Annotated in this window: 54 protein-coding genes (1 of these 54 running past the window's edge); 21 read left to right on the top strand and 33 right to left on the bottom strand. The window is 63.6% G+C overall.

Features of this window, described 5'->3' with window-relative positions; all coding sequences use genetic code 11:
- The 5 genes from ABIB66_RS25375 to motA all read right to left on the bottom strand — a co-directional run.
- On the bottom strand, window positions 1-678 hold the 5' portion of the coding sequence (locus tag ABIB66_RS25375; protein ID WP_007595897.1) for a flagellar motor switch protein FliG. Its footprint begins 363 nt before the window's first position; 678 of the gene's 1,041 nt are visible here — the first part of the coding sequence; it begins with the start codon at window positions 676-678; its stop codon lies off the left edge, out of view.
- Window positions 679-680: 2 nt separating this feature from the next.
- On the bottom strand, window positions 681-1,061 hold the full coding sequence (gene fliN / locus ABIB66_RS25370; protein WP_007613969.1) for a flagellar motor switch protein FliN: 381 nt from the start codon (window positions 1,059-1,061) through the stop codon (window positions 681-683).
- Between the two features lie 76 nt (window positions 1,062-1,137).
- The gene (locus ABIB66_RS25365; protein WP_275169383.1) at window positions 1,138-1,452 is read right to left on the bottom strand and encodes a hypothetical protein; all 315 of its coding nucleotides are present in this window, start codon (window positions 1,450-1,452) and stop codon (window positions 1,138-1,140) included.
- Window positions 1,433-2,371, bottom strand: coding sequence for a flagellar motor switch protein FliM (locus ABIB66_RS25360; protein WP_245446762.1), 939 nt, complete (start codon window positions 2,369-2,371; stop codon window positions 1,433-1,435). Before ABIB66_RS25360 ends, ABIB66_RS25365 begins: the two co-directional genes overlap by 20 nt.
- Window positions 2,368-3,267 (bottom strand): flagellar motor stator protein MotA, encoded by a 900-nt coding sequence (gene motA, locus ABIB66_RS25355; RefSeq protein WP_007613972.1) that lies wholly within the window; start codon window positions 3,265-3,267, stop codon window positions 2,368-2,370. Before motA ends, ABIB66_RS25360 begins: the two co-directional genes overlap by 4 nt.
- A gap of 142 nt (window positions 3,268-3,409) precedes the next feature.
- Between motA and ABIB66_RS25350 the strand changes: the two genes are divergently transcribed.
- The 5 genes from ABIB66_RS25350 to ABIB66_RS25330 all read left to right on the top strand — a co-directional run bounded on the left by ABIB66_RS25350 (window position 3,410) and on the right by ABIB66_RS25330 (window position 9,005).
- On the top strand, window positions 3,410-4,198 hold the full coding sequence (locus ABIB66_RS25350) for a DUF1217 domain-containing protein (RefSeq protein ID WP_354204981.1): 789 nt from the start codon (window positions 3,410-3,412) through the stop codon (window positions 4,196-4,198).
- Between the two features lie 3 nt (window positions 4,199-4,201).
- Window positions 4,202-4,930 (top strand): flagellar basal-body rod protein FlgF, encoded by a 729-nt coding sequence (gene flgF, locus ABIB66_RS25345; RefSeq protein ID WP_354256025.1) that lies wholly within the window; start codon window positions 4,202-4,204, stop codon window positions 4,928-4,930.
- A 38-nt stretch (window positions 4,931-4,968) separates the two neighbouring features.
- Window positions 4,969-6,294, top strand: a complete 1,326-nt coding sequence (gene fliI, locus ABIB66_RS25340) for a flagellar protein export ATPase FliI (RefSeq protein WP_354204979.1) — start codon at window positions 4,969-4,971, stop codon at window positions 6,292-6,294.
- Between the two features lie 851 nt (window positions 6,295-7,145).
- Complete coding sequence (locus ABIB66_RS25335; RefSeq protein WP_275169387.1) at window positions 7,146-7,781, top strand: MarR family winged helix-turn-helix transcriptional regulator; 636 nt, start codon at window positions 7,146-7,148, stop codon at window positions 7,779-7,781.
- Between the two features lie 918 nt (window positions 7,782-8,699).
- Window positions 8,700-9,005 (top strand): hypothetical protein, encoded by a 306-nt coding sequence (locus ABIB66_RS25330; RefSeq protein WP_354256022.1) that lies wholly within the window; start codon window positions 8,700-8,702, stop codon window positions 9,003-9,005.
- Here the strand turns inward: ABIB66_RS25330 and ABIB66_RS25325 are convergent.
- Window positions 8,990-10,582, bottom strand: a complete 1,593-nt coding sequence (locus ABIB66_RS25325) for a porin (RefSeq protein ID WP_275169388.1) — start codon at window positions 10,580-10,582, stop codon at window positions 8,990-8,992. The two genes, ABIB66_RS25330 and ABIB66_RS25325, sit on opposite strands and share 16 nt — an antisense overlap.
- 501 nt (window positions 10,583-11,083) lie before the next feature.
- Here ABIB66_RS25325 and ABIB66_RS25320 point away from each other — a divergent pair.
- Window positions 11,084-11,563, top strand: coding sequence for a MarR family winged helix-turn-helix transcriptional regulator (locus ABIB66_RS25320; RefSeq protein WP_275169389.1), 480 nt, complete (start codon window positions 11,084-11,086; stop codon window positions 11,561-11,563).
- A 49-nt stretch (window positions 11,564-11,612) separates the two neighbouring features.
- Here the strand turns inward: ABIB66_RS25320 and ABIB66_RS25315 are convergent, their stop codons facing one another.
- Window positions 11,613-12,683 (bottom strand): alpha/beta hydrolase family protein, encoded by a 1,071-nt coding sequence (locus ABIB66_RS25315; RefSeq protein WP_354256019.1) that lies wholly within the window; start codon window positions 12,681-12,683, stop codon window positions 11,613-11,615.
- Between the two features lie 986 nt (window positions 12,684-13,669).
- On the opposite strand from ABIB66_RS25315, the gene ABIB66_RS25310 reads away from it, so the two are divergent.
- The 3 genes from ABIB66_RS25310 to ABIB66_RS25300 all read left to right on the top strand — a co-directional run bounded on the left by ABIB66_RS25310 (window position 13,670) and on the right by ABIB66_RS25300 (window position 17,686).
- On the top strand, window positions 13,670-14,734 hold the full coding sequence (locus tag ABIB66_RS25310; protein ID WP_354060110.1) for a ketopantoate reductase family protein: 1,065 nt from the start codon (window positions 13,670-13,672) through the stop codon (window positions 14,732-14,734).
- A gap of 520 nt (window positions 14,735-15,254) precedes the next feature.
- Entirely contained in the window at window positions 15,255-16,073 is an 819-nt protein-coding gene (locus tag ABIB66_RS25305) for a CxxCxxCC domain-containing protein (RefSeq protein WP_354205511.1), read from the top strand.
- A gap of 101 nt (window positions 16,074-16,174) precedes the next feature.
- Complete coding sequence (locus ABIB66_RS25300) at window positions 16,175-17,686, top strand: helicase HerA domain-containing protein (RefSeq protein WP_354204970.1); 1,512 nt, start codon at window positions 16,175-16,177, stop codon at window positions 17,684-17,686.
- Between the two features lie 16 nt (window positions 17,687-17,702).
- On the opposite strand, the gene ABIB66_RS25295 is transcribed toward ABIB66_RS25300, so the two are convergent.
- The 9 genes from ABIB66_RS25295 to ABIB66_RS25255 all read right to left on the bottom strand — a co-directional run bounded on the left by ABIB66_RS25295 (window position 17,703) and on the right by ABIB66_RS25255 (window position 26,806).
- On the bottom strand, window positions 17,703-18,779 hold the full coding sequence (locus ABIB66_RS25295; RefSeq protein ID WP_354204968.1) for a HoxN/HupN/NixA family nickel/cobalt transporter: 1,077 nt from the start codon (window positions 18,777-18,779) through the stop codon (window positions 17,703-17,705).
- A 165-nt stretch (window positions 18,780-18,944) separates the two neighbouring features.
- Window positions 18,945-19,685 (bottom strand): ABC transporter ATP-binding protein, encoded by a 741-nt coding sequence (locus ABIB66_RS25290; RefSeq protein ID WP_354204966.1) that lies wholly within the window; start codon window positions 19,683-19,685, stop codon window positions 18,945-18,947.
- On the bottom strand, window positions 19,682-20,515 hold the full coding sequence (locus ABIB66_RS25285) for an ABC transporter ATP-binding protein (protein WP_275169396.1): 834 nt from the start codon (window positions 20,513-20,515) through the stop codon (window positions 19,682-19,684). Before ABIB66_RS25285 ends, ABIB66_RS25290 begins: the two co-directional genes overlap by 4 nt.
- Entirely contained in the window at window positions 20,515-22,338 is a 1,824-nt protein-coding gene (locus ABIB66_RS25280; protein WP_354060098.1) for an ABC transporter permease, read from the bottom strand. The genes ABIB66_RS25285 and ABIB66_RS25280 overlap by 1 nt, the downstream gene beginning before the upstream one ends.
- A gap of 13 nt (window positions 22,339-22,351) precedes the next feature.
- Window positions 22,352-23,509, bottom strand: a complete 1,158-nt coding sequence (locus ABIB66_RS25275) for an ABC transporter substrate-binding protein (protein WP_275169398.1) — start codon at window positions 23,507-23,509, stop codon at window positions 22,352-22,354.
- A gap of 60 nt (window positions 23,510-23,569) precedes the next feature.
- Window positions 23,570-24,154 carry an alkylhydroperoxidase domain protein gene (locus ABIB66_RS25270; protein WP_354204963.1) on the bottom strand — a complete coding sequence of 195 codons (585 nt, stop codon included), beginning with the start codon at window positions 24,152-24,154 and terminating at the stop codon, window positions 23,570-23,572.
- A 12-nt stretch (window positions 24,155-24,166) separates the two neighbouring features.
- Window positions 24,167-24,793, bottom strand: coding sequence for a CMD domain protein (locus tag ABIB66_RS25265; protein ID WP_354204961.1), 627 nt, complete (start codon window positions 24,791-24,793; stop codon window positions 24,167-24,169).
- A gap of 47 nt (window positions 24,794-24,840) precedes the next feature.
- The gene (locus tag ABIB66_RS25260) at window positions 24,841-25,875 is read right to left on the bottom strand and encodes a putative FMN-dependent luciferase-like monooxygenase (RefSeq protein ID WP_354204959.1); all 1,035 of its coding nucleotides are present in this window, start codon (window positions 25,873-25,875) and stop codon (window positions 24,841-24,843) included.
- A gap of 136 nt (window positions 25,876-26,011) precedes the next feature.
- On the bottom strand, window positions 26,012-26,806 hold the full coding sequence (locus ABIB66_RS25255) for a MetQ/NlpA family ABC transporter substrate-binding protein (RefSeq protein ID WP_275169401.1): 795 nt from the start codon (window positions 26,804-26,806) through the stop codon (window positions 26,012-26,014).
- 392 nt (window positions 26,807-27,198) lie between these two features.
- On the opposite strand from ABIB66_RS25255, the gene ABIB66_RS25250 reads away from it, so the two are divergent.
- A complete protein-coding gene (locus tag ABIB66_RS25250) occupies window positions 27,199-28,986 on the top strand; it encodes a peptide ABC transporter substrate-binding protein (protein WP_354204956.1) in 1,788 nt (595 codons plus the stop codon).
- Between the two features lie 47 nt (window positions 28,987-29,033).
- On the opposite strand, the gene ABIB66_RS25245 is transcribed toward ABIB66_RS25250, so the two are convergent.
- The 3 genes from ABIB66_RS25245 to ABIB66_RS25235 form a co-directional block, all read right to left on the bottom strand.
- Complete coding sequence (locus tag ABIB66_RS25245; protein WP_275169403.1) at window positions 29,034-29,219, bottom strand: hypothetical protein; 186 nt, start codon at window positions 29,217-29,219, stop codon at window positions 29,034-29,036.
- A 334-nt stretch (window positions 29,220-29,553) separates the two neighbouring features.
- On the bottom strand, window positions 29,554-29,817 hold the full coding sequence (locus ABIB66_RS25240) for a hypothetical protein (protein WP_354204954.1): 264 nt from the start codon (window positions 29,815-29,817) through the stop codon (window positions 29,554-29,556).
- A gap of 40 nt (window positions 29,818-29,857) precedes the next feature.
- The gene (locus ABIB66_RS25235) at window positions 29,858-30,052 is read right to left on the bottom strand and encodes a hypothetical protein (protein ID WP_275169405.1); all 195 of its coding nucleotides are present in this window, start codon (window positions 30,050-30,052) and stop codon (window positions 29,858-29,860) included.
- 85 nt (window positions 30,053-30,137) lie between these two features.
- Here ABIB66_RS25235 and ABIB66_RS25230 point away from each other — a divergent pair, with 85 nt between their 5' ends.
- Window positions 30,138-30,653, top strand: a complete 516-nt coding sequence (locus ABIB66_RS25230) for a YciE/YciF ferroxidase family protein (RefSeq protein ID WP_354204951.1) — start codon at window positions 30,138-30,140, stop codon at window positions 30,651-30,653.
- 88 nt (window positions 30,654-30,741) lie between these two features.
- Here the strand turns inward: ABIB66_RS25230 and ABIB66_RS25225 are convergent, their stop codons facing one another.
- Both ABIB66_RS25225 and treZ read right to left on the bottom strand, forming a co-directional pair.
- The gene (locus ABIB66_RS25225; protein WP_354204949.1) at window positions 30,742-31,599 is read right to left on the bottom strand and encodes an SDR family oxidoreductase; all 858 of its coding nucleotides are present in this window, start codon (window positions 31,597-31,599) and stop codon (window positions 30,742-30,744) included.
- A 63-nt stretch (window positions 31,600-31,662) separates the two neighbouring features.
- A complete protein-coding gene (gene treZ / locus ABIB66_RS25220) occupies window positions 31,663-33,474 on the bottom strand; it encodes a malto-oligosyltrehalose trehalohydrolase (protein ID WP_473302312.1) in 1,812 nt (603 codons plus the stop codon).
- Between the two features lie 335 nt (window positions 33,475-33,809).
- On the opposite strand from treZ, the gene glgA reads away from it, so the two are divergent.
- The 5 genes from glgA (at window position 33,810) to ABIB66_RS25195 (ending at window position 39,651) form a co-directional block, all read left to right on the top strand.
- A complete protein-coding gene (gene glgA, locus ABIB66_RS25215) occupies window positions 33,810-35,219 on the top strand; it encodes a glycogen synthase GlgA (protein ID WP_354204945.1) in 1,410 nt (469 codons plus the stop codon).
- Window positions 35,220-35,293: 74 nt separating this feature from the next.
- Window positions 35,294-35,551 (top strand): DUF3606 domain-containing protein, encoded by a 258-nt coding sequence (locus ABIB66_RS25210; RefSeq protein WP_354204943.1) that lies wholly within the window; start codon window positions 35,294-35,296, stop codon window positions 35,549-35,551.
- Between the two features lie 43 nt (window positions 35,552-35,594).
- A complete protein-coding gene (gene glgX / locus ABIB66_RS25205; protein ID WP_354204941.1) occupies window positions 35,595-37,832 on the top strand; it encodes a glycogen debranching protein GlgX in 2,238 nt (745 codons plus the stop codon).
- A 103-nt stretch (window positions 37,833-37,935) separates the two neighbouring features.
- The gene (locus tag ABIB66_RS25200) at window positions 37,936-38,229 is read left to right on the top strand and encodes a hypothetical protein (RefSeq protein WP_354204939.1); all 294 of its coding nucleotides are present in this window, start codon (window positions 37,936-37,938) and stop codon (window positions 38,227-38,229) included.
- Window positions 38,230-38,379: 150 nt separating this feature from the next.
- Complete coding sequence (locus tag ABIB66_RS25195) at window positions 38,380-39,651, top strand: DUF892 family protein (protein ID WP_354204937.1); 1,272 nt, start codon at window positions 38,380-38,382, stop codon at window positions 39,649-39,651.
- Between the two features lie 3 nt (window positions 39,652-39,654).
- On the opposite strand, the gene ABIB66_RS25190 is transcribed toward ABIB66_RS25195, so the two are convergent.
- Entirely contained in the window at window positions 39,655-42,771 is a 3,117-nt protein-coding gene (locus ABIB66_RS25190; RefSeq protein WP_354256012.1) for a DEAD/DEAH box helicase, read from the bottom strand.
- Here ABIB66_RS25190 and ABIB66_RS25185 point away from each other — a divergent pair.
- On the top strand, window positions 42,770-42,985 hold the full coding sequence (locus ABIB66_RS25185; protein ID WP_354204933.1) for a hypothetical protein: 216 nt from the start codon (window positions 42,770-42,772) through the stop codon (window positions 42,983-42,985). The genes ABIB66_RS25190 and ABIB66_RS25185 overlap by 2 nt on opposite strands.
- Before the next feature lie 158 nt (window positions 42,986-43,143).
- Here ABIB66_RS25185 and ABIB66_RS25180 read toward each other — a convergent pair whose 3' ends face one another.
- On the bottom strand, window positions 43,144-43,404 hold the full coding sequence (locus ABIB66_RS25180; RefSeq protein WP_007595982.1) for a hypothetical protein: 261 nt from the start codon (window positions 43,402-43,404) through the stop codon (window positions 43,144-43,146).
- A gap of 121 nt (window positions 43,405-43,525) precedes the next feature.
- Between ABIB66_RS25180 and ABIB66_RS25175 the strand changes: the two genes are divergently transcribed.
- A complete protein-coding gene (locus ABIB66_RS25175; RefSeq protein ID WP_354204931.1) occupies window positions 43,526-44,257 on the top strand; it encodes a DUF3750 domain-containing protein in 732 nt (243 codons plus the stop codon).
- Window positions 44,258-44,504: 247 nt separating this feature from the next.
- Here the strand turns inward: ABIB66_RS25175 and ABIB66_RS25170 are convergent, their stop codons facing one another.
- The 9 genes from ABIB66_RS25170 to ABIB66_RS25130 all read right to left on the bottom strand — a co-directional run bounded on the left by ABIB66_RS25170 (window position 44,505) and on the right by ABIB66_RS25130 (window position 52,085).
- Window positions 44,505-44,792 (bottom strand): DUF2934 domain-containing protein, encoded by a 288-nt coding sequence (locus tag ABIB66_RS25170; protein WP_354060063.1) that lies wholly within the window; start codon window positions 44,790-44,792, stop codon window positions 44,505-44,507.
- Between the two features lie 267 nt (window positions 44,793-45,059).
- Window positions 45,060-45,221: a DUF2934 domain-containing protein gene (locus ABIB66_RS25165; protein ID WP_354060061.1), complete on the bottom strand. Its 162-nt coding sequence runs from the start codon at window positions 45,219-45,221 to the stop codon at window positions 45,060-45,062.
- A 157-nt stretch (window positions 45,222-45,378) separates the two neighbouring features.
- The gene (locus ABIB66_RS25160; RefSeq protein WP_354204929.1) at window positions 45,379-47,100 is read right to left on the bottom strand and encodes an FAD-dependent oxidoreductase; all 1,722 of its coding nucleotides are present in this window, start codon (window positions 47,098-47,100) and stop codon (window positions 45,379-45,381) included.
- 27 nt (window positions 47,101-47,127) lie between these two features.
- The gene (locus tag ABIB66_RS25155; RefSeq protein ID WP_275169417.1) at window positions 47,128-47,943 is read right to left on the bottom strand and encodes a sugar phosphate isomerase/epimerase family protein; all 816 of its coding nucleotides are present in this window, start codon (window positions 47,941-47,943) and stop codon (window positions 47,128-47,130) included.
- Complete coding sequence (locus ABIB66_RS25150) at window positions 47,943-48,599, bottom strand: hypothetical protein (RefSeq protein WP_354204926.1); 657 nt, start codon at window positions 48,597-48,599, stop codon at window positions 47,943-47,945. The genes ABIB66_RS25155 and ABIB66_RS25150 overlap by 1 nt, the downstream gene beginning before the upstream one ends.
- Window positions 48,600-48,613: 14 nt before the next feature.
- The gene (locus ABIB66_RS25145) at window positions 48,614-49,108 is read right to left on the bottom strand and encodes a type II 3-dehydroquinate dehydratase (RefSeq protein WP_275169419.1); all 495 of its coding nucleotides are present in this window, start codon (window positions 49,106-49,108) and stop codon (window positions 48,614-48,616) included.
- Window positions 49,109-49,140: 32 nt separating this feature from the next.
- Window positions 49,141-50,421, bottom strand: a complete 1,281-nt coding sequence (locus tag ABIB66_RS25140) for a TRAP transporter large permease subunit (protein WP_275169420.1) — start codon at window positions 50,419-50,421, stop codon at window positions 49,141-49,143.
- A 61-nt stretch (window positions 50,422-50,482) separates the two neighbouring features.
- Window positions 50,483-50,992 carry a TRAP transporter small permease gene (locus ABIB66_RS25135; protein ID WP_354060052.1) on the bottom strand — a complete coding sequence of 170 codons (510 nt, stop codon included), beginning with the start codon at window positions 50,990-50,992 and terminating at the stop codon, window positions 50,483-50,485.
- A gap of 76 nt (window positions 50,993-51,068) precedes the next feature.
- A complete protein-coding gene (locus ABIB66_RS25130; protein WP_275169422.1) occupies window positions 51,069-52,085 on the bottom strand; it encodes a TRAP transporter substrate-binding protein in 1,017 nt (338 codons plus the stop codon).
- A 229-nt stretch (window positions 52,086-52,314) separates the two neighbouring features.
- On the opposite strand from ABIB66_RS25130, the gene ABIB66_RS25125 reads away from it, so the two are divergent.
- On the top strand, window positions 52,315-52,974 hold the full coding sequence (locus ABIB66_RS25125) for a GntR family transcriptional regulator (RefSeq protein ID WP_275169423.1): 660 nt from the start codon (window positions 52,315-52,317) through the stop codon (window positions 52,972-52,974).
- Window positions 52,975-53,008: 34 nt separating this feature from the next.
- Window positions 53,009-53,905, top strand: coding sequence for an SMP-30/gluconolactonase/LRE family protein (locus ABIB66_RS25120; RefSeq protein ID WP_354204921.1), 897 nt, complete (start codon window positions 53,009-53,011; stop codon window positions 53,903-53,905).
- A gap of 48 nt (window positions 53,906-53,953) precedes the next feature.
- Here ABIB66_RS25120 and ABIB66_RS25115 read toward each other — a convergent pair whose 3' ends face one another.
- Window positions 53,954-54,691 carry an SDR family oxidoreductase gene (locus tag ABIB66_RS25115; protein WP_007614048.1) on the bottom strand — a complete coding sequence of 246 codons (738 nt, stop codon included), beginning with the start codon at window positions 54,689-54,691 and terminating at the stop codon, window positions 53,954-53,956.
- Window positions 54,692-54,914: 223 nt separating this feature from the next.
- Here ABIB66_RS25115 and ABIB66_RS25110 point away from each other — a divergent pair, with 223 nt between their 5' ends.
- Window positions 54,915-55,442 carry a winged helix-turn-helix transcriptional regulator gene (locus ABIB66_RS25110; protein ID WP_275169693.1) on the top strand — a complete coding sequence of 176 codons (528 nt, stop codon included), beginning with the start codon at window positions 54,915-54,917 and terminating at the stop codon, window positions 55,440-55,442.
- Window positions 55,443-55,661 lie beyond the last annotated feature (219 nt).

The following is a 55,661-nucleotide window of genomic DNA, read 5'->3' as shown; positions in this document are numbered from 1 at the left end:
CATGTCCTCGATGTGTCCACGCTCCATCTTGTTGATGATGTCGGCGACGCGGGCATAGGTGTCCGCGCCGAGGTTGCGGGCGAAGTTCAGCGTCAAATCCTCATGCAGCGTCTTCTCGAGGACCCTCAGGGCGTCGTCGACGATCGGCTTGAGGCTGAGAACGCGCCGCATCAGCTCGTTGCGCAGGCTCGACGGCAGCTGGCTCATGACCTTGGCGGCGCAGGACGGCTTGACCTTGGACAGGATGAGCGCCGCGGTCTGCGGATGCTCCTTGGACAGGTAGCTTGCCAGCGAGTTTTCCGACACCGACGAGACGCGGTCCCACACGGACCGGCTCGAATTGCCGAGCAGGTCCGACATGATGGCCGAGACCTGGTCGGCCGGAAGCACGTCGCCGAGCACGGCTTCCAGGCCACCGAGGGTGCCGAGAATGTTGGCACCCATCGAGAATTGCTGGGCGAACTCCTCGACGATCGCTTCGAGTTCCTGCGCCGTGATCGGCCGCAGCTCGGCCGCGGCCTTTGTAACGGTGCGGATATCCTGCGGCTCGAACTGCGCGAGCACGCTCGCGGCCGCCTGCCGGCCCATGGCGAGCAGGAGTGCCGCGACCTTCTCTGTCCCGCCCAGCGTGGCAACGCCTCGCTGCTTGATGGGAGCCATGCCGACCTGTGCCGCCATGGTCAGGTATCACCCTGCCCCAACGGCCCGACAATCTCGGTGAGGGAGACGCCGAAGCGGGAATTGTCTTCTTCAACCACGACCACCTCGCCGCGGGCGACGACGCGGCCGTTGACGACGACGTCGACGGGTTCGCCGACCCGATGGTCGAGCGGAACCACCGCGCCACGGCCGAGCTTCATCAGGTTCGCCACCGGAATGGTGGCCGATCCCAGCACCACCTGCATCGTCACGGGAATGCGCAGGATGGCATCGACATTGGCGAACTTGCCGGTCTCTTCCGCGGTGCGCGCGGCGATCTCCGCCAGCCGCTCCAACGGAGATGTCTCGGTATGCCCGTCGTCGGACGCCGATGCTGACTCATAATCGAAGGATTGCGCCATCTGGTATCGCCTCTTGGTATTTCCGCTCCCGGAGCGCCGCGACGTTCCGATCGTATCTATTCCGCCGGCTTCGGCTTCAATGCTTGTTCACGTCGGCGCCGCCCGCGGTCGCCGGGGATGCGAGCCCGCTCCTCGCATCGAGCGCCGCGATCGCCTCGTGGGCCTGATCGATCTTCGTGCTCAGCACGTTGGCGAGCCGTCCGAGATTTGCGGTGGAATCATGCGCCGCGGTGATGACCGTGTCGAAGGCGCCCGCCGTCTCCTGGACGATGGTCGAGAACTCGCCCTGGTAGCTGCGCAACCGCGCCAGCTCGCGATGCATCCTGGTCACCCGCATGCTGGTGAAGGCGAGCGCAATCAGCAGCACGGCATCAACGAGATAGGATATCATCGACGAACTCCCGTTTCTGATCGACGGGATCTGCCACCTGCATGGCGTAATAGCCATCAAGCTGGCCGATCTGACACCAGAACAGCACCTGGTTGTTGCTCTCGAGCCGAGCCAGCGTGCGCGGCGTGGCTTCGAGTTCGAGCACCTGCCCGACCTGGAACTTCACGACATCGCCGAGCGAAATCATCTTCTCGTCCAGCACCGCGCTCAGCGTCACCTCGGTGCGGTGAACCTCGGTCTCCATCTGCTCGCGCCAGCGCGGATCGGCCGCGCGGCCGTCGCTGACGACGACGGTCGCGAGCTTCTGCCTGAGCGGGTTGAGCGCGGAGTGCGGAATGATGAGGAACATCTGGCCGCCGCGGTAGAGTGCCTGCAGCATGATGTTCGCGCAGATCGACATGTTGCCGCTCCGCCCGATCGCCAGCGACGCCATCGCGGTCTCGACCCGCTCCACGCGGAAGGTGACGTTTGAGGTGCCGGCGAAAGCGGATTGCAGCGCCTTGGCGAACCGCTCGAACAGCGCCTGGACCAGGCGGATCTCGATGTTCGAGAAACTGCGCTCGACGTCGAGCGGCGGTTCGGCGCCGTCGGAGCCGAACATCGCCTCGACCATGGTGAACACGAAGTCGCGGTCGAGCATGATGATGATGCGGGAATCCCACTGCTCGGCATAGAGCACAGCCGCAACCGCATTGGCCTCGTAGTCCTTGATGATGTCGCCGACACGGTCGTTGGTGATGCCGTTGACTGAAAAATAGCACGGCGTTCCCGCTATCGGCTGCAGGCTGTCCGTGCACGATGCCGCCATGCGATCGAAGATCACATTGAGCATCGGCATGCGCTCGATCGAGATGCCGGCGGCGTCCAGCAGATAGTTCGGCAGCGGTTTGCGCTGATCGACGTCGAGGGCTTCCATCATGATGCGCGCGCAGCCTTCGGTTCAACCTCGGTCACAACAGCCTTGGGGCCCGCGATCGTCTCGTTCTCGACGACGTCGATCGAGGGCCGCTCGGGGCTCGCGATCATCTTGCGGCCGTGCTCGACGGCAATCTGCGGCATGGCGCCGTTCATGAATGCCAGCAGCGTCTGCTTGACGATGATGTAGGGCCGGCAGCGCTTCTCGCGCGTCATCTTCACCTTCATCGCGAAGGGCGAAATGATGCCGTAGGACAGGAAAATACCAGCGAAAGTGCCGACGAGGGCGGCGCCGATGAAGCCGCCCAGCAGCTTCGGCGACTGGTCGAGCGCGCCCATGGCCTTGATGACGCCGAGCACCGCGGCGACGATGCCGAGCGCAGGCAGCGCTTCCGAGACCACCACCAGCGCGTGGTAGGGCGCCAGCTTGCTCTTCACGATGGTGTGGATCTCCTCGTCCATCAGCGCTTCGATCTCGTGCGTTCGCGCGTTACCCATGATGATGAGGCGGACGTAATCGCAGATGAACTGGAGCAGCGACGGATCTCCGAGCACGCTCGGGAACGCCTTGAAGATCTCGGAGGACGCGGGATCGTCGATATGCGCCTCGACCTCGTTGCGGCCCTTGCCCCGCAGCTCCCGCATCAGCGCGTGCAGTGCACCGAGCAGATCGAGATAGTAGCGCTGACCGGGCACCGCCCCCGTCACAGCCTGCACGCAGGCAAGCCCGGTATCCGCGACCGTCTTCCAGGGATTGGCCATGATGAAGGTGCCGGCCGCGGTGCCCATGATGATCACGAACTCCCACGGCTGCATCAGCACGCCCAGATGCCCGCCCATGGCGGCGAATCCGCCCAGCAGTGCCGCTACCGTGATGACGATCCCCACGAAACTGCCCAACGCGCCGCTCCATCACCGATCCCATCGGGAATATCTAGTCGGCGAGCCTTGCGCGAGGCTGGCTTCCCCCTCGCCAGCCTCGCGCAAGCGATTCACGGCAGCTTGGGACGACGTCGCGAGAGCGGCCAGAGGGGCGCGTGTCATGCTATCCACCATCGCGGACTACACCAGACTGACCAAGGACATGGGCAAGTCGCTGACACAGGTCGCGACGCAGCCGGACGTCAGCCGCGACACCGATTATTTCCTCAGCCACATCGGCAACGTGAAGACCATCGACGACTTCCTGAAGGACTATCGCCTCTATTCCTACGCGATGAAGGCATATGGCCTCAGCGACATGACCTACGCCAAGGCGTTCATGCGCAAGGTGCTGACCGAGGGTATCGCCGACAACAAGACCTTCGCCAACAAGCTGACCGACACCCGCTACCGGCAAATCGCCGCAGCATTCAATTTCGCCGCCCTCGGCGACAAGGCGACCCAAACCGCCGCGGCCACGACTGGCACGGCGACCCAGTTCGTCATGCAGACGATGGAGGAGAAGGCCGGCGACCAGAACGAGGGTCTGCGGCTGGCGCTCTATTTCACGCGCAAGGCCTCCACGATCACCAATTCCTACCAGATCCTCGCGGACAAGGCGATGACGCAAGTGGTCCAGACGGCGCTCGGCCTGCCGTCGACGGTCAGCTCGGCTGATATCGATGCCCAGGCCAAGATGATCGCGAGCAAGATCAAGCTGACCGATTTCCAGGACCCGGCCAAGGTCACCAAATTCGTGCAGCGCTTCGCGGCGCTGTGGGATGCGACCCAGGCCCAGAGCGATAACTCGACCAACCCGGCGCTGGTCCTGATCGGCGGCGCCACAACGTCGATCGGCATGGATACCAACGTGCTCACGACACTTCAGAACATCAAGTTCAACAGGTAAGTCATGCAATCGGCCCTCTATGTAGGATTGTCGGCGCAGGTCGCCCTCGAAAAGCGCCTCCAGACGATCGCCAACAACGTCGCCAACGTCAACACGGCGGCGTTCCGCACCGACGTGGTGAAGTTCGAGACGGTGCTGTCCAAGGCGGGCGCGAACCCGGTCGCCTTCTCCTCGCCCGGCGACAACATCATCTCGCGCGAGATGGGCAGCATCACCGAGAGCGGCAACCCGCTCGACGTCGCCGTGGTCGGACAGGGCTGGATCGCCTTCGCCGGTCCGAACGGCACGGTCTATACGCGCGACGGTCGCCTCCAGATCGCCGCCAACGGCGACCTTCAGACCGTGTCCGGCTTCCCCGTCATCGATTCCGGCGGCGCGCAGATCACCCTGGATCCGAACGGCGGACCGGTCTCGATTGCGCGGAGCGGCGCGATCACCCAGGACAACAACGAGATCGGCACCATCGGCCTGTTCAACATTCCCGCGGACGCCAATCTCGACCGCTACGGCAATTCGGGCGTCACGCCCGACCGGCCTGCGACCGCCATCGCCGACTTCTCCCGCGACGGCTTCGAGCAGGGCTATGTCGAAGGCTCCGGCGCCAATCCGATGATGGAATTGACGAAGCTGATCGCGGCCTCGCGCGCCTTCGACGGCACCAATTCGATGATCGAGGGCACCGAGAGCTCGCTCCAGAACGCAATCCGGACGCTGGGCGAACCCGGCAAATAGACTGCGCGCCCCGCGCGCAATGAGGTTGGACGGTTTCCTTGAACGCTCTTCGGCAACTTGAGTGGGCGCTGCTGGAGCTTCAGCAGAGCACTCCCCTGGCAAGCGTCAGCGGCGCGATCTCCGAGATCGCGTCGACGCATTTCCGCGTCTCCGGCCTGTCGCGCTTCGTCAGGCTGGGCGAACTGATCGGCGTCAACTCCGGCGGCAAGCCCCAGATCGGCGAGGTGGTGCGGATCGACAGCGAGGGCATCATCGCCAAGCCGTTCGACCGGCAGTTCGCCGGCGGCCTCGGCTCCGTCGCCTACCGGATGCCCCCCATGTCCTTTGCGCCGGATCCGAGCTGGAAGGGCCGCGTCATCAACGCGCTCGGAGCGCCGCTGGACGGACAGGGCCCTCTCGCCCCCGGGTCGCGTCCGGTCTCGGCCGAGGCGGAGGCGCCTTCGGCCATGAAGCGCGCGCGGGTCCACAAGCCGCTGCGCACCGGCGTACGCGTCATCGACCTGTTCGCCCCGATCTGCGCCGGCCAGCGCGTCGGCATCTTTGCCGGCTCCGGCGTCGGCAAATCGACGCTGCTTGCGATGCTCGCCCGCAGTCAGGGTTTTGACACCGTCGTGCTGGCCCTGGTCGGCGAGCGCGGCCGCGAGGTGCGCGAATTTATCGAGGACGTGCTGGGCGCCGACCGTCACCGCGCCGTCACGATCGTGTCGACGGGAGACGAGAGCCCGATGATGCGGCGACTGGCGCCGAAGACGGCCATGGCGGTTGCCGAATATTTCCGAGACCGGGGCGAATCGGTCCTGCTCATGGTCGATTCGATCACCCGCTTCGCCCACGCCGCCCGTGAAGTCGCGCTCGCCGCGGGTGAGCCCGCGGTCGCGCGCGGCTACGCACCCACCGTCTTCACCGATCTGCCGCGCCTTCTGGAGCGCGCCGGACCTGGTGAGGAGGGATCCGGGACGATCACCGGGATTTTCTCCGTGCTGGTGGACGGCGACGATCACAACGAGCCGATCGCCGATACCATCCGCAGCACACTCGATGGACACATCGTGCTCTCCAGGCACATCGCCGACCAGGCGCGTTACCCGGCCGTGGACGTTCTGGGTTCGGTCTCCCGCCTCGCCCATAACGTCTGGGACCCCGAAGAGCGCGAATTGGTGAGCAAACTGCGCGCCATGATCGCGAAATACGAGGACACGCGCGACCTTCGCCTGATGGGCGGATACCAGGCGGGACGTGATTCGGGGCTCGACCAGGCGGTCGACATGGTCCCAAGAATCTACGGCGCGATGCGGCAGGACGCTTCGGCTCCGCCAAGCGCCGATCCGTTCCGCGAGCTGCGGGACATGCTCAAGGGCGACTAGCAAGTCTCAGCTTGAGTCGGCGAGGCGCCCCGCGATCGCACCCTGCTCGTGGTTTTCGACAGGCGCTTGCGCATGTAGCCACGCTTGCCGCGCATGCGCGACCATCTCTGGTTTCCGCCGCGATCGCCTCCGCCGTTCGGGTGAGAAAATCGCGCAGCCGCGCCGAATGCGACTAAACGGCGATTCCTCGATTCGGTCCGGACAACCGCCGCGTGTAATTCCTGTGAGTTCCCTCAGACAATCCTTGGCAGAACGCACAAGTTGTGGATGACATGCCGACGCACATCGTCGTCATGCACAAGCTTCGACCAACTTGCATCAACGACAGCCAACAACGTGCCGTGCAATAAAACCGTCGCATAGTCACGTGCATGTTGCTCGTGGGACAGGGTATTGCGTTCACCATCATGTGTCCCCGAAGTGCGAGATTGTCTTGAACGTTACATTCGCCTGCGACGACATCCTGTCTCAGAGAGGGTCTCTACTTGATTTTGTTGAGAAGCTCATTCATCGTTTCGTCGAACATAAGAAACGTCTGCGTGTGACTTGAACCTTAGGGGCTTCGGTTGAACTACTCCGATCCATCGTCTGCTGGCGACGGCTATTCGGGCTCCCGTGCGACGACGCCGCGAATGGCATACCAACAGCAACACCGCTTCCCGCGTCATAACCTGCAGTGCCCATCCGTCCATGTCGGGCGCCAGGCAGGCCGTGCCTTCACGCGAGAGAAGAGCACGGTGCATGTGTCGGATATCGCGGTCGGTACGACTTCTCGCAAACGGCTCGTGCGCAACGACGGAAGGCGGCTCCGGGGCGCCGCAAACGTGACTCCCGGGGCAAGGTAGGAATTCATGCCATTGGCAAGAGAAGCCGTCGAGCTGCTGGTTCAGGCGGCGAGGGCTTGGTATTTCGAAGGCAATCAACATGGGTTGCGCGACCGGGAATGGATGGCGCTGCGCTTTCTCGGCCGCGCCAACAGGTTTTCGCGTACGCCGTCCGCGCTTGCCGGCTTCATCGGCGCCACCAGGGCGACCGCATCGCAGATCGTGAAGACGCTGGAGGGCAAGTCCTTCCTGGTGCGAAAGCCGTCGCACGAAGACAAGCGTTCTGTCGTGCTGCACGTCACTGCGCAGGGCGAAAAGTGCCTGAGCCAGCACGATCCGATCAATCACGTGCTGAACGCGGTCACGGCGCTCGGACCCGACGAGTGCGTCAGGCTTCGCGATTCGCTGCGCGAGATCCTCAATCACCTCGACGCGGCACATCAGCGGCTCGATGCCAGCATCTGCCGGGACTGCATGTTTCTCGCCGAACGCGGGCCGGGTACCGGCAAGGGACGCGCTACGGCCGAATTCATGTGCCGCCTGTATCGCGCCCCGGTTTCGCTGGATGAGACCGAACTGCTCTGCACCAGTTTCGAGCGCACCCGCGACCGTCCCAAGATCGAGGAGCATCTCGACCGCGCGCGCGTGGCGAACCAGGGGTGAGGCACGCGTGATTTCCGCGCGCGGAGCTTGCGCTGCGGACAATTTCGTCTCTCATATCCCGGACAAGCTGCAGCGCGAAGCCTTGCAGCGCAGAGCCGGGATCCAGATGGCGACACGGTCCCATATCGCGACATGGGCCCCGGCTCTCCAGCGTACCGCAAGAGCGCTGCGCTGCGTCCGGGGCACGGGAGCGGAGTGTGGCACACACTCTCTCCACATCGTCATTGCGAGCGCAGCGAAGCAATCCAGAATCCCTCCGCGGCGGCAGACTGGATTGCTTCGCTGCGCTCGCAATGACGGAGTATGAGGCGATAGCGCCACTGTTCCTCGCATTTTGAATTGCGGACACACCTTCGCATCCTCGCGGCTGATTTCGCCCGAGCTTTGCTTCGTCATTCCACCCTCTTATCCAAGAGGGCGCAGGGAAGGCCGGGTGCCGGCTGGCACCCGCGGTCCGCTGCGCGAAAAGCACACGCAGGAAAACCGCACAGCAGCATACAGGTGTAGCCAATCACTCGGCCTTCCCTGCGCGATGGTTGGACGGCTTATGCCGTGCTCTCCCGGGAGCCGAGTTCCTTTTGGCCTCCCTCGCCCTCGCGAAAGTCACCGACACCGCGCCGGTTGACGCAGATGCCGCATCCGCAAGAGCTTGACCGTAGCAACGACGGCCAGGACCACACGGTTTTGCCGTACGCACGGCCCGCCATTTCGCCGCAGTTTTCCCAGCCCTGTCGACGGAGCCGGAAACTTACAGACGAGACGAAGCCTAGCAGCGCCGCTCGTCGGAACGAAGCCTTGGGCTCACGGAGAGCAATCCGCCCTGCCCTTAGCCTCTCGCACCCGAACGCTGCCGCGTCCACCGCAAGCCCGGCTCGCGAACGTGACGACCACAAGATCGCCCCTCAAGGATGAGCCGGGATGACCGAACATACGCCGTTTCCGAATTTCGGTAAAGTAGAATGTTTTTGCGGCGGCCGATTGACAGCCTTTCAGGTGTTTTGCCCGACGGGTGATGAGCGGCCGTCGCCCGAAGCGAGCGCGCCGCAATTCGAGCAAGGTCTCGCGCCGGAAGAGTGGCCGCGGATCACGCTTGCGCTCGGGCACCGGCTTCCGGCTTCCGGCTTCGCCGCTTTACATCATCGGCCGTGCCCAACAAAAAACACCCGGCGGTTTCCCGCCGGGTGTTCGTTGATGTGTTTCGACAGATCTTACCAGTTGCGCTGAGCGCGGAGGATCATGGCGATCGAGTCCTGATCCTTCAGCTCGTAGACCGCGGCCGGCTTGGCGGTCGTGGCCGACGGGGAGATGCCAACCGTGCCAGAGTACTTCTGGTCGAGATGGGTCCAGGAGACATCCGCCGAGAAGGTCAGGTTCTTGACCGGGGTCCATCGGGTGACGACACCCAGCTGGCCGATCGCGAAGTCCGGGTTGCAACCCGTCACACCCGCCAGGCCGCCGAACACGCCGCCGCCGCCGCCAGCACCGCACAGGGTGGTCTTGGCCAGCGTGCCGAACTGGGCCTGAGCGTAGGCACCGTAGAGCGCGGAGTTCCAGTTGGGATCCCAGTTGTGGGTGTAGGCGCCGCGGAAGCCCCAGGTCTTCACAGTTTCCTGCTGGCTCGGCGTTGCGCCACCAACAAACACCGTGTCGGGAGCATTGGCGAAGCCGATGCTGCCGTAAGAGCCAGCAATGCCCGAGTTGCCGTACAGCGCATAGGAGCTGCCCGACAGATTCTGGAAGTTGTAGCGGGTCGCACCATCGGTGTAGACGCCCTGGATGTTGATCGTGTCACCCGCGCCGGTCGGGATGTTCTTGATCGACAGAGCGAGCTGAACCGCCCAACCCCATTTGTCGTCGGGGTGGCCAGTCGGCTCGGTCGCGCCGTAGTAACCAACGTGGTTGTCATGCGCAGCCACCGACGCCTGGAAGAGACCCCAAGCCTGGTCGACACGCACCATAGCAACGAGGTTCGGCGAACGGGTGCCGCCGATGGCGTTGGTGCCGTACGAACCGCCGATCATGCCGCCCGCGGTCGCGCCGCTCATGTTGAGGTTGCCGGCCTGATAGTAGGCCGAGACGTCTTCAGCCGAGAACGCTGCCGTGATGCCCTGACCGAAGTCGGCGGTGTAGGTGAACTGGTTGACACCAGTGACCGTGCCGCTGCCGCCGACGAGGTTATCGGTGATGTTGCCGGGATAGTTGGTCCAGGGCGCGTCGAACTGCGACACGGCCTTACCCATCGTGAAGCCGGCGAACTGGATGAAGGCATAGTACACGCCGAGCGCACCGGCCGAGGTGTTGCCGTCGGTGCCGTTGACGCTGCCGCTACCATTCGAACCGACGAGGGCGGTGCCCGCGGCGTTGAGACCGAGCGCGCCGCTGTACTGGGTGCCACCCGTTGCCGAACCGGTCGGGGTGTAATTGCCGCTCGTCCAGGTGAAGACGCCGTCGAAGAAGGTGCGGACCACGCCGTACTCGGTCGCAGTGCGGGTGTCGATGTTGAGGTCTTCACGAGAACGGAAGGTGTAGTAGTTCATCATGCGGTTGCGAGCACCGGCAGTACCGCCCTGGTTCGGATTGAAGTCCGAGTTGGAGCCCAGCACGGCGTCAGCGCGCATGTAACCGCCGAGCTTGATGCAGGTGTCGGTGCCCGGGATGTAATAGAAGCCGGCGCCGTACAGCGAGCAGATCTTTACGTATTCGACCGCTTTGGCCTTCACGGGGAGATCGGCAGCGAACGCTCCGGATGCGGCCATTAGGCCGGCAGCCGAGCCGAGAAAGAGTGTCTTCGTCAACTTCATTAGTAAACCTCCAGGTCGGTTCAGGGGGCTCGGCTCCCGGAGGAAGCCGCTTTACCCTCTCAATTTCGCTCAATTCAGATCCGCACGAAGGTCCGGACTGAAACGACAGTGAGGTGCCCCCCCTCCGTCGTGGCTTCACATATAGTTTATAAAAACAACTGCCTCAATTTATTGATTTGATGAATCGACAGTTCGAGCCGCGATGTGTCCTAAGAGCAACAGCGGCGATATCCCCCAGAAGAGCCGTTGCCTGAAACAAGAAAAGCCCTCAGGGGGCATCCCGAGGGCTTCTTGGAGGTCTCGCATCGCTGTCCATCGAGTGGGTCAAGAAAGCGAAATAGAGCACGATAGTCGATAATAAAATTAATTGTTCTTTGCAAGTAATAATTTGGTCTACGATTTCTTCCGCGCGGTACCTCCGTTTGGCCGGCGCGCGATTTTCGAGACGCTTCCAAGATATCCCATTAAAGATAGGCAAGGGATAAACGGGGAGGGAGCCACATGATCGAGAAGAAACTCGACAGGGCGATTACGGACTTCATCTGGAACGTCGTCGAAATTCATTCCCAGCTGGAGGACATCCACACCAGCTGGGCTGGACTGCTGGGCATTACCGAGCCGCAGTGGCTGATCCTGATGGCCATCACCGAATTGGACGAAGGGCGAGGTGTCGCCGGAATCGACATCGCGAACAAGCTGCGCGTCCACCCGGCCTTCGTGACCAACCAGACCAAGAGTCTCGAAAAGGGGGGCTTCCTGTCGCGGCGGCCTGCAGAGGACGACGCGCGCTTCGTCCTGATGTCGCTCACCGCAAAGGCGACCACGGAGATCGAAAAGCTCTCCAAGAGAAAGCTTGCCTTGAACTCGACCATGTTCAACGAGCTCGACGAGAAGACCCTGACAGACCTGAATGATGCGCTCACGACGATTGCCAAGAATGCCCGGCTGGCTGCACGATTGCTGGCGATCGACGTGTCCTGATCTTCCGATGTCCTGAGTGGAATGTGCGTCTGTCACGCCTAGAGGTAGGTTACGGGATCGATCCGACCGGCCGTTCCGAGTTTGCTGTCCAGCCACTGGAAGATGAAATCGTCCACGGAGATGAAATTCTCGATCTCGCCCAAAGGGTACGGATCCGGTTTGGCACGACGACCGAGCAATCGGCTCCGGCGTGCCGATAACCGGCCTGCAGCTCGAGAGCCTCCGCTTCCCGGACCATCGAGCGGCTCCCGACGACCATGAGCAGCGGGCAAGCGATTTGACGCGACGGCAGCAGCGAGCCTGTCGAGGCCCCGTCAAGGACCGTCTGCTCGACGCCGGTCATCCAGTGAACCGACGCACGACGCTTGACCGACGCCAAGAGGCCGCCATCGCACACCGCGGCAGCTATCCTGCGATCATATAAGGCGAGGCGGGATACATCACTGGCGCACATCCCTTCGCCGTAGACCGAAATCCGCTGTCCATCGACATCCGGCCGAGCCTCCAGATAGTCCAGCCAGCACTGCAGGACGTGCTCCGGCTTGAAGGAGCGACGAGCAGCTGAAGCGCGGGCATCGACAAGCAGGAGTGACACATTCCGGCAGAGTGCGGCCGGCCACAATCGGCTCATCATCGAGGCCAAGGAGCCCTCATCGTCACCGACGCAGATGAGTGCGGGTGCCCCAGGCTCACGACGACAAGCGGGCAAAAAGAGGCCCGTCAACGCTTCTTGATCGAAGCCATCGATCTTCACGCGCTCGATCACCTGACCGGCATCATCCTCGAAGCCTCTCAGGCCGATCCCGGCCTTGTCTGCGAGGTCGAGGCGCGTGGAATCTTCCAGACAAGACAGACTTCGTGCGATTTCGAGGGCTGTCAGCGAGCACAGCCACGCCTCGCGTGAAATCCAGACGGAGCCATCGTCCCGCGCGGATTCGGCGAAGATCCGGTAGTCGTCAGCAATCCTCGACCACTCTGAAACCCAGAGATGCCTGTGCGCCTCACGCGCAAGTTCCGTGACGGACAGGTTCTCGAAAAATTCCGACGCGCGACTGCGCAAGCGTGCCAGATTGCTACCCGCGCCGTCGCGCGAGCAGCGAGACGAATGAGCACCATCCATGTCAGTCCCCTAACGGCGCCGTGAACGCTTGCCCGGACAGGGACTGCCAGAGACTTGAATTGCAAGGATTTGCCGGCTTCGCTTTCAGCGCAGCGCCATGCACAAGGTACGATCGTGGGCGGGCATGATCGCGACCGTCATGCTTGTGTCCGCCGATGGTGCAACGTGCTTTGATCTCTTTCCCGGCCCTTTGGGCGCGCAGCGAAAGGTCACAATAGCCAGTGTGTTCAGTCTGCGCGGCGACGCCCCGAGGCTGACGATCATTCGGTGTTGGCTCCGCACGAAAACCGGCCGAAACGATGTTTGGTTCGAACGAGCCGGTCTCGATACAAAGTCCACGCGGGCTCCCCTCAATCGTCATACCTCAGCTCCGTTGCTGATACACAGTTTAGGCCCCGCACCACTCTGCCATTTTTTGCTGTCCCGCGTTTGTCGTTTTTTGTTGCTGTGGACGACTAAAATTGGAGCTCATTCGGTAACGGAAAACCCATCGCCTGTGTCGGCTTCCATCATGAATTCCTGATGACGCCGATCCGGCGTGCCACCCATCACGATAGCGATAAAATATGCGGCGGGTTGCCGCCTGATCGATGCCGACGGCCTTCCAAAGGGACTTTCCGGCTGTTAGTGCCGCAGGAAAACCGGCGCGACAAATCCTCGAAGGCGCTCATCCGCGCCCGGCGCGCGAGACGTGACGAGGTATAATCGCGTTCTGGGCGAGCCCCGGCGATCGGGAACATACAACATTCCTTACTTCGGTAAGCCAGTTATTTGAGCAGCTCAAGCACCGGCAGGACCCGTCGCCGGTCAGGCGTCGACTCGCTTTTGGCGTCAAGCACCACGCCGCGCCGCTTGCCGCGCCTTCTGCGCCTTGTATCCATTATCCCAGTTGCCATTCCCGCGCACTTTGCCTTACATGCCCGCCAAACTCGCCGCGGATGACGGCCGGGGCTCAAAAATCGCACAATTTGTCAAAGGGACGAGACATGGCGCGTAACATCCTGATTCTCGGGGCTTCCTACGGCTCCCTGCTGGGCACCAAGCTGCTGATGGCGGGGCACAACGTGACCCTGGTCTGCCGCACCAAGACCGCAGAGCTGATCAACCGCGAGGGGACCGAGGTGCGCATCAAGTTGCGTGACGAGGCGGTTCACCGCGCCATCTTCTCGCGCGACCTGCCCGGCAAGCTCGACGCCGTGACGCCGGCCAATGTGGACTTGTCCCGTTACGACATGGTCGGCCTTGCGATGCAGGAGCCGCAATACACCAACCACACGGTGCGCGTTCTCATGGTCAGGATCGCCGCGGCGAAGCTGCCGTGCCTGTCGATCATGAACATGCCGCCGCTGCCCTATCTGAAGCGGATCCCCTCGCTCGCCGACATGGATCTCGAGGAGGCCTACACCAATGCGCAGGTGTGGGAGCGCTTCGAGCCCGGGCTGGTCACCCTGTGCTCGCCCGACCCGCAGGCGTTCCGTCCGCCGGAAGAGGCTGCGAACGTGCTTCACGTCGGCCTGCCCACGAATTTCAAGGCATCCGTGTTCGCCGACGAGACGCACAACAAGGTGCTGCGCGAGCTCGAAGCCGACATCGACGCGGTGACGCTCGACGGCCACGACGTGCCGGTGAAGTTGAAGGTGTTCGATTCTCTGTTCGTGCCGCTGGCGAAATGGTCGATGCTGCTGACCGGCAACTACCGCTGCATCACGCCGCACGAGCCGCAGTCGATCCGCGACGCCGTGCACGGTGATCTCGCGCGCTCGCAGACCATCTACGAGCATGTCGACGCCATCGCCCGCCGTCTCGGCGCCGATCCGCAAGACCAGGTGCCGTTCGCGAAATACGCCAAGGCTGCCGAGAGCCTGCTGAAGCCATCGTCGGCCGCACGCGCGGTGGCGGGCGGCGCGCCCTTCATCGAGCGCGTCGACCTCTTGGTGAAGCTGATCTCGCATCAGCTCGGCGCGCCCAATGCAGAGATCGACCGCACGGTCGAGACCGTGGACCTGAAGCTCAACGAGAAGATCGTGCAGGGCGGATCGGGCGCGCTGTAACGGGCGCTTCCATCGCCATCGAACGCGTCGGCGCTTGCGCTCCCAGGACACCGGGGCTGAGCGTCACCATGCCCTACCCGCAAATCATCTCGCGCGGCACTGTTCCCGGTGTGATTCACACTCAACAGGCGTGATCGCAACTCGTCGATCACGCGATCGTGTCGCTTTCAGTTCCCTCCTGCTTTCACCCGCAAATATCACGTCTGAATGACACAGAGCCATGTTGCCGGTCATGTCTCGACGTGGCGCAGCGTGAAAATGCGGCATTTCCGCTCGAACTGAACCAAAGCGCACAATTTCTCGTCCGCCGCGCGCTTGACCGAGGCCGCGCGCTTCGGGCGAGATCCTTCATTTGCGCAAACGCCGCATGCGCGCGCGGCAGGCTCGTTGTCTTGTCTCGCGGCCAGGGCTGAGCAAGATAGCTTTGGAAGTCAGCTGTCTTTCAAGGGTTTTTCAGACAGGATTTGCAGTCTCCCCTGCGTTCGGAATCCAGACCAGAACAATTGCAGAAAAAGAAGTCATGGACCAGGCGATGCTGAGCGTCGTCCGCGCAGTAGAGGCAGGCGCGACGACGATGAAGGGCGTGATCGACGCCACCGGACTGTCTCGTCTCAGAATCGAACGTGCGTTGAACGCGCTGGAGAAGCAGAAGCTGCTGGTCCGCGACGGTCAGGGTTTTCGCGGAACCGGCCCGACGAGGACAACCCAGCCTGCCCGGCAATGCGGCTCGTGCAATGCCTGCTGCGACATCCTCGAAGTGGCCGCCGTTGACAAGCCGGTGAACCAGCTGTGCGGGCATTGGCAGGCCGACACGGGTTGCACCATCTACGAGCGCCGTCCCCAGATGTGCCGTTCATTCGTCTGCGCCTGGCTGCAAGGCCATCTCGACGACGACTGGTTTCCGGCGAAGTCGGGCATCATCGTGCATTTCAGCCAGGACGCCGTGAACGTGACGGTGGACGACCATTGCCCCGATCGCTGGCGCGAGGAGCCCTATTTCAGCAAGCTCGCCGAATGGTCGCTGAACGGGATCAGGCGAATCGGAAACCGCGGCTACGCGACCCTCGTCGTCTCCGGCGCCGACCGCTTCCTGCTGCTCGGGCGCACCGTCGTTCCCGAGCCGACGCTGTTCGGCACCGCGTTCCTGCCGCTCACGGCCGAGACATTTCGATTCTGGCGGGCGAATTCCCCGGAGCATTTGCAGCGGCTGCACGAGCGCATCGCCGAGATCGAGCGGATGAGGCAGGAGTTCGGCTCCTGCGCCGTCCCGGAGAACGAGGACGACGATCCGCAAGCCCCCTATCGGCCCGCACTTCTACGGCAATCGAATCACGCCTGAACTCCGCCGTGGGCAACGACGCATGATTCTCGCCGTGGCGCTCGACGCGCCGCGGCCGGGTTGATAAGCCCCTCTCCGCGAATGATGGGACTTGAGTCGGCATGACGGTTGCGATCGAGATGGGGCAGACCACGGCGGGCGCCGCGGCAGCCATGGACCTCGAGGAACTGCTGGCGACCCGCCTCCTGGTGCAGGGCAATTCGGGCTCCGGCAAATCACATCTGCTGCGGCGGCTACTGGAGCAGAGCGCGCCCTGGGTGCAACAGGCCATCATCGATCCCGAAGGCGATTTCGTCTCGCTGGCGGAGCATTTCGGCCATCTCGTGATCGAGGCCGAGGATCACACCGAACGCGGCCTTCAGGTTGCCGGCGAGCGCGCGCGGCTGCATCGCGTCTCCACCGTGCTCAATCTCGAAGGACTCGACGCCGAGAACCAGATGCGCCGCGCCGCGGCCTTCCTCGGCGGGCTCTTCGACGTGGACCGGGACCATTGGTACCCGATGCTGGTGGTCGTCGACGAGGCGCAGCTGTTTGCGCCTGCGGTCGCGGGCGAAGTCTCGGATGAAGCGCGAAAGCTTTCGCTCGGCGCGATGACCAATCTGATGTGCCGCGGCCGCAAGCGCGGACTTGCCGGGATCATCGCGACCCAGCGGCTGGCAAAGCTCGCCAAGAACGTCGCGGCGGAAGCGTCCAACTTCCTGATGGGCCGCACCTTTCTCGACATCGACATGGCGCGCGCCGCCGACCTGCTCGGCATGGAGCGGCGGCAGGCCGAATCCTTTCGCGATCTCGAACGCGGACAATTCATGGCGCTCGGCCCCGCGCTGTCGCGACGCCCCCTGCGTTTGAATATCGGAGCGACCGAAACCCAGCCGCGCAATTCCACGCCGCGGCTGATGCCGATGCCCGAGGCCACGCTCGAAAATATGCGCGCCGTGATCCTGGCAGCGCCGCCGCCCGATGCCAGCCGGCCGCAGCGCCGGCCCGCGCCCGATCTGCTGGAGCAACTCCGCGCCGCGAAGGCTGCGGCACCGGAGATCGGCCCCGAAATGATCGAGGTCCCGGTCAGTGCCGAGGAGCTCGCAGAGCGGCGCGAGCGCGTGGATCGAACCCTTCGTGCCGTCCTCGCCGCGCCCGATGCCGGTTTCCGCGCGGTCGGCGTGCTCTACCAGGAGTTCGTGGTCCGCTGCCGCATCGAGGGCCTCGGCTCGGCGGTGCCCGACCTCACCGAATTTCGGCGCATGCTGACACGCGCACGCGCCGGGCTCGGCGCCGAGCACGCCGAGGACGACGCCTGGCAGGACGTATCGCTCCGCGCCTCAATCCTGCCCGACGACATGCAGGGCGTGTTCATGATGATCGCGCGCGCCGCGAAGGAAGGCTGGCCCTGCCCCGGCGACGCCGCGATCGCCCGCGCCTACGGCTCGCATTCGCTGCGCCGGGCACAACGCCTGCTCGGCTACATGGAGGAGCAGGGCCTGATCGTCTGTCAGCTCGACGGCGCCGGCCGCCGGATCGTGACGCTGGTGGAACTCGCCTGGGCCACCGCGCCGGGCGATCCCAATGCCGACGACCTGCCGGCAGAGCAGGTCGCGAGCGCGGCGCCGGCTTGAGCCAGCGGATCGTCGTTCAGGCCGCTTCGGTAGCATCGGCGCCGACAAGCGCATCCGCCGCGCGCCGCCGCTCAACCCCAAACATGCGCCGATAGAGCACGACCGAAACGAGCCATGCGATCACGAACAGCGCGATCACGGCGAAGCCGACATTGGCGAGCGAGTCGTTGAGTGCGTCGACCAGGGCCCACACGCCGCCGGACAGGTCGAGCCGATCCGCGATCAGCCCGAGCGCCTCGATGCCGCCGATCAACAGCGCCACCGCGACGGAGGCGCCGGTGATGGTGAGGTTGTACCAGAGCTTGCGCAGCGGATCGACGAAGGCCCAGCGATAGGCACTCACCATCAGTGCCGAGTCGGCGGTATCGACCAGCGCCATACCCGACGCGAACAGCGCGGGGAAAACCAGGACATCGGCAAACGAAGCGCCGCGCGCGGCTTCGCCGGCGGAGATGCTGAGCAGGCCGATTTCGGTTGCGGTGTCGAAGCCGAGCCCAAACAAAAAGCCGAGCGGGTACATGTGCCAGGGTTTTGTCACCAGGCGGAACATCGGGCCGAGCAGCCGCGCCAAGAGGCCGCGATTGGCAAGCAGGGCTTCGAGGCCCTCCGCATCGTGAATCCCCCGCTCCCGCGCCGCGCGAAACGTTCGCCACAGACCGGCGAAGATGACGAGATTGATGGCCGCGATCACCAGCAGGAACAGCGCCGAGACCGATGTGCCGATGAAGCCGCCGATCTCCTTGAGCAGGCTGTCGCCACCGAGGCTGACGACGCCGAGCGCGAGCAGCATGGTCGCGACCACGACGATTGTGGAATGGCCAAGCGCGAAATAGAGACCAACGCTGCGCGGCGAGCCGCCTGCCTGCATCTGCTTGCGCACGACATTGTCGATGGCAGCGATGTGGTCGGCATCGACGGCGTGGCGCAGGCCGAACACCCAGGCGAGCAGCGCGGTCGCCATCACCGTCGGCCTGTCACCGAACGCCGCGAAGGCCCAGGCCCACGCCGCGATGTTGGCCGCGATCAGTCCGCCGAACAGCAGCACCGTTCCGGGCTCGACCGCCCGCAGAGATAATTTCGTCACGACCATCATTCCGTCCGCTGCACGCACCAACGCACGAGCGGTATGATCTTTTCACAGGATGGTCATACTGACCAGACCCGGCGGCCGCCTGATGATCGCATATGCGGATTTGCGGGAGGTCGTCATGCCCGGCTTGTCCCGGCCATGACGAGGAGGAGACGTCGGCGCACTGCATCACGCCGCCTCGGAGCCGCCGAGATAGGCGTCGCGAATGCGGGGATCGTCCTTCAGCGCGCGGGCGGAGCCGGAGAGAACGATCTTGCCGGTCTGGAGCACATAGGCCTCGTGCGCGATCTCGAGCGCGAGGCTGGCGTTCTGCTCGACCATGAAGACCGAGACGCCCTCCTGGTTGATGGTGCGAATCAGCTCCAGCACGCGGTCGACATAAAGCGGCGACAGCCCCATGGTCGGCTCGTCCATCACGATCATCCTGGGACGGCTCATCAGCGCGCGCGCCATCGCGACCATCTGCTGCTCGCCGCCGGAGAGCGAACCGGCGCGCTGCGATAGCCGCTGGCCGAGCTTCGGGAACAGCGTGAGCATCTTGTCGAGATCCTGCGCGATCGCCTCGCGGTCGTCGCGCACGAAGGCGCCCATCAGGATGTTTTCGCGCACGCTCATGTCCGCGAACAGGCGCCGTGCCTCCGGCACCGAGGCGATGCCGCGGCGGACGATCTGGGGCGTGGTCAGCCCGAGCAGCGAGGCACCGTCGAAAGTCACATCGCCCGAGCGCGGCTTCACCAGGCCCAAAATGATCTTCATCGTCGTCGATTTGCCGCTGGCGTTGCCGCCGAGCAGGCAGACGATGTGGCCGCGCGGAACTGATATCGACAGATCGAAATGCACCTGGGCCTGACCGTAGAAGGTGTTGACGTCGGTAAGCGCCAGCAGCGCATCGGGCGGCGTGTTCGTCATGCCGCGCTCTCCTGCTTCGTTGTCAGGCCGTGGCCGAGATAGGCCTCGATCACCTTGGGATCGCCGCGCACCTGTTCACCCGGGCCTTCCGCGATTTTCTTGCCTTCATCCATGACGATGACGCGATCGGAGAGGCGCATCACCATTTCGAGCTTGTGCTCGATCAGCAAGATCGTCAGTCCTTCGGCCTTCAGCTCGGCGACAAGGCCCTGCATCTCAGTGGTTTCGGTCGGGTTCATGCCGGCGGTCGGCTCGTCGAGCAGCAGCAGGCGCGGCTTCAAGGCGAGCGCACGCGCAATCTCGACGCGGCGGCGGTTGGCGTAAGAGAGGCTGTAGGCCGGCTGGTCGATGCGCGGCAGCAGCCGCTCGCCGAAGCGCGCGAGAATGACCTTCACATCCTCGCGCAACCGCTCCTCTTCCGCCTTGACGCTGGCGGGGCGCAGCAGCGCCAGACCCAGTTCCAGCAGCGGGCCGATCACCGGCACTGCCGGCCTGACCGCACGCAGCCGCGTGTGGGCACCGATCAACACGTTGTCCATCACGCTGAGATTGCCGAAGACACGGCCGAGCTGGAACGTGCGCGCGATGCCTTCGGCGGCGAGCCGTTCCGGCGAGAAACCCGTGATGTCCTGATCTTCGAAGCGAACCGTCCCGGCGTCCGGCCGGTCAAGCCCGGTCACGAGATTGAACAGCGTCGTCTTGCCGGCCCCGTTCGGGCCGATGATGCTGATCAGCTCGCCTTTGGCGAGATCGAGATCGATGGCGTCGACCGCGGTGAGGCCGCCGAAGCGCCGCGTCAGCCCGCGCAGGGACAGCATGGTCGTGCCCATCACATCGTCCCCAACAGGCCCTGCGGCCTGAACCGCACCAGCAGCAGCAGCACGATGCCGTAGATCAGGATGCGGTACTCCGCCGCGATCCGGAACACTTCCGGCAGGCCGACCAGCGCGACCGCTCCGACGATGGCCCCGACGACATTGCCGAGTCCGCCGAGGATCACGACCGTCAGCGCCAGGATGGATTGCTGCGTATTGAAGGTCTCGTGGTTGATGTAGGAATAGAGATGCGCGGCGATGCCGCCGCTGACGCCGGCCGCGAACCCGCCGAAGATGAAGGCCAGCGATTTGTAGCGATTCAGGCTGAGCCCATAGGCGCGCGCGGCGATGTCGTCATCGCGAATGGCGCGAAAGCTGCGGCCGAGATGCGAGCCGAGCAGGCGTCCCTGCAGCAGCGCCAGCACGACCATCGCGATGAAGCTGAACCAGTAGATCGAAATCGGGCTGACCAGCTCATAGCCAAACAGCGACAGCGGCGGGATGCCGGAGATGCCGATCGGCCCGCGCGTGACGCTCTCCCAGTTCAGGATCACCAGCGAGACGATCTCGCCGATCGCGAGCGTCGCGATCGAGACATAATGCCCGCGCAGCCGGAACGACGGCGAGATCAGCGCTGTGCCGAGCGCCGCGCTCATCAGGCCGCCGCCGATGATGGCGAGGCCGACGGGAACGGAGAAGGTGAGCGACAGCAGCGCGGAGGTGTAGGCGCCGATCGCGAGCAGCGCGGCGTGTCCGAGCGACACCTGGCCGATCGTGCCCGCCACCAGCGTAAGGCTCAGCGCGAGCATGCCGAGCAGCCAGGCGTTGATCAGAGTCTGGAGCACGTAGAACGACACCGGCAACAGCGGCAGGATCGCGAAGACCGCGGTAGCGATCAGCAGAGCCCAGCGCGGAATGCGCACCGGGCGGCTCGGCGCGATGAAAGTGCCGGTGAGCGGCTCGGGCGGCGCCTGCCGTGCGCTGGCGAACAGGCCGTTCGGGCGCAGCACAAGCACCACGACCAGCAGCAGGAACGCGAACAGATTGCGGTAGCTGGTGCCGAACACGGCGACGCCGTAGCTCTCCACCAATCCCAGCAGCAGGCTGCCGATCACCGCACCCGGCACGTTGCCGGCGCCGCCGACGACTTCGGCGACGACGCCCTTGAGCGTCGCCTGCAGGCTCATCGCGGTGTCGATCTGGTTGTAGTACATGCCGACCAGCAGACCGGAAATGCCGCCGAGCGCAGCCGCAATGCCGAACACGGCTTGATTGACGCGGTTGACGTCGACACCCATCTGCATCGCGGCGTCGCGATCCTGGGCCGTGGCGCGGATGGCCCAGCCAAGCTTGCTGTAGCGCAGGAACACGAACAGCAGCAGCGCGCTGGTGATGCCGACGCCGGCGATCAAGAGATCGAGCGGTCCGATCGTGCCGCCGCCGATCTGGAAGCGGACGTCTGGCAGCTGGCTCGGCAGCGCGCGCGGATTGGGGGAGAACGTCAGCATCACGAGCTGATCGAGCACGAAGCTGATGCCGATGGTCGCCAACAGCGGGGCGATGCGCACCGAGTTCTGCAGCGGACGCAGGCCGAACCGTTCGATGATCAGGCCAACCAGCGCCGCCGCCACCGCGACCACGATGATGGTAAGCGGCAGCGGCGTATGCAGCTGCACCACCGCGACCCAGCCGATATAGGCGCCGACGAGGTAGATCGAGCCTTGCGCAAAGTTGATCAGCCGGCTGACGCCGAAGATCAGCGCGAGCCCGACCGCAACGAGGGCGTAGACGTTACCGACGATCAGCCCGTTGATCGTGTAGTCGAGCCAGGAAGACACGCAGGAGATCCCCTCAGGTCGGCTTGCCGTCCCAGAGCGCGAACTGGCCCTTGCGGACGACGAGCTCGGCGTTCATGGCGCCCTTGACGCGCCGGCTCTCGACGTCGAACGTCGCCTTGCCGAAGATCACGCTCGAGACATCCTTCACTTTCGTAAAAGCGTCGCGGATCGCGCGCCGGTCGGTGCCGCCGATCTTGACGACGGCGGCCGCCATGTTCATCGCGTCATAGGCGTAGGCGTTGAACGCGTCGGGCTCCACCCCGTTGTATTTCTTCTTGAAGCCCGCGATGAACGTCTGCACTTCGGGGCGCGGGTCTTCGGGGAAGTAGCGCGTGCCGACATGGACGTCCTCGACGGCCTCCCCGCCGAGCTCCAGGAATTTCGGCGAGTAGACCGAGCTCGCGGCGCAAATCACCTGCTTCAGCCCGACCTGGCGTGCCTGACGCGCGATCAGCGCACCGTCAGAATAATAGGAGATCAGGATCAGCCCGTCCGGATTGGCGTCGCGGACACGCACCAGCGTGGAGCGGAAGTCGCGCTCCTCCGCGATGTAGCCTTCGGTGACCGCGATTTCGGCGCCGTGCTCCTTCGCGGCCTTGACGAAATAGTCGCGGCTGGTGCGGCCCCAATCGGTGTTGAGGTGCAGCACGGCGAGCTTCTTCAGGCCGAGACGTTTCACGGCATAGGCCGCCAGCAGCGGCTGCTCGTCGGCCTGGCTAACCGAGGTGCTCCACATGAAGTCGCCGCCCTTGGTGAAATCGGGATGCGAATTGGTAAATCCAAACTGCACCAGGCCGCCGCGCTGATAGATCGGCGAGGCCGCCATCGAGGCGGGGCTGGAGAAGTCGCCGAGCTCCATGACGATCCTGGGATCGGAGACGAATTTCTGGGCGATCGCCACCGACTGGCGCGGGTCGCTCTGGCTGTCCTCGAAACTATAGGCGAGCTTGCGGCCGTTGATGCCGCCCGCGGCCTGGATCTCGTCGAGCGCGAGATCGAAGCCCTGCTTCCATTGCGTGCCATATTGTGCGTTCGGCCCGGTCAACGGACCGCTGACGCCCAGCAAGATCGGTTCGGACGATTGCGCGAAGGCGGCGCGCGAGAAGGCTGCTCCCGCCATCATGGCGGCAAGCGAGCCCTTGACCAGGGTACGACGATCGATGTTGCTCATGGACGGCTCCATCCTGTCAGGTGTTGAAACAACCAGCAATTTCTATGCCGGTGAGATTGCCTATTTCGAGGGCTCGCCGAGCGACAGCATCAGCCGGTTCGCCCAGTTGAAGAACGACGCGCCGTTGATGACGTCGACGATCTCCGCATCGTCGAGACCGGCACGGCGCAGCTCATCGACATTGTCCGGGCCAAACGCGATCGGCGTCGCAGCCAGCGCCACGGAGGCCTTGACGACCGCATTCCAGCGCTCGCCGAGATCGGCGCCAACGCCTTCGTCGAGCAGGCGCTGCACATCATCGCGGCGCTTGGAATAGGTGCTGGCGAAACGCGCGTGCACGGAGGCGCAGTAGATGCAGCCGTTGTGGCGCGAGGTCGCAGCTGCCGCGAGCTCGCGCTCGGCGCGCGGCAGGCCGTCGGCAACATTGTAGAAGATGTCCTTGTCGGTCTTGGTGCGGGCTTCCAGCACCTCGGGATCGCGCACCAGCAGACGGAAATACTCGGACTTGGAACGGGAGCGATCGACGAGGCCGGCGAAATGCCGCTCGGTCAGCTCGGCTTCGGGCAGCGGATCGATCCACGACACCCAGCCCAGTTCATCCTGGGTGAAGGCGACGGGCGGATTGACATTGCTTGCAGCGGTCATGATGCAACCTCCTTACGCGCCGGCCGCGGCGTTCGCGGTGCGCCCGAGCGAGGCACCGAGCACGCGCAGTGCGGTGACGACGCGCACCTGGAACGACAGGAACGCAACAAGCTGAGAGAACGTGACGATCCCGGTGTTCGACCAGCCGGCGGCGAGCAGCGCCTTCATGTCGGCCGCAGCCGCATCGCGCGGGCGGAACACCAGCAGATGCGCATGCTCGAACGCCACAACGAGCCGGCCCCCGAGATCGGCCTTGCGCTCCGCGCTGACGCGGTAGATCAGGCCCGCCTTGTTCTCGACCGACAGCGGCCCATCCGGAAAGGCACCGTAGGGGCCAGAGGTCTCGCCCCGCACGATTTCAACCTCGATCGCCTCAACCAAGCGTGCGCCGTCGGCGATCGCAGCTAACTTCGCGCGATAGAAGGCAGCTACAGTCGGCTCGCGGTGAAGGCCGATCACGAAGAGCGCGACCGCGGCGCGCTCGACGAGCGAGAAGTCACTGGCGTCGATCGGCTCGAACAGAGAGAGATAGCTCTGCTGCGCGTTGTCGCGCGCCTGCAGGCGGCGCCCGCGAATGGTATCGAGCGCTGAACCCCGTTCGATCCCGGCGAGCGTGTCGATGATATCTTTCGTAGCCATCATTGAGCCTCTTGCAGCCTGGTGCAACGCGATTCCGTTCATTCCGACTATCCCGCCAGCGCCACGTCGGGCGCCGTCCGCGCCCAGCCCAGCGCTGGCGCGACCTTCTCCGCGACCAGCTCGATCGAGCGCAGGATATGGGGATGCGGGGCATCGACGGAATGCGCCTGGAAGACGAGATCGGTCACCCGCTCCAGCGTGGCGTCGGCGCGGAGCGAAGCGATGACGTCGTCGGCCGCGCCGACATGGGTGTCGAAGGCCGCGATCATCTCCTCCAGCGTCTCGCCCGGCTTGGCGTGGCCGCCCTTGAGGAATTGGGGCAGCGCGCGCCGCAGCCCGATATCGGCAAGGCGCAACGCCTCAGTGCGGTCGTCGGCGACGAAGATGGTGCGCGAAGCCATGATGCGGGGCTCGCGTCCCGGCGGCAGTGCTTCGAGATAGGCATCGATCACCGGGTTCTGAATCTCGGCCAGCGTTGCCTTCGGCGCTTCCGTAGTCCGGGGCTGGGTGCGCGACAGCAACAGGCCATCGCCCGCCTTGCCGGCACGCGCGCCGCCCGCCACAGAGAACGTCGCCTGCCAGATCCTGTCGTCCAGTTGCGGCCGCTGCGGATAGAGCGTGTCGCCACCGTCGAGCGGCTTGCCCACCAGCGCCGTGCGGACGACCTCCAGATTGCGCGCAAAGATCTCGTTACGCTGGGCGCTGTCGAGGCCGAAGGCAGCAAAGGCCGAGGGATTGCCGCCGGTGCCGACACCGAGTTCGAAGCGACCGTTGCAGAGCAGATCGAGCACCGCGGCGTCCTCGGCCACGCGCACCGCATTCTCAAGCGGCAAGGTGACGATGCCGGTGCCGAGCCGAATGCGCGAGGTTTGGGCTGCGACGTAACCGAGGAAGGTGAAGGGCGACGGCAGGCCGCCCTCGCGCTCGTGGAAATGGTGCTGCGCGATCCACGCGGAATCGAGGCCCGCCTTCTCGGCGCGCACGATCTGCTCGGCCGCGAAGCGATATCGGTCGGCGGGCGGGGCCTCGTCGAGAAGCCGCGTGAAAAACCCCAGGCGTTTCAGGTTTGCTAAGCGTTTCATACGACCCCTGTCGGACGAGGATGGGCCCCGATGATGTCGGTTGCCGCAGCTCCAGACAAGCGGGCATTGCGCAGGGCTAGTACGCAAGGCTGCCCGCCGGGATCGCCCTGAGCTGGACTTTGACTAGGCAGACTGCCTACCAGCTCGGCAGCACCGCGCCCTTGAACTTGGTCAGGACGAACTCCTTGACCTCCGCCGTGTGGTAGCTGTCCACGAGGATCTTGACCCAGGGCTTGTCCTTGTCGACCGTGCGAATGGCGATGAGATTGACGTAGGGGCCCTTCGGGTCCTCGCGCAGGATCGGATCCTTGACGGGATCGAGGCCCGCCTGGGTTGCATAATTGGTGTTGATCGCGGCAGCGTCGACATCGTCGAGCGCGCGCGGCGCCTGCGCCGCGTCGACCTCGATAAACTTCAGCTTCTTGGGATTCTCGGTGATATCAAGCACCGTCGGCTTGAAGCCGGTGCCGTCCTTCAGCTTGATCGCACCCTTGTCGCGCAGGAGCAGCAACACGCGCCCGCCATTGGTCGGATCGTTCGGGATCGAGACCTTGCCGCCCTCCGGGATATCGGCGAAGGCCTTGTGCTTCTTGGAATAGACACCGATCGGGAAATTCACGGTCAGGCCGACGGCTTCGATCTTGTAGCCACGGTCGGCCTTCTGGTTGTCGAGATAAGGCTGGTTCTGGAACGAATTGGCGTGGATTTCGCCCGCATCGAGCGCGGCGTTCGGCACGACGTAGTCGGAGAATTCGATGAGCTTGATGTCGAGACCCTGCTTGGCCGCGATCGGCTTCACGGCCTCAAAGATCTGGGCGTGCGGCCCCGGCGTCACGCCGATCTTGATGGTCTCGCCCGAAGCGGCGGCCGACCAGGCGGCGAGCACGATCGCGAGGATCAGGGTGGAACGGAACGACATCTTGGTCTCCATGACTCGGGCAATAATTGGAACCGTATTCGCTTCTCCGCGAGGCGAAATCAATGAAATGGAAATCCATATTGGCCGGCTGACGCGGACGACACTTCTCCGTTCGATCGCATGTGGGGAACGAATGCACCCGCGCAAGCGTGAGGCGCATCACGGCAAAACGGCACGGATCGTTGCCCGTAGTCCGATGGAGCGAAGCCCGACTCGGGACGCCGCCTGCGCGGCAGGACTTATCCTGGTTTGCGCTCGGCTCCATCCGGGCTTCAAACCTCCCCCCACACGTTCGTCATTTCGCCGCAGGGTTTTCTGACCCTGTCGGCATTGCCGCCTCGCCCATGATGAAACATGATGGGCCCTGGCCGGTGACGACTTGTCTGTGAAGTGGGGATCATCCGATGAACGAGAACGAAATCCGCAAGTCCATCGCTGAGGTGAAGCAGGGCAAGCTGTCGCGACGCTCCTTCATGCAGACCATGGCTGCGATCGGGATCGCAGCGCCGGTCGCGAGCCAGATCCTGGTCTGGAACGACGTGGCGATGGCGGACGCCACGCTGCCCTACAAGCCGACCAAGGCCGGGGGCGGCGGCCCGCTCAAGATCCTGCTCTGGCAGGCTCCGACGCTGCTCAATCCGCATTTCGCGCTCGGCACCAAGGATCAGATCGCCTCGCGCGTCTTCTTCGAGCCGCTCGCCGGCTGGGACAAGGAGGGCAATCTCGTCCCCTGCCTCGCGGCCGAGGCCCCATCCAAGCAGAACGGCGGCCTTTCCCCGGACGGCCTGAGCGTGACCTGGAAACTGAAGCAGGGCGTGAGGTGGCACGACGGCAAGCCCTTCACCGCCGATGACGTCGTCTTCACCTGGCAATACGCCTCGGATCTCGCCACAGCGGCGTACACCACCGGATCCTACAAAGACATCACGGTCGAGAAGATCGACGACCACACCGTCAAGGTGCTCTTCAAGGCGCCGACTCCGTTCTGGGCCGACCCGTTCGTCGGTTCGGTCGGTCCGATCCTGCCGAAACATCATTTCGGCGACTATGTCGGTGCGAAGTCGCGCGAAGCGCCTGGCAATCTGAAGCCGGTCGGCACCGGTCCCTACAAATTCGTCGAGTTCAAGCCCGGGGACCTGATCCGGGCCGAACGCAATCCCGACTATCACGTCAAGAACCAGCCGCATTTCGACACGCTGGAGATCAAGGGCGGCGGCGATGCGGTGTCCGCGGCGCGCGCCGTGCTGCAGACCGGCGAATATGACTATGCCTGGAACATGCAGGTGGAGGAGGAGGTCCTCAAACGCATGGAGGCCAGCGGCAAGGGCAAGCTCGACGTCACGCCCTCAGGTAACGTCGAGTTCATCATCCTCAACACGACGGACCCGTGGACCGAGGTGGACGGCGAGCGCTCCAGCCCCAAGACCAAGCACCCGGCGCTGTCCGATCCCGCCGTTCGCCGCGCGATGAACCTGCTGATCGACCGCGAGTCGATCCAGAAGTTCATCTACGGGCGCGGCGGCGTCGCCACCGCGAGCTTCGTCAACGCACCCAAACAGTTCAAGTCGCCGAAGCTGAAATACGAGTTCGACATCGGCAAGGCCAACAAGGTCCTCGATGAAGCCGGCTGGGCCAAGGGCGCGGACGGCATCCGCGAGAAGGACGGCAAGAAGCTCAAATTCGTCTTCCAGACCTCGACCAATGCGCCGCGTCAGAAGACGCAGGCGATCATCAAGCAGGCTTGCCAGAAGGCCGGCATCGAGATCGAAATCAAGGCGGTCACGGCATCGGTGTTCTTCTCGTCCGACGTCGGCAACCCCGACACCTACTCGAAATTCTATGCCGATATGGAGATGTACAACACCACGCAGCCGCAGCCCGACCCGGAGCGCTTCCTGAACCAGTGCGTCTCCTGGGAAATCTCCAACAAGGACAACAAATGGCTCGGCCGCAACGTCTCGCGCTGGTCCGATCCCGAGGCCGACAAGGCCTACAAGGCCGCGCAGAACGAGCTTGATCCGGTCAAGCGCGCCGCGCTGCTGATCAAGGTCGACGAAACCTTTTGCGAGGCTAACGTGTTCCTGCCGCTTCTATCCCGCAACATCGTCAACGCAGGGGTCAACGACCTCATGGTGGACATGTCGGGATGGGACGTTACGACCTGGAATCTGGCGGGTTGGTACCGCAGCTGACGCCGGAGAGGCTGAACGCTCGATCTCCGTCTCGGCAGACCACCAGCTCAATCCCTGCCCGCGAATTGGCGGTCGAGGTTTGACGCCGTGTCGGCGCTTCTCAGCCGTTTCATCAGCTCATCCCTCTCCTTGCCGTCGGGCAACGACTCGGCCTTCTCACGGATGGTCCTGGTGAACTCCGCAAGCCGCTCTTGAAGCGTGGTGGTTTGCTGAACGCGATGCCGCCTGAGCACGATCGGATCTCCATGTCATGGCACGATGCGGTGCCTTTCTGGATGGCCAATGATAAGAGCGAGCGCAGCCATATCTATATCAAATGATATAGTTCAAGCCATTTGGTACCGACGCACTTTGTTCACATGTGAACAGTTCGAGCTGCCTTCAGCTGCGGTCCGGAACGAAGATGACGGCTGTTTCATTGATGCCGTGAGACAACACGGACGCGCCATGGGCAAGATACTGATCAGCACCGCCGTCGTGAGCCTGGCACTCATCATTGCCTTCGCGGTCTATGTCATCACTCTATGAATTGCCGACAGCAGAGCGAATGATGGTGCGGCTCGGAAATCAACCGCGCGCGCAGCAATCGACCAACAGGTCCCAGATCCGCTCCGCATCGCCCGATGCGCGGGTTTCTGGCCCTTTCTCCGGGTTGGATTGCGAATAGCCCGCCACCGGGCGCGCCTCGCGCGGCACGATCCATCTCTGGGAGATCGGGTCGTACCATTTTCCGATCATCATTTCAGTCACGCCGATCGACTCACCGATTTGATCCTGGGCGGAGCTACGGCTCGCGGACTTCGTCGAATCCCGTTGGCCGCGCATCCACATTTTACAAATCGGCTTCTTGCCCGATCGTTCCTGCCGCGACTCAGCCCGGCCGCGCCGGATGAAGCGTACGGGGATGCCTCTCGTGCAGCAGCCGCGCAAGCTCTTCCCGTTCCGCGGCACGTCCCTTCATGGCAGTCTCGAACAGCGCTTCCTGGATGTCGCGCGGCATGTCGCCCCACACGTCCATCGCCGCTCGTCCGAGCAGGCCCGCAAGATGATCCACTCCATCGCTCATTGGGCTCTCCTGATCTGGTCCGGGGATGGAACAGCCGTGGCTTTGCGGCGTTCCAGTTCCATCATTGTGAAAGGAGACATCATTTATGGGATTCTTCACCAAGGATATCAAATCGATGGAAGACCTGCTGCTGCACGGCCTGCAGGATATCTATTACGCGGAACAGCAGATCCTCAAGGCGCTGCCGAAGATGATCGACAAGGCGACGAACAAAGACCTCGTCGCCGGGCTGAAAGCTCATCTGGAAGAGACCAACAAGCAGGTCGACAGGCTCGGCAAGGTGTTCGCGAAGCTCGGCAAGGAGCCCAGCGGAACGCACTGTCCCGCCATCGACGGCATCATCAAGGAGGCCGACGAGACCGCCGGCGAGATCGAGGACAAGGCCGTGCTCGACGCCGCGATCGTGGCCAACGCACAGGCCGTCGAGCATTATGAAATGTGCCGCTACGGCACGCTGATCGCATGGGCGGAGGAACTCGGGCACGACGACATCGTGCGCTTCCTCACGACGAACCTGAACGAAGAGAAGGCCGCCAACACCAAGCTGAATACCGTAGCGCTTCGCAAGGGCGTCAATGCCAAGGCGTCCAGCGCCGCTTGATCGAGACGTGCCAGTTAAGACGTGCTGGTGAAGTACTGGACGTGGCGGCCCCGCTCGCGGAGCTGCCACGTTCTCGTTGCACGTTCGGTCAGATGAACGGCTTCCCGCCGGTGACCGCCAGGGTTGCTCCCGATGTGTAGCTCGAGAGCGGATCGGCGAGCATGACATAGGCGGTCGCGAGCTCGGCCGGCTGGCCGGCCCGCTGCATCGGCACCTGCTTGCCAAAATTCTTGACCTTGTCCTCCGGCATGGTCGACGGAATCAGCGGCGTCCAGATCGGCCCCGGGGCGACCGCATTGACCCGAATGCCCTTCGCCGCCAGCATCTGGGCGAGCCCGCCGGTGAAATTCTGAATGGCGCCCTTGGTCGTCGCATAGGCGAGCAGGGTCGGATTCGGCATGTCGGAGTTCACCGACGCGGTGTTGATGATCGCCGCTCCCGGGCGCATGTGGGGCACCGCAGCCTTGGTGAGATAGAACATGGCGTGGATGTTGGTCTCGAACGTCCGCTGCCATTCCTCGTCGCTGATATCAGCGATCTCCTTGAACGTGTCCTGATGGGCCGCGTTATTGACGAGGATGTCTATTGCGCCGAACGCCTGGACGGTGCGGGCGACGATCGCGCGGCAATGATCGGGATTGCGGATGTCACCGGGGATCAGGACGACCTTGCGTCCCTCGCGCTCCACCAGCGCCTTGACCTCGGCGGCATCCTCGTCCTCGTTCAAATAGGCGACGACGATGTCCGCGCCTTCCCGGGCATAGGCGATCGCGACCGCGCGGCCGATGCCGCTGTCGCCTCCGGTGATAATCGCTTTCTTTCCGGCCAGGCGCCCGGCGCCTTTATAACTCTCCTCGCCGTGATCCGGTCGCGGATTCATCGCGCGCGTCGAACCGGGCATCGGTTGCTGTTGCGGAGGATAAGGCGGCTTTGGATATTCGGTCATGAAGCGGCTCCAGAGATTTGCTCCGCTAACGGAAAGCTTTCGGAAGCGTTCCTCGCCGTTCCATCACGCCTCCTGGCCAAGCCGCACGATGATGTCGTTCGGCAATAGGGCTGGCGCGTCGCCGGCACCCAATCGCCATAGGCTCTCGCCCGCAACCAGTGCCGGCATGGGCAGTTCGCGGTCGGCGAAATTGGTAACAATCTGCAAGATGTCTCCCTTCTCCGTCCGCCAACGGGCATCCAGGCCGCCCTTGCGCTGGTCCTCCCCCAGCAACTTGCAATCAGCCGACACGAAACCCCGTTTGATCAGCGGCACGATCTTCTCGCGCCGTATCTTCAGCAATTGGGCTGTCAGGCCGCGAAACCTGGCGCTGGCGGGAGAGCGATCGATGCCGGTCCAGTCGAGCTTCGATGCCTCGAAGGTCTTTTCATCGCACGGATCCGGAATCCTGGCGCGCATGTCAGGCGTCGAGAATGCCTTGAAGTGAGAAAACTCCTTGCGCCGCCCTTCCCGCGTCAGCTCGGCCGCTTCGCCCGACCAATCCGCGAAGAACAGGAACGGCGTCTCGGCCGCGGCTTCCTCACCCATGAACAACATCGGAATATGCGGATTCAAGAGAACCAGCGCCATGGCCTGATCCAGTTTCTCCGCACCGACCAGTCTTGAAAGCCGCTCCCCCAACGCGCGGTTGCCGATCTGGTCGTGGTTCTGGGCGAAGAAGATGGTGGCCTCGGGCGGCAGATGCGCGCTCGGCTCGCCGCGCGGTGCGTCATGCAGCGGAAAGACTTCGCCCTGATAGGCAAAGCCCTCAATGAGCGCTCGCGCGAGATGTTCGAGCGGCCTGTCGGCGAAGGCGCGATAATAGCCTTCGTCCTCGCCCGTCAACAGGACGTGGAGCGCGTTGTGAAAATCATCGCCCCATTGCGCATCATAGAGCCGGGTTGGTCCTTGCGCTCGGTCGAGCAGGCGGGCCTGATTGGCCTCGTTCTCCAGCATCAGATGCACGCGCCGGCCCGGCAGCTGACGGCGAACCGTCTCGGCAAGCTCGACCAGGAAATGGCGTTCGGAATCGTCCTTCAGGGCATGGACCGCGTCGAGCCGCAAGCCGTCGAAGCCATAGTCGCGCAGCCACATCAACGCGTTCTCGATCAGGAACTCGCGCACGAACGCGCCGTCGTGTCCCTCGAGGTTGACCGCAGGCCCCCAGCCGGTGCTGTGGCGCGCGGTGAAGAAGCTCTCTGCATAGAGGTGCAGATAGTTCAGCTGCGGCCCGAAATGGTTATAGACGACATCGAGATAGACCATGATGTCGAGGGCATGCGCCGCGCGTAACAGCCGCTTGAGGTCTTCCGGCCTGCCGTAGCGTGCATTTGGCGCATTCAGCAGCACGCCGTCATAGCCCCAATTGTGCCGGCCGGGGACGTCATTGAGTGGCATCAGCTCGATCGCGGTGATGCCGAGATGGCGCAGATAGGGCAGCTTCTTCTCGATGCCGGCATAGCTGCCTTCCTCGCTGAAGGTGCCGACATGCAGCTCGTAGATCACGGCCTCCGCCCAGGGGCGGCCGGGATAGAGCACCGGATCCCGGAACGCCGCGGTGTCGACCACCTCGCTCGGCGCCCCGACGTCGTCGGGCTGGAAGAACGAGGCGGGATCGGGAACGACCAGATCTTCGTTGATCCTGAACTGATAGCGCGTGCCGACGCGCGCGGTGGGGCTCAACCACTGGTACCAGCCGTCGTCGTCTCGCGTCATCGGGCGGGGCGGCTGGCCGGCTTCGAGCAATTCGACCGAGCGCGCCGTCGGCGCCCAGAGATTGAAGCAGACCCCGTGATCGAGGCATCGAGGACCGTGGTGTCGCGCCTGCCCGGCCATTCCCAATCTGTGACTCAAACCTGGCCGCCTTTACCTGCATGGCTGGAAGTGACGACACGCTTCGCGAGGCTCGATTTTACGATCGCTTAAGCATGCTCAGGACGAATGAAGCCGAGATGCGGGCATTCGTTCCTCAGGCGAGCGCCGCACCCGGCGCACACGCTCTATGTGCACTTTTGGACCGAGGACGAAAAAAGTCTGATCGGTGGCGAAAGTTAGGAACGTTTGTTGCGGTGCGGAATTCAGGATTTGCGCTCCGTTGGGGAAGCGCAATTGGAATTTCGAAGATGGTTGGCAGAGGCCGATGTTGTCCCTTGGGCCGGGGGGCCTAGCGCATGCGGATCCTTTTCGCGACGCCTGAAGTATCAGACTTCATTCAAGTGGGTGGACTCGCCGCCGTCTCGGCGGCTCTCCCGCGCGCCTTGCGCGATTTTGCCGACGTCCGCGTCATCATCCCCGGCTATCCGGCTGTCCTGCGCGGGTTACAAGACCTTACGACCGTCGGATGGTGCCAGCCATTCGCGGCCCTTCCGGCCTTCGCGATCGATCTCGGGCATACCGCCGACGGCATGACCTATTACGTCGTCCGGTGCCCGGCGCTGTACGAACGAGACGGCACCCCCTATGCCGATGGCCGCGGGGCCGATTGGGGCGACAACAATGTCCGGTTCGCGACCTTCTCTTATGCCGCAGCGCAGGTCGCGAGAGGATTGGTCGACAAGGATTGGGCCGCCGATCTCGTCCATGCCAATGACTGGCAATGTGCACTGATCCCCGGTTATCTGGAATGGCAGTACGCGCACATTCCAACTGTGTTCACGATCCACAATCTCGCCTATCAAGGCGTCTTCGACCGCAGCTCGCTCGCGCCGCTGGGCATTCCCGAGGCGAGCTTCAACATCGACGGCGTGGAATTCTACAATCGTCTGTCCTTCATCAAGGCCGGCCTGGTCTACGCTTCCCACCTGACGACCGTCAGCCAGACCTATGCCCGCGAGATCACCACCGCCGAGTTCGGCTGCGGTCTCGAAGGGCTGTTGCGGCAACGGGCCGATCGCAACCAGCTTTCCGGCATCTTGAACGGGATCGACGAGAGCTGGGATCCGCGCACCTGCCCCTCGCTGTTCCAGCCGTTCGGCGCCGGGGACTGGACCGAACGGTCGTTGAACGCCGACGACGTCAGGGAGCAGTTCGGACTGGCGGTCTCAAGAGGTCCCCTGTTCGCGCTCGTGGCGCGCCTGGTGCACCAGAAGGGCGTCGACCTCGTGATCGAGAGTGCGCAAGCGATCGTCGATGCGGGCGGCCAGATTGTCGTGACAGGCAAGGGCGAAACGCGGTTCGAGGAAGCGCTGCTGCAGGCGCAAGTGCGCGCGCCGCGCTCGATCGCCGTGAAGATCGGCTTCGACGACGCCGAGGCACGAAAGATCTTCGCCGGCAGCGACTTTACCCTGATGCCGTCGCGCTTCGAACCCTGCGGGCTGAGCCAGATGTACGCCCAGCGCTTCGGTTCGCTGCCAATCGGCCATCGTACCGGCGGCCTCGCCGAGACGATCGTGGATGGCGAAACGGGCTTCCTGTTCGACCGCGCGTCAGCCCCCGGCTTCCTTGGAAGCCTTTGCCGGGCCTTTTCCACCTTCGGCATGAAGGATCGCCTCGATCACATGCGGCGCGCGGCCATGGCACAGGCCTTCAGTTGGACCCAGTCGGCCAAATCGTACGCGGCGATCTACAAATCTTCGATCTAGACGCGCAACTGCAAGGCAAGCAGGGAACGGAATCACTTGGGGCGCGGTTGCAGCTCTACACAGGAGTTTTCGCCATGCGCCGCTCGAAGCCACAACCGATCCGCAACAAGCTCGACCTGGCCGACCGTACCCAGGTGCGCCTCGTCAGAAAGCGTCTCGGACTGTCCGACGCGGAGCTGACCAGCATCGTCGAGCGGACCGGCAACTCGATTGCGGCCATCAGCAAGGAGGCGGCGCTGCAAAGGGCAACCACGCTGCCCAAGCCGGACGATGTGCCTCCTGTCGCCGTGATCGCTTCGGCGAACGTCGGCGAGCAGGCGACGCGGAAGTGACGGCAACTGCACCAAATTCTTGAAGGGCTGTCCGGGGGGAACGATGGATCAACAAGTACATTCGGATGACGCCCTGACGCGAGCGGCCTCGAGCCTGCGCCGCTCCCGGATCAGCGAGGGCAAGCCGTTTCCGCTCGGCGCCACTTGGGACGGGCTCGGCGTCAATTTCGCGCTGTTTTCGGCCCATGCCACCAAGGTCGAGCTCTGCCTGTTCGACGACGACGGCGAGACCGAATTGGAGCGGATCGAACTCCCGGAATATACCGACGAAGTCTGGCATGGCTATTTGCCCGCCGCCCGTCCAGGCACCGTCTATGGCTACCGCGTTCACGGCCCGTACGAACCCGACGCGGGACACCGCTTCAATCCCAACAAGCTCGTGCTCGATCCCTACGCCAAGCAGCTGGTCGGCCGGTTGCGCTGGGGACCGGAGCTGTTCGGCTACCAGCTCGACCATGCCGACAAGGATCTCTCCTACGACGAACGCGACAGCGCGCCCTTGATGCAGAAATGCCGGGTCATCGACCCCGCCTTCACCTGGGGCGCCGCGCGCAAGCCGGAAGTGCCGTGGGAGCGGACGATCGTCTACGAGATGCACGTCAAGGGCTTTACCCAGCTGCATCCGCTGGTGCCGGACGCAGACCGCGGCACGTTCTCCGGTCTCGCGCACTCGGAGGTGCCGGCCTATTTGCGATCGCTCGGCATCACCAGTGCAGAACTGTTGCCGATCCATGCCTTCGTCGACGACAGCTACCTGGTCGAGAAAGGCCTGCGCAATTACTGGGGCTACAACTCCCTTGCCTTCTTCGCGCCGGAGCCGCGTTACCTCAAGACGCCGTTCGCGAACGAATTCAAAGCCATGGTCAACCAGTTCCACGCCCATGGCATCGAGGTCATCCTCGACGTCGTCTACAATCACACCGCGGAAGGAAACGAACTCGGCCCGACCCTGTCGTTCAAGGGCATCGACAACGCCAGCTATTACCGCCTGCTGCCGGACCAGCAGCGCTATTACATCAACGATACCGGTACCGGAAACACGGTGAACCTGTCACACCCGCGCGTGCTGCAACTGGTGGCGGATTCCCTGCGCTACTGGGCGACCGAGATGCGGGTTGATGGCTTCCGGTTCGACCTCGCCACCATTCTGGCACGCGAACCCTACGGGTTCGACGAGGGCGGCGGCTTCCTCGATGCCTGCCGCCAGGACCCCGTGCTCTCCAGCGTCAAGCTGATCGCCGAGCCCTGGGACATCGGTCCTGGCGGCTATCAGGTCGGTCAGTTTCCGCCGGGATGGGCGGAATGGAACGACAAGTTCAGGGACACCGTGCGCGCTTTCTGGAAGGGCGACGAAGGATCGATCGCGGACTTCGCCAAGCGCGTGTCTGGATCCGGCGATCTCTTTAACAAGCGCGGCCGCCGGCCGTGGGCCAGTGTCAACTTTGTCACCGCCCATGACGGTTTCAATCTCAATGATCTCGTTTCGTACAACGACAAGCACAACGAAGCCAATGGCGAGGACAATCGCGACGGCCACAGCAACAATCATTCCTGGAACTGCGGCGCCGAGGGACCGACGGACGATCCGGACATCATTGCGCTGCGCGAGCGCCAGAAGCGCAATTTGCTGGCAACCATGCTGTTGTCTCACGGCACGCCCATGCTGCTTGCCGGTGACGAATTCGGACACACCCAGCACGGCAACAACAACGCGTACGCCCAGGACAACGAGACCACATGGCTCGACTGGATGGGCATCACCGCGAACGGCCGCAGCCTGCGCGAATTCACGCGCAAGCTGATCGCGACGCGCAAGGCATTTCCGATTCTCTACCGCAGTCGGTTTCTGGTCGGCTCGCACAACGAAGAGCTGGACGTCAAGGACGTGACGTGGCTCGCGCCGTCCGGAGAGGAAATGACGACGGAGCAGTGGCAGGACGGCAACGCCAAATGTTTCGCTTTGCTGCTCGACGGCCGCGCCCAGGAGACCGGGATCAAGCGCCGCGGCTCGGACGCAACCATGCTGCTGATCTACAACGCCCATCACGACGTCGTCAATTTCACCTTGCCTGCCGTCGCCGAGGGACGCAGCTGGGTCGGGTTGATCGACACCAATCAACCGGAAGGGCAGATGCCCGCGTTCGACTTCGGGCACGTTTATGCGATGACCGGGCGATCCCTCGTGGTGTTCGGTCTCGCCACCGAGAGCATCGCCACGCGCCGTTTGCGACAGGGCCTCGGCGCGCTGCTGGACGTCGTGGAGGCGCCGTTGCCGGGATAGCTCGGCGTGACACGGTGCCGATGCTGTCGAGTTGATGACGACGGGGAACGCACGCAGGTTACCGGCGTTCGAGTAGATGGGGCATCAGTCGGAGAACACCGAGATGAAGTTCACAGGTGCCGTTATCCTCGCCGCTCTCGCGCTGCCTGGAGCAGCCTGGGCGCAGGCCAGCAAGCCTGACGTTTCGTCCGCGCCGAGTGCGCAGAATTCGGGTGCCGGCATTGCCGGACAGCCCGGCAACAAGAACGGACCGGCCGCCAAGCCCGGTGAAACCGTCGGATCGAGTTCGACGAATTCGACTGGCAACACCGCCGTGCAATCGCAGGACCCGTCGAATATTAAGGGCGCACCAGGCAACAAGAGTGGGCCGCCCGCCAAGCGTCCGGACCAGCGCTAAACGAACACGCTCGCCATCCTACCGCTCGACATCCAACGACCCGCGCCGGACATCACTGGCGCGGGTCGTATCAATAGGAACGAACGCTGCAGCCGCCCGTTCGGGACTCACCTTCTTTCCACGCCCCCTCCAGCACCCGAGAGTCCCTCCATGTATCACCACGTCAAGAAGTTGATGTTCACCGTTCGCGTCGACGAGCCGGATCCCCGCTTCGGCAACATGCTGCTGGAGCAGTTCGGCGGCGCCAATGGCGAGCTCGCCGCCGCGATGCAGTACTCGATCCAAGGGTTGAACTGCGAGGATCCCGATCGCAAGGACCTGCTGATGGACATCGGCACCGAAGAGCTCAGCCATCTGGAAGTGGTCGGCACGCTGGCGCGGATGCATCTCAAGCCGTCGAAGTTCGACCGCCAGGCGGCCGAAGCCGATCCCCTCATCGCCATCGCCGGCGGCGGCGGGGTCAATCTCTTCAACTCCCAGGGCAATGCCTGGACCGCCGACTATCTGAAGATCACCGGCGAGCTCGACGTCGATCTGCGCAGCAACATCGCCGCAGAGGCACGGGCCAAGATCGTCTACGAGCGGCTGATCAATTTCTGCGACGACGCCGGCAGCAAGGACGCGCTGCAGTTCCTGATGACGCGCGAGATCACGCACATGAAGGCGTTTGCGCTCGCGCTCGAGAGCATGGGCAAGCCGGCTTTCAGCATCGGCCGCATCGCGCCGACGCCCGGCCTCGTCGACCAGTTCTTCAACGATTCCACCGGCGCCGGCGATCATGGCGAGATCGACACGCGCGGCCCCTGGAACGAGGGCGGCGACTGGGTCTTCACGGAGTCGCCGGCGATCCAGGCGGGCGAACCGGGTCCGGCCACAGCCATCGTCACCGAGAGCTCGCCACCGGCGGACGAAGCGGGTCTCGGCGATCTGCTCATCAATGAGCTGCGCGATATCCTGCATGCCGAGAAGCAATTGACCAAAGCGCTTCCCAAGATGGCGGAGGCCGCTCGCTTCGACCAGTTGCGCGAGCTGTTCGAGCAGCACCTCGCAGAGACCGAAGCGCAGGTCGAGCGCATCAACGAGTGCTTCGAAATGCTCGGCAAATCCGCCCGCGCCAAGCCCTGCAAGGGCATGATGGGCCTCGTCGAGGAGGGCCAGGAGATCATGGCCGAGGGCGAGGACAAGGAGGACGCGGCGGCCGACCTTGCTCTGATCGGCGCGGCGCAGCGCGTCGAGCACTACGAGATCGCCGGCTACACCACGGCACGCAACCTCGCCCAGCAACTTCGCCACAGTGCCGTCGTCGCCCTGCTGTCGAAATCGCTCGCCGAGGAGGAGAACGCCGATCAGCTCCTCAACCAAGTGGCCCGCTCGCTGATGTCGGTGGCGAAAATGCCCGCGGCAGTCGAGCAGACCGAATGATCCTCAGGCGTCGAGGAGTTCGAGGAATTCCTCGACGCGCCTGAACGGGTCCTGATCACGGCGACCGGCGTAGACGACGCGGTCGCCGTCGCGTTGTAGCGATCGGCCTTCCGACTTTCCCCTGGATTTCCGCAGCCGCCCCGGCAGGAACGTCGCGGCGACGGCCTCCGGCCCGACATCGAGCCTGACGATGCCGCGCCGCTTGCAATCGATCCGGAGCCTGGCGGATGCGAAGAAGTCGCGGGCCTCCGGCGGCAGCCTGCCGAACCGGCGCGAGATCTCCTCTTCCAGATCTTCCAGATCGTCGTCGCTTCGGCACCTGGCAGCGCGGCCATAGATCTCGAGCCGGACCGCCTCCGATTGCACGTAGCCTTCAGGCAGCATGTCGGCCAACGGCATATTGAGATCGGGCACCCACAGATCGGCGCCGGTATCGCTGTCACGCTCGGACGCCCGCTTCAGCAGGTGACTGTAGAGCACCGGTCCGAACACCTGGACGTGGCCGGACTGCTGTTCCGAGAACAGATCGCCGGCGCCCCTGAGGTCGAGGTCGCGCTCGCTGATCGCAAAGCCGGCACCCGGCTTGCTGAACTCCTCCAGCACGGCCAGCCGCTTCTCGGACTGCTCCGAGGTCGATTCCGTCAGAAGATGAGCAAACGCGCGCGTGCCGCCGCGTCCCACCCGCCCTCTGAGCTGATGCAGCTGCGCAAGTCCGAATTTTTCGGGCCAGCACACCACGATGGTGTTCGCGCGCGGAATATCCAGACCGCTTTCCACGATATTGGTCGCCAGCAGCACATCCGCTTCGCCATCGACGAAACTCATCATGCGGTCGTCGATCTCGTCCACGGGCAATCTGCCGTGAAGACAGACGATGCGCAGCTCCGGTGCCACCGATTGCACACGGGCCAACATCGGCTCCAGATCCTGGATGCGCGGGCAGATCAGGAAGCTCTGACCGTGCCGCCTGCGCTCGCGAAGCAGCGCCGCGGCGATGGCAGCGTCGGACAGCGGCGCGATCCTGGTCACGATGGGAAGGCGATGAACCGGCGGCGAGGCAATCACGCTGAGATCCCTGAAGCCGGCAAGTCCCGCCGCGAGCGTGCGCGGAATCGGCGTGGCGCTCATCCACAGCGAATGGGCGCCCTTGGCGAGGCCTGAAAGCTTCGCCTTCTCCGCCGCGCCGAAATGCTGCTCTTCGTCGATGATGACGAGGCCGAGGTCAGCGAACTTCACGTCCTTTGCCGCAAGCGCCTGCGTGCCGACCACGACTTTCAGCGTGCCGCGCCGCAGCCCCTCCTTGGTCTCTCGCGTCTCCGGGCCTGAACTGGCCCGCGACAGACTTCCCACCTCGATCCCGAGGGGGCCGAACCGTTTGCGGAAGGTTTCGACATGCTGCCGCGACAGCACCGTGGTCGGCGCCGCGATCGCCACCTGCTTGCCCGACAGCGCCACTGCGGCCGCCGCCCGCAGCGCGACCTCGGTCTTGCCGAAGCCGACGTCACCGCAGATCACCCTGTCCATAGGATGGCCCGCCGCAAGATCGTCGAGGACGTCTTGAATCGCCTGGCCCTGGTCCACTGTCGTGAAATAGGGGAACCGCGCGACGAATTTTTCGTAAACCGGCCCCGGCGGCACCAGTTTGGGTGCACGACGGCGGAGGCGCTGGCTGATGTGTTTGGCGAGTGCCTTGGCGGCGACCTGGATTTCGGCTTCCGCCTCGGTGCGCCGCGCCCACCAGCTGCTGCCGTCCGCCTTGTCCAGCGTCAGCTTGCCGGGTTCGCCGGCATAGGGCCAGATCACGGCAAGATCGGACGGCGGTACGAGCACGGCATTGTCCCCCGCGAATTTAAGCCTGATCATCTCGCGTCGCGATCCCTTGCCCATGTCGAGGGTCTGTAAGCCATCGAGCACGGCTAGCCCGCGTTGCAGATGGACGATGGCGGCGCCCTTTTCGGGCACATCAGGATGATCGAACGCCGGGTTCCAGGCTCGCGCCATCGGCTGGGGATGATGGGCCCGGCTGCCGAGCACGTCGGACGCGGTCACGACAACAAGCGGCTTGCGGCCGGCGCCAATGAACCCCGCGTCGAAATCGGCCAGCAGCGCGCCTTCGCGGCTCCGTGCCTTCGCCACCTCGCTCCAATCGGCCAGGCGCTCCGCCTTGATGCCGCTCATGCGCTCCATCGCGCGAAGGTCATCCTCGACGGCGGCGACGAGCAGCAGCCGCGATCCGCCGCGCTGCATGTCGTCGACGAAGGCGCGAAGCGCCTTGCGCGGCGATGCCAGCTTCGAGAACTCCGGCGTCGAGATGAAGGCGGCCTTGCGCGGCAGCACGCTGATGCGCCTCTTCAGCTGCTTCCAGTCCGCCTGCCCCAGATACTCGCGCTCCGCATCCCTGCGGCCGGCGGCGTCCTCGATCGTGCCCAGCCAGCTCTCGGCGTGTGTCGACAAACCCGCATCCGCGATCCATCGCGCGCGGCTGCAATAATCAGGCAGCGTCGCCCGCTGTCCGCGCGTAGCCCCCAGCGCGATCCGCTCGGACATGGGATCGATGATCAATTCGGCGGTCTCGTAGACGACCTCGTGCTCGATCGGATCGACCGCGACGATCTTGCGGATCGTGTCTCCGGAATGCTCGATCCGGAAGGGAGCGAGCGCGCCGGCGGGAAACACTTCGAACGTCTTGCCGTGGAACAGGACGCCGCCCGGATACTCCGCCTCTTCGTCGAGGTCGTAGCCGAGCGCTTCCAGCCGCGTCTCCAGATCGGGCCCGGAATAGGGCGCGCCCACCTTCAGCGTGAGGCTGGACCGCGACCAGCTCGCCGGCAGCGGCAGCCGTTCCATGATGGCTTCCGCGGTCGACACCAGGAAGACGGGCTTCTTTGCCTTGGCGAGACGCCGCAGCACCGAGCTGCGCCGGCCCGCGATCTCGCGGGATGGCTCAAGGCCGTCGAAGGGCAGCGTGTTCAGGCGCGGAAACACCAGCACATCGACCGCGGGATCGAGGGCGTGGATCACACCGCCCAGTCGCTCCGCCCTGCTCTCGTCGTCGCAGAGGAAGACGAGGCCGTCGCGGCCGGACTTCTCCCACTGCTCGAGCAGATGCAGCGCCAGCATGCCGAGCGGCGATGAGGAGGCGACCGCGGAGCGCGAGGCGCTCTTGTCCGCGCGCTTGCTTGTCGAGCTGGTACTTTTCGAACTCTTGCTTTTCGCGCTCTTGCTCTTCGAGCCTTTGCTTGTTGAGCTCTTGCTTTTTGTCTTTATCGCGCCGGTCGTGGCCCGGGCTTTCCTGGTGGGCGCCAATGTGTATCCAACTTTGTTTCGCAAATAGAGGCGAGCGACGACGAGCCCTCCCGTCGAGCTCCGTCGATAACGCGCCTCGGGCCTGAGCGCCAATGACGTCATTACAATTTTGCAATTGCGTTGAAAAGCAGAGACAGAGGGCGAAGGCAAGCGGCCTTAACGGGCAGAAGGCTAACCGGCAGGCGGCTATTGCAGGACCTTCGGCAGCACCACGACCACGTCCACGCTCTGCGCGAGGATGTGCGTTGCGACCACAGCGAGCTGGTGCGAGAACTCGTCCTCGATCTCGGCCGCGCAGTCTTCGTCGCTGGCAATGGCAAACAGCAGATTGCCGTCGATTTCGTCGAACCGGATACCGGCGAACAGGCGATCGAAAATCTCGGCGCCCGCGATGTACGCGATTCGCGCCTGAATGGCCTGGTCTTCGACGAGCGACAACTTCCTCATGGACGCAACATATGGCCGCACCACCCGAATGCAAGAGCAGGAGAGCGCTGGCGCGGCGTGCCTTGCGAACTATATTGGTGGCATCGTCCTGCCTGACCGCCGTTTGCCCTTGAGGAAATCCTTGATTCTGTTCCTGCTGCTGATCTTCCTGCCGATCGCCGTGTCGGCCGGCCGCTATTATTTGCGCGGCGACAGCCGCGGCAATTGGCAGACGGCGGATCGCTCCAGCGCCGGCCTGCTGCCGCCCGCGTCCGCCAATCCGGACGCACTGATCCGCGTATTCGCCGCGCGCACCGTACGCTGGCGCAGTATTTTTGCCGTCCACACCTGGATCGTCGTCAAGGAGAAGGGCGCCGCGACCTACAGCCGATACGACTACACGGCCTGGGGCGACCCTGTTCGCAGCAACGGCTTTGCGCCCGACGGCCGCTGGTTCGGCGCCCTCCCGGAAACGGTCGTCGCGGTCGACGGCACGCGGGCCGAAGAGCTGATTCCGAAGATCCGTGCCGTCATCGAGAATTACAAGTTCCGCGCCTATGGCGACTACAGCGCCTGGCCGGGACCGAATTCCAACACCTTCGTGCAGGCGGCACTGGACGCCGTTCCCGAGCTGCGCGCGGTGCTGCCGCCGACCGCCATCGGCAAGGACTTTCCCTACAGCGGACGCTGGGCCGGCATCACGGCGTCCGGCACCGGGCTCTACGCCTCGCTGTCGGGCTATCTCGGCATGACCGTCGGCTGGGTCGAAGGGGTCGAGATCAATTTTCTCGGCGCGGTGCTCGGCCTCGACATCCGCCGCCCCGCGCTGAAGCTTCCAGGCATAGGCCGCCTGGGCGTCGCGGCCGGCGCGTAGGACGATGACGGAGCAGGTCCATCAAAGTCGCTGCCCTCCCAAGCTTCCCGACATCGTCCTTCATATGTGTGCTTCAGGTCACAGCAGAATCGAGCGCCTTGGCCTAGAATGAACTTGCATGGCCGCAAACAAGGTAACGGCGGTACGCACGAGGCTGGCGACCAACAGCTACGGACTTTTGAAACCGCCCGGGGAAGTACTCGGCGGTTTTTTCTTTGTGTATCGTTTCGTCCTATCGCTTCGCTTTCTATCGTTTGTCTGAGGGATCCGAGAGCCTCCGCTGATCGCGCTCTTCTTCGATCTGCCGTTCCGCTTCGACCCAGAACTCCACGTCCCGATCGGCCGGACGACCGGCCTGCTCCCAGAGCTCGTACGCACGCGCTCGCACCTTGCCGCGCCGCATCATGCGAAGGAGCTTTTGCTTCAGCTCCTCGGCGAACGTCCTGAATCGCTGGACAGTGGTTTCGTCTTTGACAAGGGCTGCCGCTCGCGTTGCGAGTTCGATCTGGTGCTCTATCTTTTGCCGCTCGTCCACCGCAAACCCCGCCGTAGCCACGGGCCTGCGTCGCAGCCCGTGCTGCTCACAACCTCAATTCCTGCTGGAAGACTCTGTTCCGCCTTCAATGCCACGTCGTGTCCGCTTCGACGATCACCGCCCTTGTTTCGGGATCTTCCGTCGCGTTGCAGGTGCAGGGCATGCCCTCACCACACCGGCAGCCACCCAATTCCTCGCTCCAGGCCCGGAGCGGATGGTTTTCGCAGACCCATCCCAGACCGTGGCAGAATGGGCAGCTCTTGTCGGTCACAGCGTATCCGGCGTCCGCATGGGGTTCGACTTGTCCTCGTTGCGCAACTCCTGCTCGGCCGCGTGCCAGAACTCTTGCTCGCGGCCTTCCGGCTTGCCCGCCTGTTCCCACAAGCGGTGCGCGCGTTCTCTGATGTCGTGATCGGTCGGCTCCGGCATTGCATCTCCTGCGAAGAGACACGGCCCCACCCTGGGGGGTATGGGGGCTTGGAGGCGGGGCCGTGCAGGCCAGCAAATCGGCGGCGACGCTGGCCCGCTGAGTCAAGCCTCGATGGTGCGCAAGAGTTCCTAGCTCGGCGCAGCGAACGACCGGCTTTCAGTTGCCTTCTTCCTGAGCTGAAGCGCCCGCGGCATGCATTGCCGCGCACCATCCGAATACCATCGCAGGTCCGATCATCGTGCCCGGGCCCGGATAGGTGCCTCGAAAGATCGAGGATGAATCGGTACCGACGGCGTAGAGTCCGGGTATGGCCGTCCCACGGCTCGACAAGACCCGGGCGGTTGAATCCGTGCACAAGCCGGCGCTGCTAGCGAGATCCGTCGGCCATACTGCGACGGCATAGTAAGGCCCGGGACCGATCCGGCGCAGGCACGGGTTTGGCATGGTCCGGGGATCGCCATTGAACCGGTTCAACTCGCTTGAACCGCGGCCGAACTCTTCGTCCACACCGCTCTCGGCATAGCGATTGTATCGCTCGATCGTTTGAGCAAGCTCGCCGCCATCGACGTCGATGTTTTCGGCCAGTGCTTCGATCGTTTCGCCTGCCAGCAAATATTTAGCCTTCAAAAATTTATCCAAATCCCTCGTCCCGGGATGAACGAGACCAATGCCATAGTCGCTGACAAAGGCGCGATCGCAAATCAGGAAAGCCGGCGTAGCCAATACGGAAGACGAGTCCGATCGCAACATCGCTTCCACGAAGTCGTGATAGGAGTCGGCTTCATTGACGAAACGGCGGCCGGACTTGTTCACCGCAAGCAGTCCCGGCTTGGCACGATCCAGCATAATGTGCGGGAATACCGAGACGTGGCCGTCCGCTTGCGTCATGACCGAGCTCGGCATCCACAAGGCGGGGCTGTCGAAATCGCGCTCGATCACCGCGTCGACGCGTTCGGCCGCGAGCAGGCCGTCCCCGGTATTGCACGAAGGCGCGAGTGAAAATCGGTGCGCGGCCTCGGGGAAAAACCTTTCGCGGAGTTCGCGGCTCCAGCCGATGCCTCCCGTTGCCAGCACCACGCCTTTGCGGGCACGTATTGCCAATGCTCCTGAGGACGATGACAAAACGGCCCCGACGACTGCGTCGCCGCTACGGATGAGCTCAGTGAGCTTGGTCTCATATCGCAGATCCACGCCGGAACGACGGAGACTGTCAAACAGCCTCGCGACGAGAGCGTTGCCCATGATCAGACGTGTTCCGCGGTTGTAGCGAAGTCGATCGAGCAAATGCCGACCGAGAAGGCCAACGACATGCCTGAAGTTCGTCCAGTTGCGGAATGGCGCCAGCAACGCCGGAATGTCCGCCTTCCCGACCATCATGCCGCCGAGGACCATGAACTCTCGCCGCGGGGGCCTAATGCGCTCGAAGTCCTTGCCAAGCTTGCGTCCGTCGAACGGAACGGCGCCGAGAGCACGACCACCGATCGCTGCCCCAGGAAGATTCTTGTAGTCGGGATGTACCGGTGGCGCCGCAAACCGTACGCTCGTCCTCTGCCCGAGATAATCAAGCATGAGAGGACCCACCTTGAGAAATGCATCCACGCGCGGGTCCGCGGCGTGTTCGCCGAGCAATGCTTCAAGATAGACCCGCGCCGCCTCGGTGGAGTCTGACATCCCTGCAAGCAGTCCCTGCCGATTGCCCGGAATCCAGATGGTGCCGGCGGAGGTCGCAGTCGTACCGCCGACCGTGTCCGACTTCTCGCAAAGGATCACGTCGAGCCCCTCAAGGGCAGCCACCAGCGATGTCGTCATGCCGGCGGCACCCGCCCCGACGACCAGGAGATCGGTCTCGACGTCCCAGGAGCGATCGGCTTGCGGCATCCCGAACTACCCTTCCGTCCCGAATTCTCACCTCTGGCTGCGCGCCCGCTCCACGACGGCTTTGCCCGCCGCCAACGCCCGGCGTGCTCGCGACGCGGCGTCGACGCTCTTTGCCAGTTGAACGGTCGGAACCTCGATGCTGATGGTCAGGTCATGCGGCATCGCGCTTGCAAGCCCCATCAAGTCTATTCCGCCCTCGCCCGGAAACATCCGCTCCTCGCGAGCGGCATGGATGAGCTGCTCAGTGGTCGATGGGCGTTCGGCGGGGCCATCGCATAATTGCCAATAGTGAAAGCGTTGCGCCGGGATGGCGCGGAGGTCCGCAAGCGAGCTCTGCGACCGATCGAAATGCAGCGCATCGACCAGAATGCCGGCTCCGGGACGATCGACGTCGCCGACGATCCGGATCGCGGTCTTCAGGTCTGGAACGCTCGTCCAGGGCATGAATTCGAGGTCGGAGGTGAGGCCGTAGCTTGCTGCCGCCTCACAAAATTGCTGGTAGCGATCCGAAAACCGCGCCAGATCCGGATCATAGGCCGCGACGAGGATGTGTTTGGCGCCGAGGCGCGCACCTACCTCGAAGAAGGGCGTAAACGAGGCCATCTCGGTTTCCGGTCTGAACGCAACGACCTCGAGATCGGCGACAGTCACCCCCGTCAACTCCAATCGCCGGAGCGTCTCCCGCAGGAGCGGCGCATCGTCCATCAGGCGATAGGCAACACCGCCAGGCGTGGCAGGCAACAGCCTGAGCCCGACTTTTTCGTAGCCGCAATGCGCCGCCAATTCGATCATCTCGGGCGGCGCAAGCTCGAGCACGGTCAACGCGGCGAGCGAGAACGTCATCAGCCGAAATCCGCGATACGGGCGTCGAGCGCAAACATGCTTTGATAAACTTCCGGCTCGCTCGCCCCGGCCATGGCGTCGGGCGCAAGCTCGCTCGCCCGCTGCAAGGCAGCCCGCAACGACGCGACGTCGAGCGCCTCGATCAGCAACAGCCCGGCGAAAAAGCCCTCGTTCTTCCGCATGTCCTTCTCGGTCGTCCGCACCGACGTCCGCGCCTCGTCGGTCGCGCCGATCTGCACGGCGGCAACCCCGTCGCACCCAACAAGCGCCTGAGCCAGACCCCGAGGATCTTTCGGCAATGTCTCGATCCGGAGCGCCACGACCGAGGCGCCCTCGCCTCGCCCTCCCCGCGCGATCATGACGCCGCCGCCGCGCATGAAATTGCCGAGCTTCGGCATGATGCGCTGTGACCACGGCGTCGGTGCGTTGAGGCGCGCCAGATAGGCCTCGCCGTCGAGGACCTCCGGCGTCTCCAGCTCATACAGAATGAAGAAGCGGTTGATGTCGTCCCTTGCCACGCGGAAGACACGCGATGCCAGGAAGCCCCTCGTCGTCACGCGCTCGGTCGTGTGCTCACGCGTCAGCCAGTGCCGGTAGTCGGTCAGGTCGTGAGCCTCGACGTCGCTCCAGATGGCCAGAAATCCCGTGCCGCGCATCCCGCCCTCCATGCCTACGCCTTGCCGCCGGCCGCAAGCCCGTGCAGAGCCGGTGCAATGGTCTCAGGCAATTGCCCCAGCCGTTGGACGGCCGCGAGCATCGCGGCGAGATAGCCATACGAACCCAGTCCGCAAATGACCGCCGTGCAGGCGCTCGACGTGATCGAGTGGCGGTGCAGCTCATCCCGCGCGTGAATGTTGGAGATATGCACCTCGATCTTCACACCCTCGAAAATCTTCAGCGCATCGATCAGCGCGATCGAGGTGAATGAATAGGCCGCGGGGTTCATGATGAGGGCGTCCGCGTTGCCCTGAGCGGACTGGATCAGGGTGACGAGTTCGCCCTCCATGTTCGATTGATGGAACGACATCGAAACTCCGAGCTGATCAGCCAGCGCCTGGCAGCTCGCCTCGATCTCCCTAAGCGTCGTCGAGCCGTAGATGTGGGGCTCGCGGATGCCGAGGAAATTGAGATTGGGTCCGTTGAGGATCATGATCCTTGCGGCCATTTTCGTTCTTCCTTCGTTTGCTGCCGACGCATCTAGCCGGCAAACCATTTGGCCGGGATCGTCACCAGTCCCGGGAATAGCACCATCGCGAACAGGACGATCAATTGTGCAATCAAGAAGGGCCAGACGCCCTTGACGATGTCCTCCATGCTGATCCTGGAGACACCGCAAACCACATTGAGCACGATGCCGACCGGCGGCGTGATCAGGCCGATCGCATTGTTGATGATGAAGAGGACGCCGAAATAAACGGGATCGATTCCCGCCGCCTTGACGATCGGCATCAGGATCGGCGTGAGGATGAGGATGGTCGGTGTCATGTCGAGGGCCGTTCCCACAATCACCACCACGACCATGATCGCCAGCATCAGGAGCGTGTTGTTGCCCATGAAAGGCTTCAGCAGGGCGACGATCTGTGTCGAAATCTCGGACACGGTGATCAGCCAGGACGACACCAGCGCCGCTGCCACGAGAAACATCACGATGCTCGTCGTCAGGGCCGAGGAGACGAAGACCTGATAAAGCTGCGACAGCTTCAATTCCCGATAGATGCAGGTCGCGACGAACAGCGAATAGACGGCGACGACCACTGCGGCTTCCGTGGGCGTGAAGATGCCGAAGCGCAGGCCGACGACGATGATCACCGGCAGCATCAGCGCCCAGAAGCCGTCGACCACTGCTTTCACCATTTCCGAGAGCGATGCTCTTGGCGGGGGCGTCAGGTTCTCCCGGCGCACCACCCACCACCAGGCCAGGCAGAGCCCTGCCCCGAGCAACATCCCCGGGACGATCCCGGCCAGAAACAGTTTTGAGATCGACACGCCCGCGGCGACACCGAAGATGACGAATCCGATGCTGGGCGGAATCACGGGCGCGATGATGCCGCCGGCCGCCACCAGGCCCGCCGCATAGGACTTCTTGTGGCCCGCCGCCACCATCATCGGCACCAGCAGGGCGGCGAGCGCCGCGGCATCGGCCGCCGCAGAGCCCGAGAGCGACGCGAGGATGCAGGACGCGAGGATCGTGACGTAACCGAGTCCGCCCCGAAAGTGTCCGACGGCGACGAGCGCAACGTTGACGATTCGCTTGGCCAGACCGCCCTTGTTCATGACCTCGCCGGCCAGCATGAAGAAGGGAATGGCCATCAGCGGAAAGCTGTCCGCGCCGTTGATGACGTTCTGCGCCACGATCTGGGCGTCGAACATGTCGATCGTGCTCATCAAGGCCACGCCGCAGACGATCAGCGCAAAGGCGATCGGCATGCCCAGCGCCATGGCGCCGAGCAGCGAGAAGGTGAAGACGGCAATCGTCATGGCGTGATCCCGGTGATTTTCAGGATGTGAGCGCCGGGCGGCACGATACGGGGAGACAGCATCAGTGCTCCTCCGATTCCCTGACGGCAACCATGTCGGCTTCGCTGGCCTGTCCGGAGATGACACGGAACAGGTCGTAGAGAAGGATCACTCCGGCCGAAACGCCGAAGATCACGCCGACGCCATAGAAGATGCCAAGCGACAGGCCGGTCGCCGGCGCGCGGTCGTCGATATTGATGATCGTCTGCCGCCAACTTCCCGAGAGCAGAAGCCAATCGGCGAACAGCATCAGGCAGTAATTGATGATGAAGCAGAAGCGCTTGCCGACGGCCGGCAGCATCCGCACGATGGCGTCGACTCCCAGATGGGCGTGCTCACGCATTGCCACGACCGCACCGAGGAAAGTCAGCCAGACCAGGAGCCAGCGTGACAGCTCCTCGGAAATCGCGATACCGGAGTTGAAGCCGTAGCGCAGAACTACGTTGCCGAACACCAGCACCACCATCACCGCAAGAAATGCGGCGATGGTGCCCTTCAGCAGGGTGCAATAGAGGTCGAGCAATCGTGCCATACGGGCCGTCCAGGCAAAGTCAATTCGAGAGCCGGCCGACCGGTCGGCTCCGCCTCTTGCATACTGACGAGATCGACTACTTCACGTCCTTGCGGATGCGCTCGAGTTCGTCGTTGAACAGCTTGACCGCCTCCGGCTTGAGATTGGCGGCAATCTTGTCGACCACCGGCTGCGCCGTCTTGCGCATCCGATCGAGCTCTTCCGGCGCGACGGTGTTGTACTGCATGCCCTTCGCCTGCAGTTCCGACAGGGCCTTTTCGGTCTGAAGGCGCGTCTGCTCCTTCTGATAGCCTCGGCTTTCCTCGTACGCCTCGCGCATCAGGCGCTGCTCGGTCGGAGAAAGCTTGTCCCAGAAGGCCTTGCTCACCAGGATGATGTTCAGTGTGAAGGTGTGATTGGTGGCGGAAACGTATTTTTGCACTTCGTAGAACTTGTTGGAGAGAATGACCGTGAAGGGGTTCTCCTCGCCATCGACGGTGCGCGTCTCCAGCGCCGAATAAAGTTCGCCGAAGGCCATCGGAACGGGATTGGCCTTGAAGGATCCGAAGGTCTCGAGGTAGACCGGATTCGGAATGACGCGAAGCTTGAGGCCGTTGAAATCCTCGACCTTGGTGATCGGCCGCGTGCTGTTGGTGACGTTGCGGAAGCCGAGGCCCCAATATCCCAGACCGATCAGCCCCTTCGACGGCAACGTATCAAGCATTGACGTGCCGAATTTGCCGGTCCCGAGCGCGTCGGCCTGCTCGATGGTCTTCACGATGAATGGAAAGTCGATGAGGCCGAACTCCGGCACTACGGTTGCGAGCGACGTCGTCGAGGCCGACAGCATTTCCTGGGTACCGCCGCGCAGTGCCGATTGCTGCTGCAGCTCGTTGCCGAGCTGCGAGGCCGCGAACTCACGGACCTTCATCTTGCCCCCGCTCTTCGCCAGCAGGATCTCCGCAAATTTCTGCACCCCCGCGCTGACGGGGTGATCGGTGTTGTTCAGGTGTCCCCACCTGATCGTCCGCTCCTGAATCTCCTGAGCGGATGCACCGACCGTCAGCGCCACGCAGATCGCCGTCGCAGACAGCGCCCGTACCAACAAGCTCATCGTTTCCTCCCTGTTCGGACGGGCACGAACGACGGCTTAAGCCATTATTTTTCGTACCCTCAGCCTATTTAGACACCACACATATATTTCCATGTCAAATGATGATACCTATTTCATATGATGATTTGCAGTACGTCATACACCGAAAATCTGCTATAGTGCTGGCAACATTGATGGTTCGGCCGCCCTCCGAAGTGGCCGGCGATCGGGACAGGCGGGATCAGAAGGCATGACGTCACTCGAGGAACGGCCCCTGTCGGCAGGCGACAGCGGCTATCAGCGCATCCGGGCCGACATCATTTTCGGAGTGCTCACGCCATCCGGACGCCTCAAGCTCGATGCCATGAAGGAAGATTACGGCCTCAGCGTCAGCACACTGCGCGAGATCCTCAATCGTCTGACGTCCGAGGGATTCGTGGTTGCCGAGGGCCAGCGGGGCTTCGAGGTGGCGCCGATATCCATCCAGAACCTGCGTGAGCTCGCTGGTCTCCGCATCCTGCTGGAGCATCATGCAATGGCCGAGTCGTTCCGCGCCGGCGACGTGGAGTGGGAAGGCCGCGTGGTGTCGGCGCATCACAAGCTGGCGGCGACCGAACGCACCGTGCTGAGCGAAGGCGACGATCCCGAGCTGCGCAAACGCTATGACGGCGAATTCCACCAGGCGCTGATCTCGAGTTGCGGTTCGCGCGAGCTGATGCAGACGCACGCGGTCGTGTTCGACAAATATTTCCGCTATGCGCTGCGCTACCGCGGCGCGGAGACGATCAATCAGCACAAGGCGCTGCTGGACTGCGCCCTCAAGCGCGACATCAAAAGCGCCAAGGCCGTGCTCACCGAGCACATCAACGGCTGCGTCGCGCACGCCCTCGCCTCCTGGAACGAGGGCTGATCGCCAGCGCTCGTGGCTGCAATCGGATAGCGGAATGACTCCCCACATGGTCCCCGCGCATCGCGTCGAAACGGCGGTCGCCGCAGGCGATACCCTCGGCGAGACGCCATTGTGGTGCGATCGATCCCGCAAGCTGTGGTGGGTCGACATCGACCGGCGGCTGCATCAATCGTTCGATCCGGCAACAGGCGCGCATCAGGTTGTTCCGTACGCATGCAACTTCCTCGGCAGCCAGGCTCTGACGGCGGATGGCTCCCACCTGCTCGCGCAGGATCTGGGCCTTTATCGCCGCGCGTCCGGTGACGGTGCTCCAGGTCAGCTCTGCGAAATCGAAAGCGGCCTCGACAACCGCCTGAACGACGGACGCGTCGACGCCCGGGGCCGGCTATGGATCGGCACCATGGACAACCAGCTGCATCGGCCGAACGGGGCGCTGTATCGCGTGGACGCCGACGGCCGGACGCGTATGTTCGGCGATGTCGTCGTGACGAACGGCATCGCGTTCTCACCTGACAATCGCACACTCTATTTCACGGATACGAGGCGTTACCGCACCTGGCAGTTCGACTTCGATCTCGATGACGGCGCGATCCGCAACAGACGGTTGTTCGCGGATTACAGCGCCTCCGGTGAGCGGCCCGACGGCGCGTGTATCGACGTTGCCGGCGGACTGTGGACCGCCTTCTTCTCCGGCGGCCGGGTGATACGCTATCGGCCGGACGGCCGGATCGACACCGTCATTCCAGTGCCCGCGACCAATCCGACCTGCGTGTGCTTCGGCGGAACCGATCTGAAGACACTGTTCGTGACGACGGCCAGAAAATTTCTGGATCGCGAGCAATTGAGCCGCGAACCCCGAGCGGGTCATGTTCTGGCCATTGATGGCATCGCACAGGGACTTCCAGAGCACCGCTTCGGCAATTCATTCTGAACCCTTTTCAGTCTGAACCCTTGCACGGGCCATCGTGAACCGGCTTCGCTACCATTTCTCGCCGAAGGGACGAATCTCCAGCTCGAAGGTCCAGGCACTCTTGGGTTGCTGATAGAGCATCCAATAGGATTCGGCGACCGACGATGGCGGCATCAAGAGGTCGGGATTATCCAGCGCGTTCGGACCAAGCGCCTCGATCCGCCGTTGCCGGACCCATTCGGTGTCGACGCCGGAATCGATGATCAGATGCGCCACGTGAATGTTCTTCGGGCCCAATTCACGCGCCGCGGCTTGCGCGACCGCCCGCAGGCCGAACTTGGCGCTGGCAAAGGCCGCATAGCCGCTGCCGCCGCGCAAGCTCGCCGTCGCACCGGTGAAGAAGATGTTGCCCTGGCCACGGGGCAGCATCAGGCGCGCGGCCTCGCGGCCGGCGAGGAAGCCGGAATAGCAAGCCATTTCCCAGACCTTGCGGAACACCCGTTCGGTCGTGTCCAGAAGCGGAAAGTTGACGTTGGCGCCGACGTTGAAGATGCAAACCTCGAGCGGGGCGTGCTTGTCGGCATCGCCGAGAAACGAGATGATCTGGTCTTCCTTGCGCGCATCGAGCGCGCGCGCGTGAATTTCGCCGCCGGCCTGCTCGATCTCCTTGACGAGTGGTTCGAGCTTGGCGCCGTCGCGGCGCCCCGCGAACACCGTAAAGCCCTCGGAGGCGAACTTCTTTGCAATCTCGCTGCCGATAAAATCACCGGCGCCGATCACGGCCACGGTCGCATTTCTCTTTTGCAAGGGTCTTCTCCCGGTCAGGTCTGAATCCGGTCATCGGACCATCATCCAAGCCGCAGACTATTTCTACAGTTCTAAAACAGAACTGTCAATCTTGGTCGATTTACTGCTGAATTCGGTATCATAGAAACATTGTCTCGCAGTAAGTGCCGATTTAGAATGGTCCTCGGACCAAAGGATTCCTGGACGATTTGCGCAGAAGCCGCGGGCAGAGTGGAGATCTGGAATGAAATGGGGTGAGCTGGAGGACGAGCCGTGTTCGATGGCCCGAACCATCGGCGTGATCGGCGACCGCTGGACCCTTCTGATCCTGCGTGAATGCTTCCTGCGCACACGCCGTTTCGAGGGGTTTCAGTCTTCGCTCGGAATCACGCGTCACCTGCTCGCCGAACGGCTGAAGAAGCTGGTCCGGCAGGGCGTGCTGCGTCGTATTCCCTATCAGGACTCGCCCAAGCGGCACGAATACATCCTCACCCAAAAGGGGCTCGATCTCCATCCGATCATGATGGCGATCGTGCACTGGGGCGACACTCATATGGTCGACGCGCGCGGACGACCTTTGCTGCATCAACACCGCAAATGCGGCAAGGACTTCGATCCGGTCATGGTTTGCTCCGAATGTGGCGAACCGCTTTCGGCCAAGGAGGTTCATACCCACCCCGGTCCCGGTGCTCGAGGCACCCCGGTATCGGCGGCGCCGGAGAAGAAGGCAAAGCGAGAGACAAAGTCAAAGACCCAGCGCAGCGCCGCGTGAGATGGCGGCGTGGCGCGAGCAACGTTCGACATATCCCGGGCTGATCTTTCAACAGCGGACATGAGCTCTCGTTCTCGCGGCGCAATTCGCCCGAGTTTTGCTTCGTCACTCCACCCTCTTATCCAAGAGGGCGCAGGGAAGGGGGGGGGGGGGGGGGGCCCCCCCCCCGCCCCCCCGCGGGGGGGGGGGGGTTTGGCGGGGGGGCCCCCGCGCCCAGTT

The organism is Bradyrhizobium sp. F1.13.3, assembly GCF_040548265.1.
In the GTDB taxonomy this organism is placed as follows: Bacteria; Pseudomonadota; Alphaproteobacteria; order Rhizobiales; family Xanthobacteraceae; genus Bradyrhizobium.
This window is presented reverse-complemented; position numbering and strand designations above follow the sequence as displayed.

What these genes read in the sequence shown, in the direction of transcription:
- ABIB66_RS25350 (WP_354204981.1), top strand. Translation starts at nt 3,410, where the DNA reads ATGCTATCCACCATCGCGGACTACACCAGACTGACCAAGGACATGGGC.
- ABIB66_RS25200 (WP_354204939.1), top strand. Translation starts at nt 37,936, where the DNA reads ATGAAGTTCACAGGTGCCGTTATCCTCGCCGCTCTCGCGCTGCCTGGA.
- ABIB66_RS25140 (WP_275169420.1), bottom strand. Translation starts at nt 50,421, where the DNA reads ATGACGATTGCCGTCTTCACCTTCTCGCTGCTCGGCGCCATGGCGCTG.
- ABIB66_RS25250 (WP_354204956.1), top strand. Translation starts at nt 27,199, where the DNA reads ATGAACGAGAACGAAATCCGCAAGTCCATCGCTGAGGTGAAGCAGGGC.
- ABIB66_RS25235 (WP_275169405.1), bottom strand. Translation starts at nt 30,052, where the DNA reads ATGAGCGATGGAGTGGATCATCTTGCGGGCCTGCTCGGACGAGCGGCG.
- ABIB66_RS25150 (WP_354204926.1), bottom strand. Translation starts at nt 48,599, where the DNA reads ATGCGCGGCACGGGATTTCTGGCCATCTGGAGCGACGTCGAGGCTCAC.
- ABIB66_RS25305 (WP_354205511.1), top strand. Translation starts at nt 15,255, where the DNA reads ATGGACCAGGCGATGCTGAGCGTCGTCCGCGCAGTAGAGGCAGGCGCG.
- ABIB66_RS25160 (WP_354204929.1), bottom strand. Translation starts at nt 47,100, where the DNA reads ATGCCGCAAGCCGATCGCTCCTGGGACGTCGAGACCGATCTCCTGGTC.
- ABIB66_RS25260 (WP_354204959.1), bottom strand. Translation starts at nt 25,875, where the DNA reads ATGAAACGCTTAGCAAACCTGAAACGCCTGGGGTTTTTCACGCGGCTT.
- ABIB66_RS25155 (WP_275169417.1), bottom strand. Translation starts at nt 47,943, where the DNA reads ATGACGTTCTCGCTCGCCGCGTTGACCGTGCTCGAGCTTGCGCCGCCC.
- ABIB66_RS25290 (WP_354204966.1), bottom strand. Translation starts at nt 19,685, where the DNA reads ATGACGAACACGCCGCCCGATGCGCTGCTGGCGCTTACCGACGTCAAC.
- ABIB66_RS25360 (WP_245446762.1), bottom strand. Translation starts at nt 2,371, where the DNA reads ATGATGGAAGCCCTCGACGTCGATCAGCGCAAACCGCTGCCGAACTAT.
- ABIB66_RS25145 (WP_275169419.1), bottom strand. Translation starts at nt 49,108, where the DNA reads ATGGCCGCAAGGATCATGATCCTCAACGGACCCAATCTCAATTTCCTC.
- ABIB66_RS25230 (WP_354204951.1), top strand. Translation starts at nt 30,138, where the DNA reads ATGGGATTCTTCACCAAGGATATCAAATCGATGGAAGACCTGCTGCTG.
- ABIB66_RS25310 (WP_354060110.1), top strand. Translation starts at nt 13,670, where the DNA reads ATGGCGCGTAACATCCTGATTCTCGGGGCTTCCTACGGCTCCCTGCTG.
- ABIB66_RS25365 (WP_275169383.1), bottom strand. Translation starts at nt 1,452, where the DNA reads ATGATATCCTATCTCGTTGATGCCGTGCTGCTGATTGCGCTCGCCTTC.
- ABIB66_RS25335 (WP_275169387.1), top strand. Translation starts at nt 7,146, where the DNA reads ATGCCATTGGCAAGAGAAGCCGTCGAGCTGCTGGTTCAGGCGGCGAGG.
- ABIB66_RS25255 (WP_275169401.1), bottom strand. Translation starts at nt 26,806, where the DNA reads ATGGAGACCAAGATGTCGTTCCGTTCCACCCTGATCCTCGCGATCGTG.
- glgX (WP_354204941.1), top strand. Translation starts at nt 35,595, where the DNA reads ATGGATCAACAAGTACATTCGGATGACGCCCTGACGCGAGCGGCCTCG.
- ABIB66_RS25120 (WP_354204921.1), top strand. Translation starts at nt 53,009, where the DNA reads ATGACTCCCCACATGGTCCCCGCGCATCGCGTCGAAACGGCGGTCGCC.
- ABIB66_RS25135 (WP_354060052.1), bottom strand. Translation starts at nt 50,992, where the DNA reads ATGGCACGATTGCTCGACCTCTATTGCACCCTGCTGAAGGGCACCATC.
- ABIB66_RS25270 (WP_354204963.1), bottom strand. Translation starts at nt 24,154, where the DNA reads ATGACCGCTGCAAGCAATGTCAATCCGCCCGTCGCCTTCACCCAGGAT.
- ABIB66_RS25285 (WP_275169396.1), bottom strand. Translation starts at nt 20,515, where the DNA reads ATGGGCACGACCATGCTGTCCCTGCGCGGGCTGACGCGGCGCTTCGGC.
- ABIB66_RS25195 (WP_354204937.1), top strand. Translation starts at nt 38,380, where the DNA reads ATGTATCACCACGTCAAGAAGTTGATGTTCACCGTTCGCGTCGACGAG.
- ABIB66_RS25240 (WP_354204954.1), bottom strand. Translation starts at nt 29,817, where the DNA reads ATGTGGATGCGCGGCCAACGGGATTCGACGAAGTCCGCGAGCCGTAGC.
- ABIB66_RS25180 (WP_007595982.1), bottom strand. Translation starts at nt 43,404, where the DNA reads ATGAGGAAGTTGTCGCTCGTCGAAGACCAGGCCATTCAGGCGCGAATC.
- treZ (WP_473302312.1), bottom strand. Translation starts at nt 33,474, where the DNA reads ATGGCCGGGCAGGCGCGACACCACGGTCCTCGATGCCTCGATCACGGG.
- fliN (WP_007613969.1), bottom strand. Translation starts at nt 1,061, where the DNA reads ATGGCGCAATCCTTCGATTATGAGTCAGCATCGGCGTCCGACGACGGG.
- ABIB66_RS25265 (WP_354204961.1), bottom strand. Translation starts at nt 24,793, where the DNA reads ATGGCTACGAAAGATATCATCGACACGCTCGCCGGGATCGAACGGGGT.
- flgF (WP_354256025.1), top strand. Translation starts at nt 4,202, where the DNA reads ATGCAATCGGCCCTCTATGTAGGATTGTCGGCGCAGGTCGCCCTCGAA.
- ABIB66_RS25130 (WP_275169422.1), bottom strand. Translation starts at nt 52,085, where the DNA reads ATGAGCTTGTTGGTACGGGCGCTGTCTGCGACGGCGATCTGCGTGGCG.
- ABIB66_RS25295 (WP_354204968.1), bottom strand. Translation starts at nt 18,779, where the DNA reads ATGATGGTCGTGACGAAATTATCTCTGCGGGCGGTCGAGCCCGGAACG.
- ABIB66_RS25275 (WP_275169398.1), bottom strand. Translation starts at nt 23,509, where the DNA reads ATGAGCAACATCGATCGTCGTACCCTGGTCAAGGGCTCGCTTGCCGCC.
- ABIB66_RS25300 (WP_354204970.1), top strand. Translation starts at nt 16,175, where the DNA reads ATGACGGTTGCGATCGAGATGGGGCAGACCACGGCGGGCGCCGCGGCA.
- ABIB66_RS25325 (WP_275169388.1), bottom strand. Translation starts at nt 10,582, where the DNA reads ATGAAGTTGACGAAGACACTCTTTCTCGGCTCGGCTGCCGGCCTAATG.
- ABIB66_RS25110 (WP_275169693.1), top strand. Translation starts at nt 54,915, where the DNA reads ATGAAATGGGGTGAGCTGGAGGACGAGCCGTGTTCGATGGCCCGAACC.
- glgA (WP_354204945.1), top strand. Translation starts at nt 33,810, where the DNA reads ATGCGGATCCTTTTCGCGACGCCTGAAGTATCAGACTTCATTCAAGTG.
- ABIB66_RS25320 (WP_275169389.1), top strand. Translation starts at nt 11,084, where the DNA reads ATGATCGAGAAGAAACTCGACAGGGCGATTACGGACTTCATCTGGAAC.
- ABIB66_RS25190 (WP_354256012.1), bottom strand. Translation starts at nt 42,771, where the DNA reads ATGCTGGCGCTGCATCTGCTCGAGCAGTGGGAGAAGTCCGGCCGCGAC.
- ABIB66_RS25330 (WP_354256022.1), top strand. Translation starts at nt 8,700, where the DNA reads ATGACCGAACATACGCCGTTTCCGAATTTCGGTAAAGTAGAATGTTTT.
- ABIB66_RS25125 (WP_275169423.1), top strand. Translation starts at nt 52,315, where the DNA reads ATGACGTCACTCGAGGAACGGCCCCTGTCGGCAGGCGACAGCGGCTAT.
- ABIB66_RS25165 (WP_354060061.1), bottom strand. Translation starts at nt 45,221, where the DNA reads ATGCCGGAGCCGACCGATCACGACATCAGAGAACGCGCGCACCGCTTG.
- ABIB66_RS25225 (WP_354204949.1), bottom strand. Translation starts at nt 31,599, where the DNA reads ATGACCGAATATCCAAAGCCGCCTTATCCTCCGCAACAGCAACCGATG.
- ABIB66_RS25185 (WP_354204933.1), top strand. Translation starts at nt 42,770, where the DNA reads ATGCCGAGCGGCGATGAGGAGGCGACCGCGGAGCGCGAGGCGCTCTTG.
- ABIB66_RS25315 (WP_354256019.1), bottom strand. Translation starts at nt 12,683, where the DNA reads ATGGATGGTGCTCATTCGTCTCGCTGCTCGCGCGACGGCGCGGGTAGC.
- ABIB66_RS25210 (WP_354204943.1), top strand. Translation starts at nt 35,294, where the DNA reads ATGCGCCGCTCGAAGCCACAACCGATCCGCAACAAGCTCGACCTGGCC.